The sequence below is a fragment of the Shewanella sp. KT0246 genome (assembly GCF_019654955.1).
Lineage (GTDB): Bacteria > Pseudomonadota > Gammaproteobacteria > Enterobacterales > Shewanellaceae > Shewanella > Shewanella goraebulensis.
This window is the reverse complement of sequence record NZ_BPEV01000008.1, coordinates 57,672-115,342: the sequence shown is the minus strand read 5'-3', so window position 1 is coordinate 115,342 and position 57,671 is coordinate 57,672. Positions and strand designations below refer to the sequence as shown.

Below are 57,671 nucleotides of genomic sequence, written 5' to 3'. Positions count from 1 at the left end.
CAGTCATTGCAAAGTCCTTTCTGGTTGAAATGTGATAAAACATTTTGTTATTTGGCAAAATAGCCAAATGTATGAAGGGAGGCAAACATATTGATGATGTTTAGTACGAAATTTTGATCAATGTATCAATTTGATGTGGGATGATATATGAGTGAAAAGTAAACAACAGTTTGCTAATGCGATTGATGCTAAGTGGAATAGTGCGGTTTAAGCTTTATTTAATTGTTAAGTATGACAATGGATTTATGCTGATGTAACAAGGGTGATGGTTGTCCCGTTCTCTCGTTGTTAATTCGATTAACATTCATCACTAGCTGTACTGACTGGCATTACGAAAAAATGCTAGTAATGAAGAAAATAACAATAAATAAATCAAGGAGTCCTCTCGTGAAGAAAGTTGGGATAGTGCTCATGTGCTTGTTGATGCCTGCGGCATCAATAGCGGCAGAGCCAACAAAATCAGCGCTTTCAGTGCAAAATAAAGCGGAACAAGATACTACCTTATCGGTTGATGTGCTTTGGAAATTAAGTCGAATTGGTAATCCAATTATTTCATCAAATGGCGAATATATTATCGCCCCAGTGACTCAGTACAATGTGCCTGAAGACAAAGGCGCCACTCAGTTGTGGTTATTTGATCAAGACGGTAAAGGTCAACGCGCGTTGACCGCAGAAGGGCAACGTGCAAGTGAAGCGACGTTCTCTCCTGACGGTAAAACACTCGCGTTTATCAGTAAGCGTAATAAAGATGATGCTGGTCAAGTGTATTTATTACCAATGGACAAAGCGGGTGAAGCTCAGCGATTAACCAATGTGCCAGGTGGCGTTAAAGGCCTTAAATGGGTTGGTGATAATGTTTACTTCATTAGCCGTATCTTCCCTGGTAAAAATTGGGACGAAATGGCAACTCAGCTAAAAGCGAATAAAGACAATAAAGTCTCTGCGCACCAGTGGAATGCACTGCCATTTTCAAGTTTTGATCACTGGATTGAAGAAGACCGTGAAGCTCATGTATTTCGTATTCCAGCTAAAGGTGGCGAAGTAGAAGCGATTACTCAGCCATTGAATAAGCAACTGCCGCGATCATCGCAAAGCAGTGGCAACTACGACATTTCACCTGACGAGCAACTAATTGCGTTTAATAGTAATGGTTGGGCGAATCAGGTTGATCCAAAAATTGATATTTTCATGGCGAAAATTGGCAGTGGTAAAGTGGTAAACTTAACCCCTAAAAATGAAGCGCCAGATTCAAGCCCAACGTTTAGCCCAGATGGAAAAACGTTAGCCTTTACTCGCCAGCTGATCCACGGCTTTTATGCAGACACTGCTAACCTTGTGTTATTGGATGTGAAAAAGCGCACAGAACGTGTGATCACCACTGACTGGGATCGCTCTGTTGCCCGCTTTAGCTGGACGGCTGATAGCAAAGGGTTTTACGCAGCGATTGACGATGCTGCAACTCGACGCATTTTTCATATCAATGCTAAAAATGGCAAAGTGAAACCGATTACTAAACAAACCAACTTCGGTGCGCCATCTATAGCTAACGACGGTACTATCGTCGCCGCTAACGACAGTTTTTTGTACCCAGCCCGTCTAGTTAAAATTAACCCAAGCAATGGTAAAACTACGCGTTTAGACAGCTTTAACGATGACATCTTAGCTGATGTTGATATGGGTACCTACGAGTCAGTGACCTACAAAGGTTATAACGACCAAGACGTACAAATGTGGGTTCATTACCCTCCAGGGTTTGATAAAAGCAAAAAGTATCCGTTAATGATGCTGATCCACGGTGGTCCTCATAGTGCTATTTCTGATGGTTTCCATTACCGCTGGAATGCACAAACATTTGCTTCTTGGGGTTACGTAACGGCATGGCCTAACTTCCACGGCTCTAACAGTTTTGGTCAAGATTATACTGACAGCATTAACCCTGACTGGAAAAATAAGTCGTTGGAAGATGTATTCAAAGCGACTGATTGGTTTAAAGCGAAAGACTGGATCGATAACGATCGTTTAGTAGCAGGTGGTGCAAGCTACGGTGGTTACTTATCATCGATTATTTTAGGTCAAAAAGATCAGCCGTTTAATGCATTATTTATTCATGCTGCGGTATATAACATGTACTCGCAAATGGCTGCTGATTTCTCGGTGCACAGCACTCGCTTTGGCGATTACTGGGATAATCCTGAGATCTACAAATCAATTTCGCCACATTACGGCGCTGAAAACTTTGATACGCCGACATTAGTGGTACATGGTCAGTTAGATTACCGCGTGCCTGTAGGCCAAGGTTTTGAGTTATTCCGTACCTTGCAAACCAAAGGTATTGAATCACGGATGATTTATTTCCCAGATGAAAACCACTGGATCATGAAGCCAAATAACTCAATTTACTGGTACAACGAAGTTGAGAAATGGATGAACCAGCACGCAGAACCTGGCGCTAAATAAGCACTGATTTCATACGTTAAAAATGTAAAAACGCCGCAATGAAAAATCATTACGGCGTTTTTTATAAATGATGCTTTCTGACTAATAACTAAAAAGTGCTTACGCTAGATACATATCTACCATCTTTTGCACCGCATTTGGCAAGATAGGTTTAGTAAGGTAATCATTTGCACCCAGTTTTAATGCAAAATCTTGATCTGATTCTTCAACTAATGAGCTAACGACCACAATAGGCACGTCTGCATTAGGTGTTTGTTCTTTGACATACTTCAATACTTGATAACCATTGATATCGGGCATGGTGATATCTAAGAAGATTAAATCTGGCTTTACCGATGACAGTAGTTCAATAGCGCCATCACCTGAATTGGCCGTCAATACAAGATAATCATCCCCTAAAATGGCAAGCAACATGCTAGTACATACTGGATCATCATCAATAACGACTATTTTGGATTTTTCCATTCTTGCCTCACTTAGGTACATTTTATTTTGTCGATTATATGACCATTGTATTGAAGTTATTTTTAATTACTAGGCTTCAATTAAGCATAGAGCATTGGCTAACTTGATGAAAGCTTTAAGGTAAGAGTATTAAAGATCACTTTGAACGCGATAGGGAGTTATGTGGGGAGGCATGCTTTTTTTTGGGGGGTACGCTATTTATTCTTTTTGCAGATAGTCGCGATATTTATCAATCACTCCATTTCTATCTAATCCACGCTTGACGTTTTTACACAGTTTGCCGAAACGACTGATTTCACCTAGCTGTGGGGTATCACCATTATTGATTGCAGCTTCCCAGTAACTGATTTCACTATCGACCAATTCTAATAACTTTTTCGGGCAACCTTGGCAGCTCCCCTCGGGGCCACATACGAAGGTCTCGGGCTCGGTTAACGGAAACTCGGACTTGACTTGCGATATGATATTTTGCATGGCTGTGGTGCGATCTGGTTTCATGTCAAACTCTACCCAGTAACAATATAAGGTAATGGAACTATGTAGCTATATTAGTGTATTAGTCATAAATCTGAGGCTAAAGTTCAAAGTTCAAAGTTCAAAGTTCAAAGTTCAAAGTTCAAAGTTCAAAGTTCAAAGTTCAAAGTTCAAAGTTCAAAGCTCAAAGCTCAAAACTCAAAACTCAAAGCTCAAAGCTAGAGCCTAAAGCGTAATGATGCTGAACAAGCTAAATATAAGTGATATTCTGCAGGCGAAATAACAATAATAAATACCCTTATGGAAGTACGATGACTATGTTCAAACCTAGGCTCAACAGTTCTATTTTTAACCGATTAATACTATGGATAGGCATAGGCATTTCTTGCTTTTCGCTGCCAGCTATTGCCGATAATTTTTATGCCAATCAAGTTTTGCAGCAACAAGCGCCACATGCTTTTGCACTGCAACCTCAAAGTGAAGCATTTTTAGCACCGGCCTATGAGATAACGCTAGCTCATGCGAACAATTTAGTTGGACTCATTGCACAAGATAAGGCCTTAACTCAGGCAATAAAAAATTGGCCTCATTTAACCATGGATGATCAAATTCCATGGCTTAAAAAAGTATTCGAATTAGCAGTGAAAAGCTTTGGAACCCAAGCGCCGAAGTTGATAATTGATAATCATAGCTACCCTAAAAAAATGGTCTATTTTGACTTCGATGTTGAAGTGGTCGGCAATGGTATTGTGTATTTAAATCCTGAGAAATTATCCGAAGAAGAGGCTTTTGCCTCGTTGGCCTTTTTAATCCATGAAACTCGGCATTCATATCAATTTCAGCGCGCAATGGCTGGAGAGGGAGATGTTGTTTCACAAGGTTATTTAGCTGCATTTACTGCACAGAAACAATTAACAGGCTTTGGCTTTAGTGATTTTTTAACCTTGCTTAATGAATATGAAGCCTTTCAATATGGCAACTATGTCATTGGTCAGTTGACTGATTGGCAAGTGGATATGATTAATATGGGCACGTTTGCTAGTCAATACGATAGCCACGGCCAGTTAAAAATTGATTTACAAGCCATGGCCGCGCAAACTAAGTTTATAGAAGCTAAGCCTATAAAAAATGGGGCATTACAGAATGGCTCGGAAACAAATAATCAGCTGAGCTTATTGGAACAATATAATCAATTAGCTCAAACACAATACCAACTTCGTCAGCAGTAACTATCGAAGTTTAATTGGCATCATTCGGTCAATCTATGAATCTTAAGCAGTTAGAAATTTTTTGCGCCATTGCGGATGCTGGGTCGGTGACTGCAGCAGCTAAGCAACTGAATAGCAATCGCACCCAATTGAGCATGGCGATTAAAGCGCTTGAGTCGAGTTTAGAGGCCAAGTTGTTTAACCGTTCTGGCAATAGTTTAGTGCTGTCGGAAGTAGGTAAATCTATCTATAAAGATTGCGAAAGTGTGGTGTCGACTTGTGAACGAATAAAGCAGACCTGCGAGCAAACCATAGATAAGTTTCGCTCTGAAATCTGGCTTGCAAGAGATGACTCTTTTCCTGATGAAGTCTGGCAAACTTTTATTTTAGCCCTCAACAATCACTTTGATGCCACTACTGTGAATACCGTTTTAGCATCTAGCGGTGATTTAGCTAATCTGGTTAATACGGGGCAGGTAGACTTTGCCTTTGGGGTGGATTTTGAACGAGTAGATGATGCCAACACTGACTATTTACCATTGGGTAAGATTCGAATGATGTCGGTATGTGAAAGTCATCACCCTTTGGCCAGTTTAAAACGAGTGTCAGACAGCCAGTTACGGGAATCGATGCAAGCTGTGATGGTGTATTTAAACGACAAAGATAACCCAGAGCTACAGCCTTTTTCCTTAAGGCATATTGGCTTTTCAAGTTTTGAGTACATGCTCAATACCATAGTCTCTGAGAAAGCTTGGGGCGTGTTACCTGAACCGCTTATTCGTCCTCATTTACGTAGTGAAAAATTGGCTGTTATTAAGCACACTTATGGTCTAACCCATGAAGACTATTGCATGTTTTCAATGCCGGGTAGCGCGATACCTGAGCCAGTATCTTGGCTGTGTGATCAGATCAGTGATTACCTGTTTAAGTTCTGATCTCACCGACTAAAATGATACCAACTCACTCAGTGTCAATAATATTGACACTAATATTTAATGTAAGGTATTGATTTTTAGTTATTTAATTAATTGGTTATGCATCATATGGCTTATCAACTTGATGAGCTGTTGAGAAAACAGCCTTGTAAAGCAATACTTATCACAGGTTTTTACTGGTGATAATGAATGCGTGAACAAAATAAAATAGAAGATAAACAATTACTTATTATATCTGCTTTAGCAGCGTTATCGTTTGCTGTTATGGGCGTGGTTGTAGGGTTAATGAGTGGTTCTATTGTCATATTATTTGACGGTGGTTACTCTTTAATTGGATTATTACTCACGATGTTATCGCTTGCTGCTTCTAGTTATATGCGTGGTTCTTCTCGTTCACAATTCGCGTTTGGTAAAGCCATTATTGAACCTATTGTCGTCGCCATTAAAGGGGCGGTGATTTTAATGTTATTAGGCTTTAGTTTGTCATCAGCACTCAATGTCTTTTTAAGTGGTGGTAGAGAAATTGATATGTCATTCGCTGCCGTATTTGGTTTCGTTAATTTGTTTGGTTGTCTCGCAGTATGGTGGTTTTTAGTTAAGCAAAATGAACCGAAACGTTCAGGGTTATTTATTGCTGAAATTAAGCTGTGGAAAATGGACACTGTTGTGAGTGGCGCAGTGTGTGCTGGTTTGATTGTTGGGTTAATTCTTACATATACGCCTTGGTATACCTATGCAGTGTATGCTGACTCCGTAATGATGCTGCTTATCGGAGCGTACTTCATTAAAGTACCATTAATGATGTTAATTGGCGCATTTAGAGAGCTTCTGATGATGAAACCCAGCAAAGAAATCTGTTCATTGGTTCACGAAAGTGTGTCTGAAGCGAATGGTTCAAGCCCGCAGGAATTGATGCTGACAGGAATTGCTAAAGTTGGGCCAGAATTAATGGTGAATATTAACGTTAACCCTAAAAAGTCTCACCAGTTATTGCCTGATTTACATAAGGTAAGGTTAATATTAAATAACAAGCTTGCTCGTCTATCACTGGATGTGAAACTGAATTTAGACATAGTAACCGAAGTGAAATAACAGTTTAAGTTAACTGTTATCAATGAAAAGCCTGATGCTCTCATCAGGCTTTTTTAGTTCAAATTTTTGTTGGTAATTAACACATCCTTTAACCAAAATACGATTTGAGAGCTCATCACTAAAGTAAATGGAATGGCGCCAACAATGGCGATTTGTTTATTTAAATCAACATCGTTAATGGTCACAAGCGCAATAGTTATTGCTATTAGCACAATACTCCAAAGCATTTTAGCTATGTGGCTTTCGCTGCCAGTGAGCATACTGGTGATGTATATGGATGAATCAGCACTGGTGATAAGGAAAGTGACTAATAACAATATCGCCGCCACAGATAAAATGCTGCCTAACGGAAAACCGTCGCCACTTAAATGGCTAAAAAAGCTAAATAAACCCAAGGTATACTCTTGATTCACTGCTGCCATCACTTCTGCAGCAAAAGGTTGCGTCAGCACGCTGCCTGCAAAACCTGAGAACCATATAATTGATGTCAATGTAGGTAATAAAATCGTGCAAGACAAAAACTGCCTAATGCTCCGCCCTTTACTTATTCTAGCGATAAAAGGACCAACAAAAGGTGCCCAAGCAATCCACCAAATTAAGTAAATTACAGTCCAACCTTGGCTCCATTTCGCTGGCTCACCAACGCTAAAAGACACTTTAGGCAGTAGTTGCAAGTAACTTACCGTTGATTCCAGCATTAATTTCATGCTGTTAATCGGGTCAACTAGGGCAATCACTACCACTAAAATCGCCACCATAAATAAGGTATTGAATTGACTTAAACGTTTAATGCCTTGGCTGAGTCCTGCAATTGATGACAAGGTAAACAGCACGGCAATAAACAGTATTAAACCAATCCTGAAACTAGCACTGCCAACGTTAAGTCCGACGGCTTGCTCAAGCCCGGTTTGAATTAATGCTACGGTATTGGCGAAGGTGCCGGCCATGCCAAATATGATTGCAACTACCGCGAGTAAATCTAATATGCTCAGCCACTTTGGTTTTTGATCGCTAAAGCTGGCACTGATCCGTAAGCTGCGATTTCGATTATAGGCAAACCATGCCATTACTAAACCTGTCATCGCGTATATGGCCCATGCATGTAATCCCCAATGAAAATAGGTAATGGCTAATGCGCCTGAAACTGATGAAAAGTCATCTTGTAAAAAGGCAGGGGGATTCACAAAGTGATAAACAGGTTCTGCTACACCCCAAAAAATCAGCCCTGACCCCATTCCTGCGGTAAATAACATGGCTATCCAACTAGCAAAATTAAACTCTGTTTTGGCTTGGTCGCCGCCAATGCGTATTTTCCCTATTGGGCTAAAGCAAATAACGGTGGCAACTATTAACAATAAACTGGAAAGTTGAATGAATTGAGAATCAAAGTTTTCAAGGAAAAATTGGGTGAATAAACTAAAGGTTGAGAGTGTCTTATGGGGAAATGTTAGCAATAACCCTGCAATAATAATGACTGGTAAATAAAAGCCTAATTTGGGCGCTATTAAAAGAGGAACTGTTGGCTTCTCTATTGATTTAGCTTGATTGCTATTCGGCGGTTTCAATCTAATCGATATCCATTATTCGAGTCTAAATTTAGATTTTTCACTATGACTTAAAATGTGTTCAGTTTAAAGTCCAATTAGTTAGTTTAGCGCTAGCTGATGTGTTGCAGACTAAGCCTCATAAGCTTTAGGTGGATAAAAGCCTAAATTAAAATAGTGAATCGGATGTATTTGCCATAATAAAGGATGATGTTTTTACGTTACTAACTGAAAAAACACTTAACTATGTTAATAAATTGTTTTACTTTAAATTGTTGATACTATGAAATTTGATGGTAATTTTTTATTGCTTGTACTGTGTGAGGGATAATTATTTGAAAAAAATCATCCAGTTTACTGTGACTGCTATTATCTGTTTTTTCTCAATGAACAGTGCTGCGACAATCCTCAAATATAATGTGAATGGTTCTAGCTCATGGGTGCCTTATTACATTCCTGAACAAGTAGAAAATTCCGGGATTTTAGGTGAGCTTGTGCCGCAAATATTGTCTATGGCTGAGATTAAAGTCGAAAAACATAACTTTCCTCCCAAACGCACGAATCAAGCATTAGAAAAGGGATTATTAGATTTTGATTTTGTCAGTCCAAGTTGGTTTCCAAAAGGTGATATGGGCGAGCTATTCATTCAATCTGAGCCTATCCTCAATATTCAAGAAAACATCATCACTTTAAAGCAAAATAAATCCCAATGGGCCGATATTACTATGATTGAAGGTGAGCCCATTGGCACTGTGAGAGGGTATCTTTATCATGATGATGATGCCTTTACTCGGGTTGATTTTGGTTCTGAGAAACAACTGATTAAAGCCTTACATAAACAGCGTGTCCAAGCGGCAATATCAGGGGATTTACCTGCATTATATTGGGCCAAAAAATTAAGCATGCCCATTGCGTTAGCGTCAGTGCATTCAAGAGGAGTGTTAGTGATGCGCCTTCGTAAAGAACACAGTGAAATGATGCCGCAAATTAATCGTGCTATTGCTCAACTGAAGACTGATGGCACTATTCAAGCGTTAGTGGATAAATACACCAAAGCAGAACAATATCAGCAGTAATAAACTGATATTGCTCGACGGGTGTTATTTTAATAATGCCAAAAGCTTAGCTATTTAATGACTTATCTATTAGTGATTAAATAAGTCACACTAGTTACTTTTCGCTGGCGCAGGTTGGGATATTTGGCGCTTTTTCTTGTCAAAATAATGATTGGTTTCAGTCAAAATCACATGTCTTAAGCCTATCAACGCAATCAGGTTAGGGATAGCCATGAGTCCATTTACGGTATCTGCTAGCATCCAGATTAAATCTAATTGGATAAACGCACCTACTGCAATCAAGCTTAAAAACGTCAGCTGATAAACTTTGATCCCTTTATCACCTAATCGTTGTTGAGTGAGGTAATTCCAGCAGCGTTCGCCATAGTAATGCCAGCCAAGAATAGTGGTGAAGGCGAAGCAAACTAGTGCAATAGTGACAATATATTGGCCAACAATCACCGAGCCACCAGATGCAAATGCGGCGCTGGTCATTGCAGCTCCCGCGGTATCACCATTCCACACCCCAGTAATTATCAGTACTAAGCCTGTCATGGTACAAATTAAAATGGTGTCGAAAAAGGTACCAGTCATGCTGACTAGACCTTGCTCAACAGGTTCATTTGTTTTGGCTGCAGCAGCTGCAATTGGGGCGCTACCTAAGCCAGATTCATTTGAAAATACACCACGAGCAATACCAATTTGAATGGCTTGAGCAACAGTGGCTCCTAAGAATCCACCTGCAGCTGAAATAGGGGTAAAGGCTGAGTGAACCACTAATTCGAGCGCTGGTATAATTTGCTCTGAAAAGCTAAACAGAATCCAAATACACGCTAAGACATAGCCCAGCGCCATTGTAGGCACCAGCTTTTGAGCGACATTTGCAATACGTTTGACGCCGCCCAATGTGACAGCTGCCACCATTGTTGTCAGTACAAGTGCTGTCACCCATGTAGGTACATTAAACGCAATTGTCATGGCATCGCTGATCGCATTAACTTGCGCAAAAGTGCCAATACCAAAAAAGGCCACTCCAACGCCAAATACTGCAAAGATTTTGGCTAGCCATTTAAGGCCAAGTCCTCGCTCAATGTAATACATTGGGCCGCCAGCAATATTGCCTTTGGCATCCGTGGTGCGATATTTAACTGCCAACATACATTCGGCATATTTGGTTGCCATGCCAAAAAATGCGGCTAACCACATCCAAAACAGTGCCCCTGGGCCACCAATTTTTATCGCGGTGGCAACACCAACAATATTACCTGTACCTATGGTTGCCGATAGGGCAGTACACAAGGCTGCAAATGATGATAAGTCGCCTTTGCCTGTTGCAGGTTTGAATAACAAACTTAATGCAAAAGGGAGCTGAAATACTTGTAATAGTTTAAGTCGAATAGTGAGATAAAGACCGGTACCAACCAGTAAACATAGGGTGATAGGGCCCCAAACAATGGCATTGATATCAGCTAATAGCGCGTGAAAATTCATGGTGTTCCTCGAATATTAAACAACAAAATTAATATGGAGGAGGAAAAGATATGGCTGATCAGTGGTACTGAGGCAAAAGAGGGCACAGTATTCAGCTTACTGAGTGGGTACAGTTAGGCAAAAGTCAGGCACAGCAAAAACGACAGTGACCATAAATGAATACAGTCATCCTCTCCTCTGTCCTTTTGCCTGAGCGTTTCGCGTGACTGCTTGGCAGTCGCACTTTCGCCTTCGGCGCTATAATGACAATCGCTTACGAACAGCGTTTGCTTACAGTCTCTCCAGAGGCTCGTCCAGTAACAGTCCTCACCACAATGTGGCACCTGAAAGAGTGCTTTACTAGCGGATAATCCACTAACTAAAGTTGCCTCGTCGGTGTGGGGTTAGTCCCCACTCTCCTGCTACCTTCATCCGAACGGATCTTTTTGAATATGCTTGTTAAGTAACCCAAGTCATTCTTCAAAAAGGGCATTTAGCATGCGGGATATCACTGAATGGCTCAAGAGATGCGGATCACAGTTTGATATTGAGGGTGTTTACCTGCAGTTAATTTGCACAGGGGATAGTGAAAGGGGGTAATAAATAGGCAGTAACAAACAGACAGTAAGTTAACTCACTGCCCATAGCGTTGAACTTGTGTATTTCAAAGATTAGATTTCGACTTCGTTACCTTTAGGATTAGGGCCAAAGCGATTGGTTTCCTCTTGGCTGTCAGACACAAAGAAATACAATAATATCAATGCGCCGATAAGCGGTATAAGCGCAATGAGGATCCACCACCCCGAACGATCAGTGTCATGAAGGCGACGCACAGATACCCCAAGGGCTGGTAAGAATACCGCTAGAGAATAAATGCCACTTAATAACCCGTAACCCGTTTCTTGGTTAAGCGTGCCTGTAATGTTATCCATGATACCTAAAAGTATTCCAGCAATAACATTGAATAATACAAAGAACCAATATTCCTTTCTGCGTGCTCGGTCTTTAAAGTTAATGTAATTCTTCAGTACTTTAATATACCAATCCATGATCATTCCTTGTTAGTTAGCTCACTTTATAATCATATAGTTATATCAGTAATACCTTAGAAAATACATATGTGTACAAGCTGGCTATGGGGGTAATGCAAAACGATTAACGTTAATGCTTTAGCGTATTGATGCTTGTTTTTTGAACTGTTTACGGTTGGCTTACGTAATGCACTTTATGAAGCAAGTTAACTAATGGGTGCACTACATGGAAAATGTTAATCAATCAGGCAATATCGCGACGATTATTGGTGTGGCAGATGCGACTCATTACTTAGTGGGGCTGACAGATGCTGGCAATAACTTTGTTGGCTTAACGGGTCAAGGTGCTGGCGAATGTGTGCATTCAATTGTAGAAGCGAAAGCGCTGCTTAAAAGCCATGACTATTCTGTTGCCAACCTTGAATACCAAACCGCCTACGATGAAATGTGTGGATTAGATAATGTAGGCAAATATCAGCAAGTGATTAACCTGTAGTGAGTTAGGCAAGATTGCGAGCTTTGGTATAGCCGTAGCTAAGCCCCTAGCTATAGATATAGCAAGGTACTAAGCCCGCATCAATTGAGTTAACTAGCAGCAAGCATTAATGCGATTGCGGCCATCAGCTTTAGCGCGATATAGCGCGGTGTCAGCAGCGCACAATAATGCATTTGCCGTTCTAAATTGGCCGTTAACTTCACTAGCGTGACCTTGGCTTACACTGACTGTAACTGAAATATCCAAACCGATATCCATATAGGTCAATGCATTAATGTTTTGCTGTATTAACTGTGCAGTTTGCTGCACTTCTTCGGTATTGCAGTTAGGCATCACTAAAGCAAACTCTTCACCGCCATAGCGTGCTGCGGTGCAATCTTCATTAGGTAAGGCGCTTTTAATTGCTTTGGCTATTTTTTGTAAACAACGATCGCCCATGACATGGCCATGGTTATCATTAAATGATTTAAAGTGGTCAATATCGATGATTAATACACTAATCGGATCGCCTTGTTCAAGGCAGTTTTTCCAATGATGTTTTAAGTCTGCATCAAATACTCTTCTGTTCGCTAATTCAGTTAAACAATCAGTCGATGCCCATTTATAAAGCTGTTGATATTCAGCTCTAAACTGGCTTAAATCTCGTAAAATGATCCCGAACAATGGCGCTATCATCGGAAAATGAGTCACTGACATTTCAACATCAATACTTTGTCCGTTAGATAGATTTAATGTGGTTTCAGTGGGCAAATGGTTTAATGGTCTTGGCGCAATTTGCGAGGCAATAATCATAGATTGATATAATGATTTTTGTGGCTCACACAAATAGGACTGCCAGCGTCGACCGAGCAATGAGTTTACTGAACTTTGAGTTGCGCTATTTTCGCCAAGGTGAGATTTAAAAGCTGAAGCGGTATTGTTTGCTGATTGGCTTAATAATAGTGCGGCAGCGTGAGTGTTAGCCATTTGAATATTACCAAACTCATCGACCACTATCATCGCTTCCATCATATAGTCGACTAAAGTTGATAATGAACTTAGGGCATTTCCACCTAATGGAATGTGATCTGGTTGTTTGGCGAGAGGAATGGTTACTGGATTGACATTATGTTTTGGTGGCTGCTCAATGGCGCCAAAGTGGCCGCCAATGAGCGCATTCATATTCACATGAGAAAACTGATTCAGCTTATTCTCTGCTGTGGAAGTGAGTTGTAACATAACGAGTATCCTTACTAGATTGTTAACATCATCGCAGTAACTGCTTTTTCTAGTTAATACTCTATCGAACTCTGTTAGCTATAACCTTTCGCTAACCTTCTGCATTAAGGTTATGAATTAATTAAACTTTTATGTTTATTACCTGAGGGTCTTTACTGATTAGCATCAAGGTGTTGTCTGTATTTGATAAAATAAATTGAAATGTGGTTTTACCAACCACCTTATCGAGATCCATTAACTGGATAATCTTTCCATCAGAACTCACCGTCACTGCATCAACAATACCATCGAATGGCGTATTGAATGCAGCACTAGTAAATTTCAAGCCTTTATTCGTATTATCATCAAGAATATAAGTAATTGTACTTGCTCCAGACACTTCGACGTTGCCTGTTTCATTACTGTAATCAAAAATAGGTACTTCATTTTTATCTAATGTAACAGTAACTGTTATGAATGTGGCTTTGCCGGTAGTATTTAACATAAGGACTCCAATAGTTAGTGAATGTTCATAAAATTAATGCCAGCATTTTTGACGATGCTAGTAAGGTTCTCATCCTTAGGATCTAACCTAAGGCAATGTAAGGCTTTTAAATAAGGGATTAGTATTTCTGGGCTTTTATTATTTTCGATTAATGGAGCAAGTCTATTTATAGATTGCTCACATGGAGATGGGTCTAATTTGTCGTGTTTAATGATTCCAGCAGTTGTATGTACTAATAACTGGCTTGAAGATAGTAAAGCTTTATAACTGACATCTTTTTGATATGTGATAGAAATTTCATGAAATAAGTCAGTTGCGATTGATGCATATTGATAGCTATCTTCGAACCTTTGTAATAGGTAAAAATGTCTAGCTGATGAGAGATGGTAAATAGCCCATATGTATCTGTTATTATTAGAAAGTTTTAATTGATTGTTTGAACTGAGCATTTCTGCAAGTTCTTCAACATCATGTTTAATTTTGTGATGGGTTTCTTTATCAACTAACTCTAGTAATCGAAATAGGGAGTTAAATCTATATATTTGCCAGTGTTCATTATTTGGGTCTTGGCTTATAGCTTTATTGATAGCGTTTAAACTTAGCTGTATGACATCAAAAGCTTGTTGTTTATGGTTTTGCAATCGAAGTAATTCAGAGTGAATTTTATAGCTAGCGAATAATCTATCTAATGCATAAGGGGTTAATTCTAAATTACTATTTAATAGCTCTGACTGTAGCCGTTTATGTATTTCTATTGCCGTGTGTAAATCTCCTTGTGATATGACCGCATTAGCTTGCCAAGATTGAGTGTCTGCAATATCCGCAACAAGCTGAATATTTTCGGGGTCTTTAGCTAAAGCAAGCTTTTTTAATGCAAGAGAGCGATTAAAAAAATCTAAAGCTGAAATAAAGTTCTGCTCTTCTATGTGTATAGAGCCCAATGAATTATTTGCGTAAGAAAACTCCATAATTGCTTCATTATTATCTGGTGCAATTTCATACATGGTTTGACTGTAAACTAAGTATTGTTCAAACCACGCTTTAGCAGCTTGCCAATCACTTTGATCGTAATCCAATTGTCCTAACCAAAATGCATTAGCGCCTAAAGTTTTGAGTAACTCGAAATGCTCAGGTTGTTCAATCAGTAATGCGGTGAGCTTTTCTCTCGATGCTAAAAGCGCATTTTGGGCTTCGGTGTTTTTACCCCGTGAATAGGCTACTTCACCCATGGCTTCGAGTGTTTGACCGTGTTGAAAACGGGACTCAAAACTCAAGCTGGTATCGCTAGGATTAGAGGCGTCACTGAAATACTCCAATGCTTTATTACTGATCCCATCAAGTAAGTCCATTCTGCCAATGCCGCGCATTTTGTCGGCGAAATCACCGACCATAAAACCCAGTAAATTTTCGGCTGCTTGGCGTTTTTGTAAAGCCATTTGCTCAGCCTCAAAACTGCGAACACTGGCAAGTATTGAGGTGATAGTGAGTAAAAATAGTAATGAGATGGTGAAGGTTTTTTGCCAACGCCTTACTTTTTCATGTTTGCTTGAGGCGTTAATGAGCTCTATTTCTTGAGGCTCTAAATCAAACAGTGGATTATCTTTTAGCAATTGTGCTTCACGCAGCGGTTTACCATCAGCCAGTAAGTAAGCATGATTTTTATTTTCTTGTACCCAACGGCTTGATAAATGGTGCAGCCGGCTTTTAATACGAATGCTTTGATTATGTTCTGCTATCCATGATGTGGCACGTGGCCATCTTCTTAGCAGTGCCTCGTGGGCAATGCTAAAGCTGGGTTCGCCATTTTGTAAATTGGATACGAATAAACGGCTGTTGATCATGGCTTGGGTGAGGGTTCGTTCCTCTTTAGTATGCAGCTGCGCCCAGCGGGCTGTTCGGCTGGTGATCGAGGTTTCGTCTTCCCGTAAGGTGACAAGTAGCGAAAACACATGGGGTAAACTGGCTTTTTGCTGTGGGGTAAGTTCTGCTATGGCATCTTCGGCATTTTTACCGATAGCCCCCTCAATACCCCCTAGTTTTTGGTAAACGCTGAACAATAGCTGATTGTCTTGGCTACGCTGCAAGTACAGTGCTTGCAACATGTATTGCAACATGGGCAGCGCATCTGGGTTACTAGCAGCTTCGGCACATAAAATTTCATCTAATGGGGTGGCAGTGTCAGGATCGCTGCTCCACGTTAAGTTGGCTGCTACGGCAGGTAAGCGGATCATTTGCAGTAATTCGCTACGGGTAGGCGGTGATAAGTCAAAATGCGCACCACGGCCTTTGCCTGTCATTAAGCTGGGATATGCCACGAGTAATGGGTAAAACTCATTTCGACAGGCACTGAGCACCAACACACAGCCTGAATTAGCAAGCTGCTCCAATATATTTACAAATGCATTGCGCTGCTCTTGGCTGAACAAAGGTGATGACAATAAGATTTCGAGTCTATCGATAAATAGCGCAAAGTGGGTGTGCAATTGTTGGTTCGATTTAATGGCTTGCTTACATTGCTGAACGATGGCTTGTGGCTCAGTAATGAGCCTGTGGGATAAAGAGTCGGCGCTGTCACCATCAAATACAGGGATATCATTGATTTCCCAGTCGAGCATTATGCCTGCGAGTTCGATGAATAATTTCGATTTAGCCACATCTGCAAAATCGAGGCTACCGTAAGTCGCCACATGAACACCGTTGTAACCAGAACCGACCATTAAGTTGGGAATGATCCCGGCATTAATTAACGATGACTTGCCACTGCCGCTAGGGCCCAGTAATAAACAAAAGCCGCGACCAAATTTTACTTGCTGGCTTATCCGCTCTAGTAACACACTGATTTGTTTACTGCGGCCAAAGAAGACTTGTGAATATTGTTCTGAGTAGGCTTGAAGCCCAGGAAATGGAGAACCTGATTGCCATTGTTGTTGCTCGGCTACGGTTTCATGACCAATAGGAAAATTGACGTCTGCAATGGTGCGATAGCCACGTTTACGTATGGTTTCGATATAACGTGGCGAGGTGGCCTTGTCATCGAAAGCGCGGCGTAATTGGTTAATAATTTTATGAAGTGGATTGTCGCCAATGTCGGAGTCGGGCCAGCAATCGTTGACGATATCATCGCTACTGAGTACTTCGCCGCTGCGCTCGCATAACAAGATCAGCACGTCCATTGCTTTGGGTTCAAGCTGTTTGGTTTTTTTACCGAATTTTAGGCTATTACTGTTGGGGTCAACCTGCCACTCACCAAAGAAAAAAATCTCTTTCTTCATTGTTACATTCCATCGAAAAATCAGCGCGTTGCATCATGCATTCGGTACTAGCTAACCGCGAGTGCGTTTCATTAGCATTTAGTTATATCAATTAATGGGTAGAGATGTAACCACTTAAAGTGTGAATACTTGTATAAATATCAATCAAACCTGTAATGGTTGTCATGTTAAGAGATGTAACTCTTGATTCAATAAATGCTGCAGGACTATCTTTTGAGGGTAAAAGTCGTTATCTGGGCGGGTACTGTTATATTCCGGTTAGCGAATCGAGTGCTTGGGACGTTAATGCCTCTGTGTAGGGATTAATTTTCTGATGAACTGGACTCCACCCCTTAATAAAGCGTTGAAAATCAGCCCATGCGAAGGCGTATAGCGGTCGCCAATTGTGCTGCACTTGCTCAGCATCAATATCAGGCTGATAGTCGGCAAGGCTGATGGTTAATGCGGCAAAGTATTCGTCTAAATAGGCGTTAATTTGGGCTTCGCTTTCGGTAAATGACATTACGCTGCTGAGAAACAATGCCACATCTTTCATGCCGCAACCTTTACCTATGTATTGAAAGTCGACAGCTGCAGCGTGTTGGTGATTCTCACTAAAACAGAAGTTAGCTAATTTGGCATCACCATGGATCAATGTTTGATACTGGCAATCACTAAGGGCTTTATCTAGCAAAGGCGCAGCGGTTTTTAAACGTAAATCAGTCAGTGCTTCGAGCTCATCAGGGCGAGTGTTTAGGTGCCAATATCCACCCTGTGACCACAAGTCTGGATATTGCAGTGATTGCTCACTTTTTTTGGTATTTGAACCGACTTGATTGATGAACATGTACTTACCGTGAAAGTGTCCAAGCCAGTTAAGGCAGGCTGAAATTGCCGTGCTATCAGCTATTTTTAGTACCTGATTAAACCCAAGTGTGTGTAGGTCTTCTAAAATCAGTAGGGTTTCGTGGTCGCTTTGCTCGACGAATAAACAGCGGGGAACGGGGCTGATAGCTTTACTGTTTGGCATTTTAAAAGCTGAAGGGTCAAGCGTGCTTTCGCCAAGCGCATAACAATTGAGTGAGGTTAGCTTATTGGCATAATGTTGATACCAACTGACTTCGACTTGGTAAGATTTAAGCTTACGCTGGTGGGATAAACTAGTATTCCACCCCTTAGGGTGAGCGGTTCCACTGGAGGTGTGATGAGCATTACTGTGTGGCAATTTTATGTGTTTAACAATCACCGATGGAGTATTAGCTCCCGACAAATAAGCCCTAAACAGTTCACCGTACCCGCTCCAAAGTGATTGGATTAACTCTACTTTAATGACTTGTTTGGCATTAAGTTGTCGCTTTATGGTGTCGATAACCGATGGCGCGATTTGAAGAGGGGCGGTGTTCATTTAATTATATTGGCCTTAGTTTGTCGATTAATGCTGTGTCATTGGGTTTTGTCAGTGTAGTCTGAGAATTGTATGGTTAAGCGCTGAACAAATGAATGAATAAATGCCTGATTAAGTGAATTAGTTCTCAAGTCTTAAGATATACCCATTGAGTTTTAAAGTAATTAGCGTAGTTTTAACTGATTGAAACCTGACTGGAGTTGAAGATGAAACCAGGCAAAAATGATAATAAATTGCTTAAGTTAGCAATGGAGATTGGCGAAGGATACGCCAAAAAAAGAGGTTTTAAAGACTTTGGCATTGGGATTTCGCCAAAAGATAAAGTGGAATGTATCTATCGTTTATTGGTACAAGATGGACTAATACAAGCCTTGGCCGAAGATAAAGATGATGGGCCTAACCGAAAGCACAAACTGGTACTGTGGATAAGTAAGCAGCTTCCGCCAGAGCATCCATTAATGAACTAGCGCTGTGATATATGATGACAATCCCGCATTGTCATCATAAAAATAAAAAGCCAAGCGATTGCTTGGCTTTTGTTATTTTACTTAAGCTGCAAATTAAGACTTCGCTTCGATTTCATTTTCTATCTCTAATTCTTCAGGTGATTTCAGCACATCTTTTGGTTTCGTCACGCTGCCAACGGGCGGATAAGCGACACTGTCTTTAAATTTATCTCGGGTGTCTTCGCTGTAATTAGGGAACGGCAATGCTTCTTCATCAATTAATTGGCGAATGGTTTGCTCAGCGCGCTGCTGCACCTCAATATCGGCAGGCACGGCATTATTTAACACCACATTTTGACCAATTGGGGCAATATGAATATCGAGTTCTTTCATAATATTCAGCAAATGAAAATTTAAGTCTTCGGCAATGCCAAAGTACTCGTTGATATCACCAGTATCAATGTAGGCATTCACGTTCACTACAAAAGCATCGCGCTCGATAGCAAGAAAACGTGCTCGCTGGGCAACCTCTAACACTCTTGGATGTGACAGTAATAACTTACGCAACTCCATTAATAGCATTTGTAATTGCTCTTTGGTGGTGTCGAGGCTGATGCGTAAATCGTGTTTATAACGGCGGCGATCAATCACTGAGAAGTTTTCTAATTCTTGCGATGAAAATACCGAGTTGGGAATATGCACCACGGTGCGATCGAGTTTACGAATGCGGGTTGAGCGTAAGCCGATTTCTTCGACTACACCTAATGTGGCGCCAAAGCGACAGAAGTCGCCAGGTTTAATCGGGCGGGCAGCATATAAGGTTAAAGCGCCAAATACGTTTTCTAGTGGTTTTTGGGCTGCTAGTGCAATGGCTAAACTGCCAACACCCAGACCTGTCAAAATGGTTGCCATGTTGTAGCCCGAGCTTTCAAACCACATCAATGCGATAACGACAACGATGACCATTTTTAATATCGCGACCATAGGGCGGAGTAAGGCGACGCTATAGCTTTTATCTTGGTCATGAAGTTGCTTTGATTTATAAGCAGAATAAAGCTCAACCAAACCGAGTATTAATATGGTGTTGGCAAGGTATAACAAGGTGCTGTTATCAAACCAAACTCTCGCCCTCACAGATAACCCCAGTGCGAGTGCTGCATACTGTAATAACGATAAGTATAAAAACCAGCGCAAGCTGCGACCGCAAAAACGGGTAACCCCAGCAATAGCAGACTCGAAATGCTTAGCGATATTCATTGCTGCAAGACTAATAAGGCCGGTACCAATCCAGCCAAACAATATACTTAACCCCAAAATAAGCAGTTGCCAGTTTTCCATGTGAAAAAGGCTGAATTCAGGTAAGAAGTTCGCCAAAGCCTCGATTTGTGGACTGTATCCATACTCATTCCAAAGCTCAGGAATTTTAGCCACTGTGGCATTGGAAATCTTCCAGATTTTGCCCCCTTTTCCATCAGGGACATGCTGCATATAAACAGGAACAGGGCCTGTATTGGTTTCTAATACACCAAGTAAGTCTCGATAACTGGGCAGTTTGTCATTTACATGACCTGTTGGTTGGTCACTGATTTGTGACAAATCAATGATGTTTTGTTTATTCCAAAGAATCGACAGCTTACGCAATAATTCGGGGCCATCTTCGGGGGTAATGCCTTTGGGAAGATAACGTAAATCAACAAACTCGGCAGCGGCTTGCCAGTCATTCTCTTCTATGGCTTGACCTATGGCGATTAAGGCGGTCAACGGCGTTTCGCCATCTCTAGCCATGATTAAGCCACCTTGGGCTTCGGTGATGGCTTCGCTGCGCTTTTCAGCTTCAGCGACTTTTTTTAGGTTGATATCATCTGCAGCAGTAACAGAAAAGACACTACATTGAATACTGAGCACAAATAAGATTGAGAAAATTTTACGCCAATGGTGTCGTCCCATGAATATGTTCCTAAAAGCCCAGTTTCTGTATCAAATATATGCGTTTTAGCGGCAGACTGCCAGAACGATTTATCATATTTTTCACAAAGTTACTCAACCTGTTTAACTTAAGTGTTTATGACTAAAAAGAGAGAAAATTGATTAGCAGTTGAAGATAATGACAGCGTTATAAGGTGCCGTTTCCATTACTGTCATGCTAAGGGCTTTCGATTGTTGCGTATTTAATTTTCGGAATAATTTTTAGCTGAATTTGAAAATTGATTAATGTTGCCTACACTCAATATTAGCTAGTTAAAATAGTAAACAAAGCATAGGTTTAAATCGATTGGAAAACCTATCTCATCAAGGGTTGGAGCATGGATTGATGCCAACTGTTAATACTAAAATGACAAGGAAGTGTAACGATGACATCCCCACAAATTTTTTTACTCGTCACCGCTGTTGGTTTAACTCCTATCGCATTATCTTATGGTTTCTCACCGTCTACCTCGTTGTCTTTCCTTTTTAATATTGACGCCACACCTGTCAATGTCACTCATATTTTTCGAGCTGTTATGGGACTTTACTTTGCCTTAGCCACTTTTTGGGTCGTAGGCGCTTTTGTACAAAAAATCAGGCTGCCAGCTTTATATAGTCTCGTTGTGTTTATGGTGGGTTTAGGGCTGGGTCGTTTATTGAGTTTAGTTTTAGATGGAATGCCGCATTGGTTACTAGTGGTTTATATGTTGCTTGAAGCAGGCTTTGCTGTCGTGGGAATACTCATGATTAATAAATGCCAAAAAGAGGCAGTTTAAGGATTGATCTCGTTTATTAAAATTTACTTCTAAGCTGCTCCAATAGCTTATTAATTCGGATTAACGTGTTTGAAAAAGGAATTCACTATGAAACAAAAAGGTGCAATGAGCGTATGGTCTATTTGCCGTATCCCAGTGATAACGTTGTTTACTTTGGTGAGCATGAATTTCAGTGTCAACGCAGCCACTGATAAACCTAATATATTCGTTATTTTTACTGATGATATTGGTATTTCAAATTTAAGCGCTTATCACAATGGTGTGATGAGTAGTGATACCCCCAACATTGATAGTATCGCCGAAAAAGGGATTCTAATGACGGATTATTATGCTCAACCGTCATGTACAGCGGGACGCTCCGCGTTTATTACAGGGCAGCTACCAGTTAGAACCGGAATGCATACCGTCGGTTTACCTGGCGGTCCAGTCGGGCTTAATGCCAACACGCCAACCCTTCCTGAGATCCTCAAATCCATGGGCTACATGACAGGCCAATTTGGTAAGAATCATTTAGGTGACAGAGATGAGTTTTTACCCACAATGCATGGATTCGATGAATATTGGGGCTGGTTGTATCACTTAAATGCTATGGAATATACCGAAGACCCTGATTGGCCTAAAGATGCAGATTTTCAATCTTTTGCGCCACGCAATGTGATCCATGCTAAGTCAACGGGCAAAGGTAAACAGTCTATTAAAGATGATGGCCCATTATCTATCGAGCGTATGCGCACCTTAGATGATGAAGTCAATAAACACACCATTGATTTTATTGAGCGTGCGGTAAAAGCCGATAAGCCCTTTTTTACTTGGTATTGCCCATCTCGAGGACATGTTTGGACTCATTTATCACCAAAGTATGAAGAAATGCTCGGTAAAAATGGTTGGGGCTTACAAGAAGTCGTGATGAAGGATTTAGATGATCATGTGGGGGAAATGTTGGCCAAAATGGAAGAGTTAGGTATTGCTGATAACACCATCATCGTTTTCACTGCCGATAATGGCCCTGAGATCATGACTTGGCCTGATGGTGGAATGACGCCGTTTCATGGTGAAAAAGGCACAACTTGGGAAGGTGGTGTACGAGCACCGATGCTAATTAGCTGGCCTGAAAAAATCAAAGCAGGACAAGTGTTAAATGGCATGTTTGATGGTATGGACTTTTTACCAACCTTAGTGGCTGCAGCGGGTGGCCCCAGCGACCTTAAAAGCAAAATGCTTAAAGGACACAAAGGATTTAAAGCGCACTTAGATGGTTATAACCAATTAGATATGTTGACTAAAGGTGCGGCTTCAAAACGGAATGAAATTTTCTACTATGAGCGAGATAAGCTACAAGCAGTGCGAGTCGGGGATTGGAAAGCTCACTTTGTGGTACAGAATAATGGTTGGGCTGGTGCTAAAGAAGAATTAAATGCGCCATTATTATTCAATTTACGTCGTGACCCTTACGAACGTGCCGCAGAAGAGTCTGGCATGTATTTAAAGTGGATGGGACAGAAAATGTGGGCATTTGGCCCTGCCCAAGCTGCCGTGCAGCAGCATCTTGAAACCTTTAAAAAGTGGCCTCCAATGACTGCAGATACAGGTGCTGTAAATAATGGTGGTGTCGGTAACTGATTTTTTGCTTTAACGCGTCGCTTCGAGCCTTTGCCCAAGGCTTACTATGGAATTCAACAAGGAAGGTTTTATGAAACTAAGTCCAGCATTGTTAGTAGTTTTTAACGCGTTTTTGTTCACTATTGTCGGTGTTACAAGCCATAAAGTGTTAGCAGAGGGGCAAGGTAATTCCATTAATGTTCCCGCTTGGCAAAATAGTTTTGAAATCTATGGGATGGCGTTGAATATCCGCGGCGATACGAGCCTAAACGACCAAAACCTGGAGGTAAATGTCGACCCTAAGTTTATATTGGATACCCTGGAAATGACTGCCATGGTTCGCTTTGAGAGTATCTATGATAATCAATGGGGATATTATATCGACTACAGCTTCATGAAGCTAAATGGCGAAACGAATAACGTCTTGGATAATACTAATAACTTGGTATTGAAGGGGGATATTGATATTCGCCAAGGGGTACTAGAGGCCAAAGGATTTAAGCGTTATGACTATGGTGATAGCACGTTAGATTATATGGTTGGCTTACGTTGGTGGGATAACGATATCGATATGCAACTGTATCGTAAAGACAATAATGCCATATTCAGTGACATTAACTTTGAAGATGATTGGATTGACTTTGTGGTTGGTGTGCGCTGGATAAAACCGATAAATCAAGATTGGTTATTTTACATTAGTGCTGATGCAGGGATGGGTAGTGATACTGATTTTACTACCGCTATTCAATCTGGCGCACGGTATCAAATTAACTCATGGTCTGATTTGAATTTGGCTTATAAATCCACTTGGGTTGATTACGATAATCAAGATAACTTTGCTTATGATACGGCATCGCAAGGCTTTCTAATCGGTTGGGCAGCGTATTTTTAGCCTTAGCTGACGATAATGAGTTGGATGTATAAAGGGCGCCCTAATAGAAGTCGTTGGCGCCTTTTTTGTGCCTTCATCTCATTAATTTGCTGGTAGTGGATTACCTTTTAACGAGATTGCGTATCTCAGTAAGGTAAAGCCTTCATCTTCATATTGTCTGATAAACGTCATGCCTAACTTTTTAATGATGTTGACTGACCCAAGATTAACGTCCACCACTTCGCCGTAGACGATATCTAAATCCATGTGCTGCTTTGCAAACTCAATACAGGCTTGATTTGCCTCAGTGGCATAGCCCTTTCCCCAAAAGTCTTGATGTAAACGGTAGCCGATATCGATAGCATTTATTCGCGAGTCATTTTTAAAACCACAAAAACCAATGACTTGATTTGTGGCTTTATGGACTACAGCCCAACGGGCAAAGCCGAACTTTTTATATTCCGCTAACCATATCTCTTGGATAATATTTTCAGCATCTTTTAGCGTGTTACATAAGCCAGCATCGCCAGTGTAGCGAGTGACTTCTTCTGAATTAAACTCAAGCACAGCTTTTGCGTCGCCAAGATTAAATTCACGAATGATTAGGCGGTCAGTTTCAGTGATTATTGTCATTATTATCCCTTAGAAAGTTGGATTGGCGAGCGCTCATTACAGTTCTAATGTTTACAAGCGACCACTTTCAGTACTAGATTCTGACGCATTACTTATGTCGTAATAAGCTTGATAAGCAAAACGACCGATTGCGATGACAATTAAAATGATAATAATCCGGCTCATGGTGCCTGAAGCCGTGGTCGCCTTGTGCATTTTTATCGGGCCTCTCTTTTTAGCCGGCCTGTGTTGAGACGATTTTTGGTTGTTATTAGCTCGGTTGGTTTGCTTTGACTGAACTTTAGTATCCACGCCTACAATATTCACATTGATAGCTTTAATTTTTCCGTCAGCTTGCTGCTCTACAACATATTCAATTTGATCGTCAACAATGGGCTTTCTAGCCATATGTTTAAGGGTTGAGATATGAATAAACACGTCTTTGCCACCCTTATCAGGCTCGATAAACCCGAAGCCTTTACTGCCATTCCAGCGAACTAATCGACCTGTTTCCTTCATCACTCGTATTATTTCCCTTTGAAAGATTTATTGTTTTATACACATTATAAAATTCACTAAGCCTATGCTAGGTTATTAACAGAGCATAATAAATTGTTTTTATCTGCGGCTTAGACATCTAGCTATTCACAAGGAAGATAACATGAAATTACCAGCACGCTTTGCTGCTATACCCGTATCATTGTCAGTCACACTGGCTTTAGCCACAGCATTAAGCAGCACCTCACTTTATGCAGAAAACTTTGATGCTTCAGTGATGAAGTCTATGCCCAAACTTGAAGCGCTCTATACTCATTTGCATCAATTTCCAGAGTTGTCTTATCAAGAAAAAAACACCAGCGCCAGAATGGCTAAAGAGCTATCAGAGCTTGGTTTTGACGTGACTGATAACTTTGGTGGCTACGGTGTGGTAGGCATTTATAAAAATGGTTCGGGGCCAACGGTTATGATCCGTGCAGATATTGATGGGCTACCAATTATTGAACAAACAGGTAAATCTTATGCTTCAAAAGTCACTACGGTTGATGAACATAATAATACCGTTGGGATCATGCATGGTTGCGGTCATGACATCCATATGACCAGCTTTATTGGTGCAGCAGAACAACTGATGAAACATAAATCAGATTGGAAAGGCACATTAATGATGGTAGCTCAGCCCGCAGAAGAAGTCGGTGGTGGAGCAAAAGCCATGCTAAAACAAGGCCTGTTTAGCAAATTTCCCACTCCAGATAGTGTGATTGGTTTACATGTGAGTGCAGGGATTCCCGCAGGCAAAGTAGGCGTAGTAAGCGGTTATGCGCTTGCCAATGTTGATTCTGTGGATATTACCATTAAAGGTAAAGGTGGCCATGGGGCGTATCCTCATCTTACGATCGATCCCGTGGTAATCGCAGCAAGAACAGTATTAGCACTGCAAACCATTCCAAGTCGTGAAGTATCTCCCCTTGAGCCCAATGTGGTCACGGTTGGCTCAATTCATGGTGGTTCTAAGCACAATATTATCTCTAATGAAGTCAAACTGCAGTTAACGCTGCGCTCGTACAATCCTGAAGTAAGGGAGCAGCAAATAGCGGCAATTAAACGCATTACCAAAGGGATTGCGTTAAGTGCAGGCTTACCTGAAGAGCTGGCACCTGAAGTGTATGTGCATGACGATGAAACGATTCCATCAACCTATAATGAGCCGCAATTAGCTGCAAAAGTACAAGCCAGTATTGAAACTGAAATTGGTAAAGACAATGTGGTTATCGCGCCGCCAGTCATGGCTGGCGAAGATTTTGGGTTGTACGGCCGCACTGAGCAAAATGTGCCGATTACCCTATTTTGGTTGGGGGGGGTAGAGCCCCAAAAGTATCAGGCGAGTCTAGATTCTGGTGAGCCATTACCTTCATTGCATTCGAGCCAATTTGCGCCAGATTATCCACTTACGATTAAAACTGGCGTGCGAACGATGACCCGCACCGCAATGGATTTATTCAATGGTAAATAGCATTTAAAATAGCGAGAAGATAACTCACGCTGATGATGTCACGCTATAATAGCCGTTATCATAGGGGTGACGTCATCCCTTATTTAACTTAGGTATGAGCAATATGATTACGTTTACGACTAACTTGGGTGATATTTGCATTGAGCTTGATATGGAAAAAGCGCCAGTCAGTTCAAAGAACTTCTTACAGTATTGTAAAGATGGCTTTTATGAGCACACGATTTTTCATCGCGTGATCAAAGGCTTTATGATCCAAGGTGGCGGATTTACTGCCAAAATGAAAGAAAAACCGACTCGCGATCCGATTGTAAACGAAGCTAATCGTGGTTTAAGCAATGTATTAGGCACCATTGCAATGGCGAGAACCGATGCGCCGCATTCAGCTACTGGGCAGTTTTTTATTAATGTTGCTGACAATACCTTTTTAGATCATACCGCTACGACCAATAATGGTTGGGGTTACGCGGTATTTGGTAAAGTGATTGCTGGTATTGAAGTGGTAAAAGAAATTGAAAAGGCAAAGACAGCCACTATTGCAGGGCACGATGATGTTCCTAAAACGCCTATTATCATTGAAAAAGTCACGATAGAAGAGTAAGGCTTGTTTGGCTGAGTGAGCATTGCCTTAGCTTTTCTGAAAGCATGTATCGAAAGCATACGCCTTCGATACATTTTTTATTTCAATATCATTGTGCTAGCGCCGAACGAACAAATATAAAAGGAAGCTCATTTGAGCCTTACACCACAAGATAAGCTGCAGCTTGCTCAAGCAAAACAGTTACTCGATAACCCAGGACTTGCGGCTAAGATGACCGACTTTATTGGTACGCCAATCGAGAAAGGTTTTGCTATGCTGCCGAAAACCGTGAGTGAGGGGATTGGCAAGGTTACGCAAGCGGCGTTGATGAAAGCATCAAGTGCAGCGTTATTTACCATGAAAGATGTACCGGGCGAGCAATCATCTGATCGATGGCACAAATTAGGTGTGGCAGTGAGTGGGGGCGTTGGCGGCTTTTTTGGCTTATCAGCATTGGCACTGGAGCTGCCTATTTCAACGACTATTATGCTGCGATCCATTGCTGATGTTGCTCGCAGTGAAGGCGAACAGCTCACCGATGTGCAAACTCAATTAGCTTGTCTTGAGGTTTTTGCACTGGGTGGTGAGTCTAATGACGATGATCAAGCTGAAAAAGGCTACTTTGCGGTGCGAACCGTTATTGCAAATTCACTGGCTGAAGCTGCTGAGTACGTTGCTACAAAAGGAATTAGTAAAGAGGCTGGCCCTGCCATGGTGAAATTAGTGGCAGTGATTGCAGAACGATTTGGGGTGCAAGTCACTCAAAAAATGGCAGCGCAGGCAGTACCTGCAATTGGCGCAGCTGGTGGAGCAATCATTAATACTTTGTTTATTGATCATTTCCAAGACATGGCAAGAGGCCATTTTATTGTGCGGCGATTAGAGCGATCGTATGGTGAAGATCAAGTGAGATTAGCTTATGACAATTTACTGATTGAAGGTTAAAACACGTTAAAAAGCACTTCAGCATTAACTTCTGTAATGACCAACAGCTTGGAACTCACTCCTTTCTTAACTCCATAATTAACTCGTAACAATTAAACTGTGTGAACTTTCATCAAGACTCGTTATCTTAATAACATAAGCAATCATTAATGTTGACGTTATTAAAAAATCAAAGGATACGATTTCAGGATGAATTTATTTAATCGAGCCAGTTTGAATACGCTACTGGTAAGTTGCACAGGTCTATTGTTAGCTGCTCACTGTCAATCTATCGCTGCTGAAACCTCGTTTACTCCTCAATTTACCGCACATCATATTGATGCTGATTTTGAGCTAACTCAAGGCATAGTGAGTGCCAACATTCTTGAGCATCAAGGCAATGAATTAATTGCTGTAGGTGTTGATGATAATCACGAACGCTGGTTAGCTATTTATGGTTTTGAGAATGAGGCATTAGTGCAGCTTGATAAATTAATGCTCTCAAAAGATATATATAGCTTTGATATTAATGAGCTAGAACCAGCTAAGGTCTCAGGTTCTAATCAAGCTGAAGTACTTACTCAACAACTCTTTTTCGTTACCGATAATGCCTTACTGCAATATTCACCAGCGCAAAAAAAGCTCTTAGTATCAACGACTGAACCTGATGAGGAATTAGACTCCGTTGATGTCATGCCCAACCAAGGTTCGCTTAAAAAAGTGGCAGATATTCAGTCTATTTCAGTGACGACGCAAGCCGATTATATTTCTCGCGGTAATTTCGTGATTGATATTAACAATGATGATATTGCAGATATTCTTATCAGTGACTTTAGAGAAACGGCTGTGCTATTAGGCCAAGCTAATGGTGGATTTATCCAACAATCTTTACCTCTCCTTCCTGTGGTTGAGCTTAAAAATAATGGGGCAGAATATAGTCATGCCAAGCTGTATCACAGTGATATGAACTTTGATCAGCGCGATGACATCATTAAGGTTGGTGAAGGCTCACTTGAAGTCTATTACCAACAAGAAGATGGGCAGTTTTCTGAAATCGCAGAGTTTATCTCAGTCAGCCAGCCGATCAGTGGTGTTGATTGGTGGAATAAACGTGATGCCTATGGCGAGAATTTAGATCAAAGTGATTTGCTCTACCGTAAGGTTGAGCGCATCGGTGATGTGAATGGCGATGGCATCAGCGATCTGGTTGTGCGCTATACCAAAAGCTCAGGTGTGTTAGACAGGGTTAATGATTACGAAATTTACCTAGGCAGTAATAATAACGGCCAGTTAAGTTTTCCTCGAGAAGCAAATACCATCATTAAAGCGGATGGCACGCTAACAGGCTTACGTTTTGAAGATCTTGATAATGATGAAGTTGATGAAGTGATTGTCGCAGGCTTTGATATTGGGCTGACACAAATCGTCAGTGCATTACTTTCAGGCAGCATTGATCAAGATGTGCATATTTTTAAGATGAATGATGCCAGTTTGTTTGCAGACAAAGCCAATGTCAGTAAGGAAGTTGAATTAAGCTTTAGTTTAACCTCTGGCCAAAGTGGTGAGCCAGTGGTTGCCTTAGCCGATATTAATGGTGACGGTTTTAAAGAGCTATTATTGTCAGACGATAATGAAGAACTGGATATTTACTATGGTCAAGCAGGTAGCGAGCCTTTTAAAAAACGCGCCGAAGAATGGTCTGTAACTATCCCTGTTGAAGGAGCCATGTTATCAGCTGTGGATATTAATGCCGACGGTAAAGATGATTTATTGCTTAAATTTGGCAGACAAGATCCTGAAAACCTACAGCGCCGCTTTAGCGTGTTAATCGCCAATTAATGCCGATTTTTCATTCTAGCTTTTAAACAAAATAGCCAGCTGTAATGCTGGCTATTTTATTGGTCGTGATTCAAACCTTTATCGATTTAGTGGTGCTTGTTTAAGCTAATGATAAGCTTACTTTTTGCCTGAAACTGTCGTTATATTAGGTTTTACTGAAAGTGATCAACCTCAAATAAATAGATAAAGATCGTAAAAATCGGTTTTGCTTTTCGATGATGAGCGTAAACTAATCTTAAACATGTAAATTAAATGCATGATTAAAGTCATCATCAGGAGAAAGGCAATGTTCTGTATTCAATGTGAGCAAACAGTTCGAACCCCAGCAGGCAATGGTTGTAGTTATTCACAAGGTATGTGCGGTAAGTTAGCATCAACGTCGGACCTTCAAGATCTTCTTATCTATATGCTACAAGGCGTATCTGCATATGCTGTAAAAGCGCGTGAATTTAATATTATCAATGCTGAAATTGATACCTTTGTGCCTAAAGCATTCTTTGCCACGTTAACTAACGTGAACTTCGATGATGAACGTTTAATGGATTACGCCTATCAGGCGCAAGATTACCGTAACGAATTAAAAGCGGCTTACGAGCAAGCGTGTGCCGACAATGGCGTAGAGCCTGAAGCTGTTATTGCACAAGGTTCACTAAACCTTGCTGCTTCAAAACCTGAAATGTTAGATCAGGCGCCATTAGCACTGCCTAACCGTGGTGATGTGCATGAAGATATCCTTGGTCTTCGTTTATTATGTTTATACGGCCTTAAAGGCGCAGCAGCTTATATGGAACATGCGCGCGTATTAGAACAAACAGATGCTGACGTTGCTGGCGAGTTCCATCAAATTATGTCTTTCCTTGGTGAAGATTCAGTTGATGGCGATAAACTATTTGGCACAGCGATGGAGATTGGCCAACTAAACTACCGCGTGATGGCGATGCTTGATGAAGGTGAAACCAGCGCATTTGGTCACCCTGAGCCAACTGAAGTCAATACTAAGTCGGTTAAAGGTAAAGCGATTTTAGTGTCTGGTCATGACATGAAAGATCTTGAGCTTATCTTGCAACAAACTGAAGGTAAGGGCATTAACGTGTTTACTCACGGCGAAATGCTACCGGCTTTAGCTTATCCAGAATTTAAAAAGTATCCGCACCTTGTAGGCAACTACGGCAGCGCATGGCAAAACCAGCAGCGTGAATTCGGTACTTTCCCAGGCGCTGTTGTGATGACATCTAACTGTATTATCGACCCTAACGTGGGCGAATACTCAGACCGCATCTTTACGCGTAGCATTGTTGGTTGGCCTGGGGTGACTCACGTTGAAGGTGAAGACTTCAGCGAAGTGATTGATAAAGCATTAGAGCTTGAAGGATTCACTTATGATGAAATCCCTCACAAGATCACTATTGGTTTTGCTCGTAATGCCTTAATGGAAGCTGCACCTACAGTGGTTGAAAATGTGAAAAATGGTTCAATTAAGCATTTCTTCTTAATCGGTGGTTGTGACGGTGACAAATCAGAGCGTAGTTACTTTACTGACCTTGCTAAATCAGTGCCTGACGACACCATTATCCTGACACTTGGTTGTGGTAAGTACAAGTTCAACAAACTTGAGTTTGGCGACATTAATGGGATTCCTCGCTTATTAGATGTGGGTCAGTGTAACGATGCTTACTCTGCTATTCAGTTAGCATTAGCACTGAAAGATATCTTTGAATGTGACATCAATGAACTACCATTAAGCCTTGTTTTATCTTGGTTTGAGCAAAAAGCGATTGTGGTATTACTGACGTTACTATCACTTGGTGTTAAAAACATCCGTACCGGTCCGACGCCGCCAGCTTTCTTAACTGAAAACTTGGCAAAAGTGTTAGAAGATCAATTCGGTTTACGTAATACCACTGATGTTGCATCAGATCTTCAAGCAATGATTAAGGCCGCTTAATCAGCTGTATACGGTGATATAGGCTATCAGCTTGTATCACCGATTATTCCTCAGTTTACATCTCTAGTTATTTATCATTGACTCAGTGAAAGGTGCCCTATGAGCTCATCAGGATTTTCATTTTCAGCAGCGCTCTCCTCAGTGCAATCAGCTTCTGCTCAATCTGCTTCTAAAAATGAAAAGGCAGAGACAATAGAGAAAGCCATTGATAAGCCAAAAACGTTAACTAAGCCAACTTCAGGCTTTTCCATGTCGGGTGCGCTAGCAAATGTGGCTGCCAAGGCTGAAAGTCATGCTGAAGCTAAAGTCAGTGCTAATACTGAGTCGAGTGCTATATCGAATGGGAAAGACCAAGCGTTATTAAGTGCTGACGATTGGCAGCGTGGTGATATCAAACTTCGCTGTGTTGAGAAATGGCATGAAACCCATGATGTGATCAGTTTTCGATTTCAAGGATTAACGCCTGTTAAATTTAATTACAAGCCAGGCCAATTCATTACTTTTAAGTTAGACATTGATGGTGAAATAGTCTATCGCAGTTACACCATGTCATCTTCACCTTCTAGACCTTTCTCAATCGTGGTGACGGTTAAACGGATTGTAGGCGGCAAAGTATCTAACTTTGTAGCAGACAAAGTGAATGAAGGCGATGTAGTCACTGTGATGGGCCCTGATGGCGCATTTAACCTTGTGGATATTACTGCAGATAAGTATTTATTCTTAAGTGCAGGCAGCGGTATCACCCCTATGTATTCTATGTCTCGCTGGTTGCTAGATGCCAGAGTCGGTAGTGATATTGGCTTTGTACACAGTGCGCGCAGTAATGACGATATTATTTTTGCTGATGGATTAAGTTCAATGGCGCATAGAAGCGCTAAGTTTAATTTAAATTACCTATTAGAATCGGCACCAGAGCTTGCAGAAGGTGTTAACCATACTGGCTGCGATAGCAGAATGTTGGGTCGTTTCGATATTGAAAAGCTTGGATTGTTAATCCCTGACTTTAAGCAAAGAACCATTTTTGTATGTGGACCAGAGCCTTACATGGTTGCAGTTAAATCTTTGCTTGAAACAAGCGGTTTTGACATGGAAAACTTTCATCAAGAAAGCTTTGGCGGCGCTGCGAAACCTAGCGCTGTTATGAGTGATGCAAGTAGCGATATGAGTGGTAGAGAAAGCGCTCAGTTTATGCTTAACATCGCTGATAAAAACATCCCATTATCGGCTGAGAATACCTTATTAGATGGTATTGAATCTGAAGGGTTACCCATTATTGCGGCGTGTAGAAGCGGTGTATGCGGTGCATGTAAGTGCCAAGTGACTTCAGGAACAACTGAGTCCACGAGTACGATGACATTGACCGAAGATGAAATTGCCGCGGGTTATGTATTAGCATGCTCAACTAAAATCACTTCAGACGTGACGTTAAAAATGTAGTGCTTAATACGTACCTTGCTGATAAGCAGATAAACAAAAAAGTCAGCAACAGCTGACTTTTTTATTGGTTAATTCAAATGAAAAACTGTGATTATGAGCCGTTTAATAAAGCGTAGCTTAAAAATCCTAGCCAGCTTGCGACCAGTAATATCCAGGGGAACTTAGGTGATGAGGTCGGTGCTTCAGCATTGAACTCTATTTCATTGTTTTCTTGTCGTGACTTAGCTTTCAAATCTTGTTTACGCTGTTTATCACGACCGCGCGCTTTCGCTTTTTGTTGTTTTTTGTATTCCGCAATGCCTTTCTCAATACCTTGGGCAATCAGCTTAGTTTGCTCTTTGGTTTGCGAAGGTTTTTGAGTGGCTTTAGCGACTTTCATTGCTTCATTTTGGGTTTCTTGGGAAATATTTTTCGCCATTACTGCCTTCTGTCACGGTGTTTAATTCTAACTACACTATACCGAATCTTAACGATGAAGATAAATTGTAGATTAATTTTTGTTAAACCATGAGCTATCGCACGAGTGGGCACGCCGCTTTATCGTAAAATGGATTTTTCAATATAAGGAATCGTTAAATGTCTGACTCTATTCATGGTCGTAATGTTATTAAGTTGATGAAGGCACAGAATACGCCACAACCACATCAGCAATGGCTTGCTCTTATGGCGCAGGAATTTGGCGAGAATGCACAATTTCATACTTGTCGTGCAAGCGATATGACGGGTGCACAATTGGTTGATTTGTTTATCAGCAATGGCCGTTTAACTGAAACAGAAGCTGGCTTTCAAATTAATCAGTGTGGCCACTGTGCTGGTAAAGAGCACGGTGAAGAAGGCCACTCACACGATTAATGGCTGAATAAAGCCAGTTAATCTTGCAGTAGCGACTCTTACTAGAGTTGCACCGCTAAATAATAAAAATGCCAGTCGATGACTGGCATTTTTGTATTCATTATTTGGAAGTCACTTTATAGCGTTTTAACCAATCACGCTTAAATAGCCCTGCAAGATAATAGCGTTAACGATATCAATGAAGAATGCGCCAACAATTGGTACCACCATAAAGGCTTGTGGTGAAGGGCCTGTTCTTGATACTAATGCACCCATATTCATAACCGCAGTCGGGGTTGCACCCATACCGAAGCCGCAATGACCGCCAGCCATGACTGCTGCATCATAATTACTGCCCATTAACCTGAAAGTGACAAAGTAAGCAAAAAATGCCAGCACAATACCTTGAGTCAATAAGATGATTAATAGCGGTATTGCAAGGTCAAAAATTTCCCAGAGCTTTAAGTTCATTAATGCCATTGATAAGAATAAAGCTAATGAAACAGTACCGAGAATATCTACACACTCGCTATTAATCTTAAACCCACGGGTCATCTCTGTTGCATTGGTAATAACTACACCGATGAATAATGCATAAACAAATTCAGGCATTTTTAGCCAGCCAATGTCCATCACCGAGACGAACTTACCGAACCATTTAGCGCCAGCAACACACAGTAGTAGTACAAATAAGACTTCTAAAATCTTCTTAGCGGTGACGCGATCTTCTTCTAACTGATCGTAAGTGACAAGATCTGGGTGGTCTTTGTGGTGATTGCCACCAATGCCGTAAGAAGAAACTAAGTTGTTTTTATTAATCAACCTCTGAGCTACAGGTCCACCAATAATGCCGCCCATGACTAAACCGAAGGTCGCGGCTGCCATAGCAAATTCAAGGGTGTTAATGCCATAATTTTCTTGGAATGTTTGTGCCCAAGCTGCGCCAGTACCGTGTCCACCAGATAGCGTAATAGACCCTGCTATCAAGCCCATAATAGGTTCTAGTCCTAGTGCTGTGGCTAAACTGACCCCTACAGCATTCTGGATAATGATATAAAGCGAGGCAATACCGAGAAAAAGGAAGACTTTACTGCCACCTTTTAAAAGTAATTTATAGCTTGCAGCTAAACCGACCGTACTGAAAAACATCAACATTAAGGTATTTTGCATAGATAAAGAGAATTCTATGCTGATGTTGTTGAAGTGCAAGACGGTGATAAAGCCAGCGACAATAAGCCCACCGACAATGGGTTCAGGGATATTATATTTTCTGAAAGCGGCTAAGTGACGATTGACCGAATGGCCGATAAATAAAACTAAAATCGCGATGAGAAACGATTCGAGTTCTCCAATAGAATAGACTGTATTCATGAAACTCCTATGGGGTAGCAATAAAAATGTTACGCACTGCTACAGCGCATCACCATATGGTATGCCTTTATTTATGACTTAATTGATTAGTTATGCTGATTATAGATTAAGAGGAGGCTAAATATAATGATAACGGAGTTAATTGGAGGATTAACAAGCTGGAAAAGGCTCAAATTAACATGGCATTAATGTCATTGGTGAGGATGTTAAACTCATGGATACAAATGTAGAGCACTTGCTTGTTGCTTGTTACGGGGCTGATGGGCGTAGATTCTGCGTAAGAAATGGATTTGCTTAGTAGTCTTGTATATTGAGATTATTAGTTTTTATCTTTATAAAAATAGATAGTTATTAAGGTACTAGTGGTTTCGACTTATGAACTTTATACAGACTATTCATGGCATAAAAAAATGGAACCGGATAATGACCCGAGTTCCACTTTATATTTATCTGTAGCATGTTGTGTAAACCTGCTACTGACAAAGACCGTAAAATTAGTCTACTGCTACCATCACATTGCTTGCTTTGATAATTGCGTAAGCATTGCCACCAACAACTAATCCTAGTTGCTCACAAGATTTTTTTGTCACAACTGAAGTGATTTCTACACCTTGAGCAAGCTCGATTACCACTTCGTTGTTCACTGAACCTTCTTCAATAGAAAGAATTTTGCCAACAAGTGAGTTGCGTGCACTGATTTTCATAATTTGTAATCTCCAGTTAATAAACTTATACATAATATTGATGTATGTTGCTAATCTATATTATAAACAATCATTTGCAATGATATTGAAGCTTAATTGCTACTTGTTTAGTGATCATTTTAAAGATTTGAGTGCTGTATCTCAATTTGAGTCACAAAAGCATAGTTTATCTTGCACATTTAAAGTCATTCATAAGTAGTAAATATAAATTAAATTAATCATTTAAATATAATTTCTTACTGCTTTGATGATTAAAAATACCTCATTGGTTGTATCTAAAATGAGTTAAAACAAGCTGGGATATATAGTGCTTTAAATGACTATTTACGTGTATGAGGAAACAATGGTAAAGCTATCAGAATAATTATTATGATGATTTATATTTTAGAATCAATCTATTAAATCTGCTTCCTTAATGGATAATCATTCTCAGTAGATTTCTAAATAAATTACATGCTAACTTAACGGTTGTGCTTGTTTGTTAAGCAAACTAATGGACAGAGTCGATCTTTTATATGTAGGGAATGTTATGCCAAGGATGTTGCAAAATACTGGATTGAGTCAGTTTTTAGAAAAGAAAATCACCCCGAATATTTTAAGTTTACTAGCTGGTTTGTGCCTTGTTGTTAGTGGCTGTAGTTCAACTCAAAAAAAAACCGCATCTGAAATCCCACTGCCGGAGACGGGTTCGTACTTTATTAACGCTAAAGAGTTTGTAGATATTCCTTCTATTGCAAGTTTATCAAGTTTGCTGCCGGAGCAAAAAGATGAGCTCAATGCGTTTATTGCCAGAGATAGTATTAAAAACTTACCGAAACGAAACCAAGTTGTTGAGTTTATCCAATACAAAATGGTTAATTTCAATTATGAAGGCTTAAACTATAACACCTCACAAGCGTGGCAAAATAAGTCAGGAAACTGTATGGCACTGGCAATGTTGACCTATGGTGTTGCCAAGTATTTAGATGTAAGAGCTGTGTTTCAAGTGGTTCACTCTGCACCGTTATTGACTCATATTTCTAATGATTTAGTGGTGTCGTCAGATCATGTGCGTACTTTTTTATATGAAACCGATGCGGGCGGTGTTTATGTAAATAACAGTGACTTTATCGTGATTGATTACTTCCCTGATAGAAATGACAGAACAGGTGGTGTGGTTTCAGATAATGAGTTTTTAGCGATGTTTTACCGTAATTTAGCTGCTGACGCATTGTTAAATGAAGATTTGTTATTGTCATATGCCTTGCTTGAGAAAGGCCTTTCACTCGCGCCAAAGTACACCCCATTAATTAATATGATGGCGATTGTTCATCGACGAGTGGGTGATTTTCAAACGGCGGAAGATTTCTATTTATACGGATTACACTTCGAGAGTAACTCACTGACATTGCTGAGTAATTATAGTTATTCTCTCATAAAAGATGACAGAGTTAGTGAGGCTACAGCGATTAACCAGCAGTTATTAGAGCTTGAAAATGAAAGTCCTTACGGCTGGTATTCGATGGGTATTGAGGCGTTAAGGCTTCAAGAGTACTCAACAGCAGAGATTTACTTTAAAAAGTTTATTAAAAATACGCCTTATTATCACCAAGCTTATTATGAGTTGGCTAAAGCGCAAAGTGCACAAGGCAAGATTTTAAGCGCTAAAAACACCCTAAAACAAGCTCTAGATTTGACCTCAATGGATGATAATCAACAAAAGTATCTGGCTAAACTTAATTGGTTAAAGCAAGGTAGGTAATGGTTTTCATGGGGTTGTATTGATGGCAGGTAAGTACATTTAAACTTATCTTAGATTTGTTAAATAAGGATGTTTACCATGTTCAGTCAATTATTTATTTTTATTATTGGTGTTTTAAGTTTAGTGCTAGGCCTTAAAGAAGGTGATTATCTTTGGGCTTTTTGTGGGTTAATAATGACCCTTTCAGGGATTAACCTTATATATAACCTGAAAACAGGCAAAAATATATGGGATAAATCTAACTGATAAAAAGCGACTTTCAATAGTAAAGACTCAATAAAAAAGCCACATAGCGTGGCTTTATTCTTTTGAGACTAAGGTTTGAGCCAAGGTTTAGGCTAAGGTTAACGCCACTATTTTAAGTGGGTGGTTATCATCGAAAGAAGGGAAATCTTCATGGCAATGAATCCACTCTAATGACGATACTTTACGTCCTTGTTTTTCGACACAGCGCACTAAGCTATTTAACCAAGCTTCACGTTCAACTTTGGCTACGTTGTTACAGCAAACAATAGTACCGCCATCCTTAGTTGCTAACATGGCTGGTTTAAATAAGCCTTGGTAATCATTGATTAAGTCAACAGTGCCAAAAGGGCTTTTAGCAAAACGTGGAGGATCTAAGAAGACTAAATCAAATTGTGTTGCTGCAAGTTTTGGATACTTAGGTAGTTTTTGACCGCGGCGACCACCTACTTTAAGCCCTGCTAACTGTCTGAGTGCAGGAAAAGCATCACTTTGAATGAATTCACATACCTCAGAGACATCATTTAGTTCGGCATTCTTTTTACCTGCAGCGAGTGCAAATGATGAAAAATCAACGTTAACGACTCGACTAGCACCGCCCATAGCTGCTGCTGTTCCAATGCCACAAGTGTAGGAAAACAAATTCAATACAGTTTTACCTTGGCTATTGGCGCGAACAAATTCACGACCTATACGCATATCTAGAAACAGTAACGGATCTTGTCCTTCATGACGCAATTTAGAAGTAAATTTAATGCCATTCTCTTGGATGACTTGTTCTGTGCAAGCAAACTCGTGATGTTCGCTGTGAAGGTTATTTTCAATGCGAGAGTTACGTTTAGCGCGATCGTTATAAATAACCGGTAAGTCATTGAGCTTAGTTAATACAGAGCTGACTTCTTCAAGCTGATCTTCAGTTAACGTTTGATGAAATGTCTGAATAAGCCAAGCATTGCCATATCTATCAATGTTTAACCCATTTTCGCCTTCAACCGTGCCGTGGAAAATACGGAAACAATCGGTGTTATTGAGTTCAGCATTAGCCAGAAACTCCGCCCGTTGAGTTATAGCTTGGGTGAGTGAAGACTGCAAAGACATAGATAAGTGCTCAAAGAGAAAAGAATCAATCGCTAATTATATCAAGCTTAATGGCCGCTGTGGGTAAAAGCGTGATAAAAAGCTTGGGTTAGTGCTATTTGCACTACTGATGAGTAATTACTTAATCAGCGAGCTTGAAATGATTGCTTTAGATAATGATGGAAATTGAACAATAAATTCAGCAGCTTTTGAGGGGAATCCCCTGTTAAGGCAAGTAAACCTTATAGGTTTTATCCGCAATAATTTTACCATTAAGCTCAAGTGTCATACGCCAGTTACCCACTTTGTTGCTTACAGGTGACCAAATACAGTCGCCTAAATAAAACTTCCAGTCGTTCTCTTTAATATACACTTCACCATCGAAGGGCTCGCGAATATTACCATCAGCATCAGGTATATCAGGGTGATAAATACAGTACCGGAGCACCTGGTTCTTGGCTTTTTTAATGCGGGTTACAAAGCCAAACTCCATATCTATTTCAGCTGGTACATGTACAGTGGCTTTTAAAAAACGCGGCAGTTCATCGCTATCAGAATCCCATTGGCTGAAAATACCTGACTGGATAATGCTGACATCGGCTTTCAATTTACTCATAACTGATTACTTTAAATGTATTTTATGTAGAGTTGCTATTTAGCTTCAGTTAACTGCTTAATCGCAGCCAGCATGGCAAACTCATAGCCTTGAATGCCTAAACCGGAAATTACACCGACCGCTTTATCTGAAAGGTAAGAGTGATGTCTAAAAGGCTCACGGGCATGCACATTTGAAATATGCACTTCAATAAAAGGGATATTGACGCCAAGCAAAGCATCACGCAGTGCCACACTAGTGTGAGTAAAGGCCGCAGGGTTAATCACAATAAACTGTGCATCGGTTGCGTGAATAGCATCGATAAGCTCAAACTCAGCATTAGATTGAATATGGTCAAAGGCAATATTAGCAGTATCAGCTTGAACTTTAGCATTGGCGACAATGGTTTCTAAATTATCACTGCCGTATAAACCTGGTTCACGACGACCTAATAAATTTAAATTAGGGCCATTTACTAACAATATTTTGGCTTGAGTCGTCATTGAGGTTCCTTGCTAAATAGTTGGGTCATTGCTTATACGAAGCTTTAATCTAAATCTAATTAGATTAAATTAAAGTCGATTATGTCAGTGTAATTTATCACGTTAATGATTGCCAAGCGGGGAATTATTTTCATGATTCAAATTAAAAAACTCGTGTGCTGATGATTGTTAAATCAGACTGGCTTTCAATCAAGTACTCGCATTTATCATCGCAGATTAATAATCTGATTTTCCGCTGCGCAAAGCTTTAGTAGCGCCACGTTTCTTTTTCGAATCGACTCGGCGGCGCTGGCTGCCTTTGGTCGCTTTGGTTGGTATTCGCGCCTTTTGCACGATTCCAACACCTTTTACCAACTCAATAAACTGCTCTAAGGCTAGCTGGCGGTTAAAGTCTTGGCTGCGACTTTGCTGACATTTGATAATGATTTTGCCGCTTTTAGTAATTCTATGATCGGCTTTAGCCAGCAGTTTTTGTTGGTAAAACTCTGGCAAGGAAGACTGCCTAATATCGAAAATAATCTGCGCCGCGGTGGAGACTTTATTAATATGCTGGCCGCCCGCACCACTTGAACGGATAAATTGCCATTCAATTTCATTGTCTTCAATACTGACGCGGTTGGTAATATTTATCATTTATTGAGTTAACTTAACTATTTTTTACGCTTTAGTGTGTTGAGTTTAACAAACTTTTCTATAGTACTGCTGATAAGATTTGTTACTATCAGCAAGAATATAGGCTGCAATCAGAAAATTTTTTGTCAGTCAGCCGCATTACCGTTGGAGTTGCTTTATGTTGTGCCAAATCCCTGATATTGCCGAAGGTGTTATTAGCTTGTTTGTCAGTGGTCGTTTATCTACCCAAGATTATCAAACTCACCTGCAACCACTCATTACTCAGTATCGTGAACAAAGCGGCAAAGTTCGTTTATATATCGAAGCCGATGTGCTGCTTGAAGGATGGGATGTCAGCTCATTATCGGGTGGCGATAAAGTCCAACTTCCACACTTTGATGCATTAGTATTTGTTGGTGGCCCCGACTGGGTCGGTAATTCAGTAAACTTATTAGGGCCATTTATGCAAGGCGAAGTGGCTTGGTATCCGTTAGAGCAAAAACAGCAAGCGATCGCTTGGTTGTTAGATTAAATTTAATTGTTTATTTAGGTTATTAATTCAAGGAAGTTATTACATTATGTCTATTAAAACGTCAGTATCTAAAGTTTCAATAAAAGTTGCAGCGTTAATATCAGCGGGTGTTCTTGTTTTAGGGTTAACGGCTTGTGCCCCTGAAGTCGGTAGTGAAGCTTGGTGTAAGCAAATGAAAGAAAAACCAAGCGGCGATTGGAGCTCTAACGAAGCTGCAGATTACGCAAAGCATTGTTTGTTTTAGACTTTTTTAGATATAAATTGTGATCTAGCTGATTATTATTACATTTGAAGCTAGCCAGATGAGAACTTTTGGCTAGACTCATAGTCCTACTATTTACAGCTATTTAGTTGACTATAGTTAGTCGAATATATTAATCAGCTATCTCATTTACAGGGTTCATTTGTTGTCACTATCAACGTTTAGACAATTTGCTAAAGTTATGCTCGCCGTTATGTTGCTGCAATTTATCAGCACTAACTTAGGTGAGCATCAGTTGCATCTTGGTGATGGTGAAAATGAGCAAGTGAACCATGCTCATTTGGTGATTTCAGCGCCTGCTGATATCTGTAATAAGGCTGATGATCTTACCCATCTGTTTAATGCCACCTCGAGCCAATCTGAGTTGCATAGCCATGTGACATTAAGCGACATTGAAAACTATGAATTGTGTTTAGATTGTCAGTGCCATGGCGGTTATTCCGCAACGATTGATGTGATTGCTCAGTTAATGCCAACCGCGGTTATATCAGAGGCTCCTCAAACCTTTATCCAAGCGTACATTCCACCAGAGGCTCGTTTAAGTTACCGCCCGCCAATTTCATTAATCAGTTAACCCTTAACTGATTAATTTTGCATACTTAAAGATTTGTTTGGCTGATTCAGTTCAAAGCACCACTGCTTTGTTTACTGCTCATTATTGGCTGCTGTTTCTCTTTGTCTGATGATTTGTTATTGAGCGCACATACTTTGTAATAGTTAACTTGTCACAGCTATCTAGCATTAGCTATCAGGCATTAGTTATCTGGCTTAAAACGAAACATCTCGATGAAGGGATAACAATTCCTGCACGGTTAATCATCAATTAATTTTATGGTTTTGACTTAGGTCGAATCGAGAATAAATGATGAAGAAATCTATTATTTCCTCAGCGCTTGCAGTGCACCTTTGTGCGATGGCCGCGAGTGCTATTTCAATACCTGCTGTTTACGCAGCAGATACGTTTTATGTATCAAACACGCCCAATGAAAAAGGGGCTTATTATAAAACACAACCAACCTCTAGCGAGTTAGCTATAGGTCATTCGGCAGAGAAAGTGCCGAGTACTTCAGCAATAGCGCAATGGTTGCCAGAATTAATGCAATCATTTGAAAAACTACCTGAGGTGCAGTCTCAAATCGCACTTAAACGCCAAGCTTTAATCAAGGTATCAGCTGCTGATAACGCAGTGTATAACCCTGAACTTGGGCTTGATTATCAATATGCTCCCGATGATGACACTTATACCGTTGCGGTAAGCCAAACCATTGATTGGAGTGATAAACGCGGTGCAGCCATTCGAGTCGCTCAGCTTGAATCTGAAATTGTGTTAACCCAAATTTCAACGAGTCGCAGCCAGTTATTGTCACAGCAATTACTGGCATTAGTGACGTTACAACAACAGCAAAAGCTTCTGTCATTTAATCAACAGCAATTTGACTTGGCAAGGGCGCAACTCGCCTTAGCCGAGCAACGCGTTGAAGCGGGTGATATTGCACTTGTTGAGTTGCAGTTGATGCGCCTTGATGTTGCCAATAACGCCGCAGAGCTTGCTATTGCAGAGCAAGCGCTTATTAATGCTGAAACAGCAGCTTATAGCCTATATGGCAGTGAATCCCTACCTCATATTGAGTTAATGAGTTTAATCGATACTAATTTAAGCCAAGAGGTTGATTCTCGTCTTCCTGCCCTTAAAAGTTTTTATCAGCAAGTCATGCTATCAAAGCTCAGTGTGGGTCAATTAAAAGCTGAGTTAGCTCAAGACCCCAGTATTAGCTTAAGCGCCGAGCGTGAGGGAAGTGACAATAAGTTTGGCGTTGGCATTTCTATCCCGTTATCTATTAGAAATGATTATAGCGATACCTTAAACAGTGCCAATGAAAGTATTGTAATTGCAGAGCAAAAATATTTGGCATCAGAAAGAGTGCTACATCAGCAATGGCGACAGTTTAATCGAGGACTGCCAAGGTTATTAGATCGCTATCAAGACTGGATAGCGTTAGTAGAGTTGTCAGGTCAAGAGGCTGCAGCGTCATTATCTGTGCAGTGGCAAAGCGGTGATATTGGTACCAGTGAATACCTTCAAAGTCAGCGCCAAATGAGCAGCAGTGTTATTGCCGGTTTAACCCTAGAAGCTAGCTTATATCAACAGTGGCTGAGTTGGATGGGGGACAGTGGTCAGTTAGAAAAAGTGTTGTTAGAGCAACTCACTGGCCAACAACAACCAGCGCAATTTAATCCTGACAACAGCCAAATTAAAGGTTAACAAATGAATATTCACTCGAATCAAGATCAATTAATAAATGTTAAAAGCACTAACGTGTTAACTGCCTCAGCGCTTTCAATAACGCTAATAGTTTCAATGATGCTCTTAGCTGCATTAGCTTTTATGTCTAACAACGCATGGGCAGGCCCAGGGCATGACCATGGAGAAACAAGTTCAGTATCTAATCAACCTGCACCTAATCAAGTACAGACTGATTTGGAAAGTTCTGAAGCACATTCAGATGATTTGCATGTAGATGCATTAGTGCTTTCACCACGGCAGCAACAACTTGCGGGAATACAGGTGGTTAATTTATCTAATAGTCGTTTTGACTTAAATGCTGTCGCAACGGCAACCATTGTGGTGGATCGAGATCGCACCATGACATTAGCGCCGCAATTAGATGTCAGAGTACTAAAGCGTCATGTGGTACCAGGGCAAAAAGTCACTCAAGGACAAGCACTATTAACTTTAGGTGGCGTTGACGTCGCTCAAGCTCAAGCTGATTACATTACCGCTGCTGCAGAGCTAAATAGAGTGAAAAGTATGAATGCCAGTACCGTGAGTGCGAGTCGTCGTTTAACTGCAGAAGTTCAAGCTCAGTTGGCTCGGGCAAATCTTGAAGCGCTCAATATGACAACAGCGCAGATTACTGCACTTGCTAGTCAGCCTGCCAGCATTGGTCAGTTCCAGTTACTGGCTCCTATTAATGGCAGAGTTCAGCAAGATGTGGCTATGTTAGGTCAAGTTTCAACTGGTGGTAGCACGCTGATGCAATTGACCGATGAGTCACACCTATGGGTTGAAGCCCAACTCTCGGCGGCGCAGGCCGAAGGGATAACCAGTGGCGATACAGCGTTAGTGAAAGTAGGTGAGATTTCTGTGCAAGGAACCATTATTGGTCGTTCACATGAACTCGATAGCATTACGCGCACTGAACAGGTTTTAGTGAGTATTAATAATAAAGGCGTTGGCTTACATGCTGGGCAATTTGCTGAGTTGTACTTACCAAGTGGTATCGATGGAGGTGTGGTATTGCCTGATGCGGCTTTAACGCGAAGTGCTGATGGTCACTGGCAAGTATTCATTGAAGATGAAGACGGTTTTGAAGCAATAGAAGTTGAAGTGACAGAGCGTCAACGTGGGATGAACATGGTTAAAGGCTTGGCTGCTAGCAGTAACATTGTCATTAGCGGCGCTTTTTTATTGGCATCTGAACTAGCAAAAGCTGGTTTTGATATTCATAACCACTAGGAGCCTGTGATGCTAAATAAACTCATTGAATCTGCCGTACGTCATCGGCTGTTGGTGTTGCTTGCTCTGGTTTCGATAACGATTGCCAGTGTTTTCATATTACCAAAATTAAATCTCGATGCTTTTCCTGATGTGACCAATGTGCAGGTGACCGTAAATACTGCCGCAGAGGGCCTAGCAGCCGAAGAAGTGGAAAAACTCATCAGTTATCCTGTCGAATCAGCCATGTATGCTTTACCTGAAGTGACTGAAGTGAGGTCATTATCACGTACTGGTTTATCTATAGTGACTGTGGTTTTTGCAGAAGGCACCGATATTTATTTCGCTCGCCAGCAAGTGTTTGAGCAACTGCAAGCTGCAAGGGAAATGATCCCTGATGGCGTTGGCGTGCCTGAAATTGGCCCGAACACTTCAGGTTTGGGACAAATATATCAATATATTTTACGAGCGACACCAGAATCAGGCGTTGACGCCGCTGAGCTTCGTAGCCTAAATGACTATCTCGTCAAATTGATATTGATGCCAGTAGGTGGTGTCACAGAAGTATTGTCATTTGGCGGTGATGTGCGTCAATACCAAGTGAATGTCGATCCCAATAAGCTACTCAGTTACGGCTTGAGTATGGCGCAAGTTACAGAGGCATTAGAGAGTAATAATCGCAATGCTGGTGGCTGGTTTATGGACCAAGGCCAAGAGCAATTAGTGGTGCGAGGTTACGGTTTACTGCCATCTGGGGATGCAGGATTAGCGGCAATAGCACAAATTCCGTTGACCGAAGTAGGCGGGACACCTGTGCGAGTCGCTGATATTGCGAAGGTTGAATATGGCCGTGAAATTCGTGTGGGCGCAGTAACCTTTACCCGTAAAGAGCTAAACCCTGTTAATGGCACAAATGAAGTTAATGCCATGGGCGAAGTGGTTGCTGGCGTAGTGCTAAAACGCATGAGCGCAAACACTAAGGCTACTATTGATGATATCAATACTCGGGTTGAGCTTATCGAACAAGCATTACCTAAAGGCGTGTCGTTTGAGGTTTTTTATGATCAAGCAGACTTAGTTAAACAAGCGGTAACGACAGTTGTTGACGCACTGCTGATGGCCTTTGTGTTTATTGTGATTATTCTGGCGCTTTTTTTGGTTAACTTACGTGCCACCAGTTTAGTTTTGCTGTCGATCCCGATATCAATCGGCATAGCGCTAATGGTTATGGCGTACTTTGGCATGTCAGCTAATTTAATGTCATTAGGAGGACTTGCAGTAGCAATAGGTATGTTGGTAGATGGCTCGGTGGTGATGGTTGAAAACATTTTTAAACACCTGACTCGAAACCAAAACAAAGTCACGGAAAAAGGCGGTCAAGCATCGTTATCAATATCCTCTCAATCAATAAAGACTCAATCAATAACGGTACAAGTAGTTACAGCTGCTAAAGAAGTTTGCAGTCCTATCTTCTTTGCCACAGCAATCATTATTGTGGTATTTGCACCATTATTTGCGCTAGAAGGTGTTGAGGGCAAATTATTCCAGCCAATGGCGGTGAGTATTATTCTGGCAATGCTTTCTGCATTAGTTGTGGCATTACTCGTTGTTCCTGCTGCTGCAGTTTATTTATTTCGCCGTGGGGTAACGCTCAAGCAAAGTCCTATATTAGCACCGATTGAGAGAGCGTATAAACGACTACTATCAACCACCATTAACAGGCCTGTCGTGGTAATGAGTACCGCGCTTGTGATGTTTACCGCCAGCATGCTACTGCTACCGCGTTTAGGTACCGAATTTGTCCCCGAGTTAGAAGAAGGCACCATAAATCTGCGAGTGACTCTAGCACCGACTGCAAGCCTGCAAACCTCCTTAGATATAGCGCCCAAAATTGAAGCGATATTAATGGACTTCCCCGAGGTGGAATATGCATTAAGTCGCATTGGCGCACCTGAACTTGGCGGCGACCCTGAGCCTGTCAGTAACATTGAAATCTACATTGGTTTGAAGCCTGTTGATGAATGGCAAAGCGCTGAAAATCGTTTTGAACTGCAGCACTTAATGGAAGATGAACTGAGTGTTTTCCCAGGCTTGTTGTTCACCTTTTCACAACCGATAGCCACCCGCGTTGATGAGCTACTGTCAGGAGTTAAAGCGCAACTAGCCATTAAAATATTTGGCCCAGACTTAGCGGTATTATCTGAAAAAGGTCAGCGATTAACGGAGTTGGTTAGCGAGGTTGAAGGCGCTGTTGATGTGTCGCTTGAACAAGTAAGCGGCGAAGCGCAATTGGTTATCAGGCCGCTACGCGACCAACTGGCTCGATATGGCTTGAGTGTCGATCAAGTGATGAGCTTGGTAAGCCAAGGGATTGGTGGTGCAAGTGCTGGGCAAGTGATTGATGGCAATGCTCGTTATGATATTAACGTGCGATTAGCGGCGCAGTATCGTAACTCACCTGATGTGCTGCGAGACTTGATACTACGCGGTGCAAATGGCGCCCAGGTTCGTTTAGGTGAAGTCGCTAAAGTCGGCATTGAAATGGCTCCACCTAATATTCGACGAGATGATGTGCAGCGCCGAGTCGTGGTACAAGCTAATGTGTCTGGCCGTGATATGGGGTCGGTTGTAAATGATATTTATGCCATTGTGCCAAAGGCGCAGCTGCCAGCAGGCTATACCGTGGTCGTGGGGGGGCAATATGAAAACCAACAACGAGCGCAGCAGAAGCTGATGCTAGTGGTGCCGGTATCTATCGTGTTAATCGCGCTATTACTGTATTTCTCATTTGGCAGCATTAAGCAAGTTGGCTTAATTATGGCTAATGTGCCACTAGCTTTAATCGGTGGAGTTGTTGCGCTTTACGTTACAGGGACATACTTGTCGGTGCCTAGTTCAATTGGATTTATCACCTTATTTGGCGTGGCAGTACTTAATGGTGTTGTGTTGGTGGATGCCATTAATCAGCGGTGTGAACACAATAAATCAGAATCACTGCAGACCAGCGTGTTTGAAGGCACTGTTGGCCGTTTACGCCCCGTGTTGATGACGGCATTAACCTCGGCATTAGGCCTAATTCCAATATTACTGTCATCGGGTGTGGGCAGTGAAATCCAACAACCGTTAGCGATAGTGATTATTGGCGGTTTATTTAGCTCTACTGCATTAACGCTGTTGGTATTGCCAACTATGTATATGTGGTTGTTTAAGGCAAAACGCTAAAAGTAGTTTCTTGATTCTAGACTTCAAAAAGTAACCCAACTTTTTAGTTGGGTTACTGTTCATATCTTCTAGTGCCGTCACACTCTGATTTCTACGACCTTCCGATACCTTGACATTATCTACCCCTTTAGAGACTATCGAGTCGAAAAAAATGTATAAATATTTAAAGGCTTTGTTAAGTAAAGTCTAATGAAATTAATAAAAATGAAGGAGAAGGCTATGTTTTATCGTGCGTTGATACTGTCTTTGTTACTAGTATTGCCAACTGCGGTTAAAGCCGAGAACTATTCAATTGGTACTGGTGGTCAAAGCGGTATTTATTATCCATTTGGTGGTGCGTTAGCCAAAGTGTGGTCAGATGAAGTCCCACAAGTTAACGTTAAAGCTGAAGTCACTGCCGCATCAGTTGAGAACACAATTAAAGTGGTACGTGGCGATATGATTGCCGGTATTGCGATGGGTAATGTTGTCCTTGATGCTTATAAAGGCGAAGGTAAGTTCAGAAGTGCAATGCCAGTGAATACACTGTTTGCCTTATATCCAAACCTTGTGCATGCCATTAGTCTTGAAAAGTCAGGCATTACTTCGCTTGCCGATCTTAAAGGAAAACGTATTTCATTAGGTGCTCCTGCCAGTGGCACTGCGGTAACGTCTGCTGCACTACTTGAATCTATTGGTATTGATGTGAAAAAAGACATCACTGCTGTTTACTTGAATTATTCAGAAACCACCAACGCATTAGCTAATGGTCAAATTGATGCAGGCTTTATTGTGGGTGGTCAAGGTGTTGGCGCGGTAACTCAAGTGGCATTAACCCATAAGGTTAATATTATTCCTGTTTCTGCTGAAGAAAGTGCAGCGTTTATTAAGCAAAACCCTGCTTATAGCAATTACACCATTCCTGCCGATGTATACAACAATGTGGGCGCTGTGCCGACATTGAGTGTGTGGAATGTGATTGTGGTTAGCGCCAAAATGAGTGACGAGATGGCGTTTAATTTAACTAAAGCAGCTTTTGAGAATATGTCAGAAGTGCAAAAGGTGGTTAAAGTTGCTGAAGCGACTACCCCTGAAAATGCTGACCGCTTACAAGGTGTGCCATTACACCCTGGTGCGCAAAAGTATTTAGATAGTATCAAGTAAAAAACAACTTAGTTTTCTAGGTTGTTTTAACACCTTTAGGCGAACGTGAAAAAGACAAAGGCAACGTAATGTTGCCTTTGTATATTTAGGCGATTGATTGGGCGCTATGACAATCATTAGCAGAGAGGAAAAAGTATGACCCAAGAACAAGGCAACCAAGCCGAGCAGTATGTGAGTACCGATAAAGGTACAGGGGTTGATTACGCTCTTCCACATGAAAAAACAATAAAAATCATAGGCTACACTACGTTAATCATTGCAGTATTATTGTCTTCATTTCAAATCTGGCAAGGTATTACGTCAACGATATCGGCCACTTATTTTCGTCCCGTGCATTTGTGCTGGGTATTAGTCCTAATTTTTTTACATTATCCACTGATTAAAAACCGTCGCAAAAAAGGTTATTTGATTGGTCGTGTATTTGATCTCGCCTTATGTGGATTAACCGTGTTTGCGGGTTATCGGATGTCGATTTTCGACTACAACGATATTGACCATATGCTTTATGGTTTAGGCACAGTTGATTTAGTGGCGGGCAGTGCATTATTACTCTTATTACTGGAAGGTTGTCGACGTACCGTGGGTTGGGTGATGGTACTGATTGCTGGTATGTTCCTCGCTTACAGTGGCTTTGGTGATTTGTTACCGGGCGCGATGGCAACCAAAGCCTATTCGCTACAAGAGTTGATTCAATTCCAAATCTATTCAGCTAATGGTGTGTTTGGTTCTGCCTTAGGCATTGCGGCCACCACGGTATTTATTTTTGTACTGTTCGGTGCATTCTTAGAAGTCACTGGCGCAGGTAAGTTCTTTATTGATCTCGCTTTTTCTATCGCGGGTAAATATCGCGGCGGCCCAGCCAAAGCTGCAGTATTGGCATCAGCTGGGCTTGGCTCTATTTCAGGATCGGCAATTGCAAACACAGTGACCACGGGCGCAGTGACGATTCCGATGATGAAAAAGTTAGGTTATACCCCTGAGCAGTCTGCGGGTATTGAAGCCTCTGCTTCAACCGGTGGACAAATTATGCCGCCGATTATGGGCGCGGGTGCGTTCGTGATGGCGCAATTTACGGGCGTGCCTTACAGCGAGATCATGTTGGCCTCTATTGCGCCTGCTATTTTGTACTTCTTCTGTACCTTACTTTATGTGCATTTAATGGCATGTAAGTTAAACCTAAAAGCGGCGAGTCGCACTGAAGCCGTCATTGAGGTCATGAAACACGGTGCTCATCACCTTATTCCGCTCGCTATTATCACCGCTTTACTGATGATGGCCTACTCACCATTGTTAGTTGGTGTTGCAGGCTGCGCGGCAATTTTGGTGACGGCTGCACTGCGAAAACACAGCCGAATTGGGATTAAAAAGTTTATCGAAGGCATGAAAAACGGTGCGCTATTAGCGTTACCCATTTCTGTTGCTTGTGGCGCTGCAGGCATCATTGTTGGTGTGGTAGGCCAGACGGGGATTGGGTTACAGTTCACTCAATTTGTTATGGATTTTTCTGGCGGTTATATGTTGGTCGCGCTGGGACTTATCAGTATTGTGGCACTGGTTTTAGGGATGGGCTTACCGGTTACCGCAGCTTATATTGTCCTCGCTGTCATGGCTGTGCCTATGCTGGGTGACTTTGGTTTGCCATTATTAACTGCTCACTTAATCGTGTTCTGGTTATCGCAAACCTCCAATGTGACTCCGCCGATTGCGCTGGCTGCATTTGCAGGCGCTGGGGTTGCCAATGCTAATCCGATGAAGTCATCCGTTGAGGCATTTAAGTTGGCAGGCGGTTTGTTCATTATCCCAATAATGATGGCCTATACCGATTTGCTTAACCCTGATGCAGGCATGATGGCATTTACCTTCGCGATTATTCAGACCGCTAGCATTATCGTAGCTATTGCGATATCAATTGAAGGCTATTTGTTACGTTCGCTTTCGACGGTTGAGCGATTGGTTGCAATCGCCACTGTCCCTTGGGTGTTGTTTAATCCATTTGGCACAGGCGTTATTGGCGTAGCGGTTGTATTGGGGTTATTGGCTGTGCAGTGGAAAACGCAAGATAAAGCTGCGGTTTAATAGGGCGAGTTAACAAAAATAGGTTTAGCTTGAACGGCTAAGCCTATTTTTTATCTAATAAGCATATTGATGGTTAACAGCCAGTGATATCGACCGTTAATGTGTAAGTCGTTGCTGAGCCACCAGTGCCAGTCGGTTCTATATAACGTACATGGCAATTAATTGTCTCATCATCTAAATCATAGCCGTAGCGCACATTTGACGAGCCTGCTTCTACGTTTGGTGTACAACTTCCACTACCAAAACAAAAGTCTATCTCAGAGCCGATTTCGAGCATTTGTGGTAACCCGCCGCCATCATTTTCGCCAAAGGCTTCTGGGTAGCCCAGTTTCATCTCTATTACTTCGCCGTTGTAATCAATCAAACTGCGGTCATCTTTTTCGACGCCATCAATAGCGGCGCGTGAATAGGCTAAATCAAGTGAAGACTGAATCGCTGCTTTTACCCCTTGTACGGTCGCGATTTTTGCATCACTTTGAAGATTGATAAATTTAGGTGCAGCAATAACAGCGAGGATCCCTAAAATAATGATAACAATCACTAATTCAATTAACGTAAAGCCTTTAGTGCTTGTGAGTTTAATTGAGCCTGAGGTTGAGTTAATCGCCATCTTTTGTCCTTTAAAGTGAATTAACAGCTTGTTTATTAGGGGTTACTTATGTTTTGTATGGTAAAACACATTGACTAATATGTATAAGAAAAACTCAAATCAGCGTGTTTAGGATAGTAAGTTCTCCCTATTTGAATTGCTAAATCTGTGACTTTTCACTGTCATATTACTTCAATATTTCGTGCAAACAGAGTTAAAAAATCGTGCTGTTTTTCTGTCTTTTCGTTCAATAATAGTCTGCTCACCCCCTCCTAAATAATTACTTTTGGCGACCTTGGTAAATTATTTGTTAAATATGTGACCAATTAATATCAAACGTTTCACTATGTAACCTTCTGTTTTTTATTAACTTTAATATTCCCTTCATTATTCTGAAATCTTGCTGTCACTTAGGCGAAGTCTTTTTGTCATTTTTGCAGGTTAATTTGTCGACCAGCCAAATTACTTAACACGCTTAATTCCGTCTTCGGAGATGACAATGGAACTGAAAAACATTTTTAAACTTAACGCTGTATCTGCTGCACTTTCTGCAACCTTACTGCTTGCTGGTTGTGGTGGTGATATCAATATCGATACTGGTTCAGACACGGAAACGCCAACGACCCCAGATACGCCAACGACTCCTGACGTATCGGATCAAGAAGCGGCTTACGGTGGTTTTGCTGAGAAGAGCGCGACAATCGCAGCGATAGACGGCAAAGAGGTTTGGGTGTTATCTGGCACACTTGCTCCTTCAACTTCAGCCTCAACAGTCAATGTTGGTGGTCAAGACGGCGACAAAATCATTCTTGGTAATGATGTAGTTTGGATGCTTGATGGTGCTGTTATCGCGGGTGCTGATAAAGCTGATTCTGTTGAGTTATCAGTTATGGCAGGCACTAAAATTGTGGGTGGAAGCGAGTCTTACCTAGTCATTAGCCGTGATTCAAAAATTATGGCAGAAGGTACCGCTGAAGCGCCTATCGTATTTACGTCACTTGAATCTGCACTGGGTCAAGAAGGCGAAGCGGGACAGTGGGGCGGCTTAGTTGTTTTAGGTAACGCGCCAGTTAACTCATGTCCTGATTTAACCAGTTGTGATGCAGCTTTTGAAGTAGGAAGTCACAGCTACGGTGGTGATGACACTGAAGATAACTCAGGTGTTATCCAGTATGTCCGCGTTGAGTTTGGTGGTTTTAAAATCAACGATACCCAAGAAATGAACGGCATCAGTTTTGCGGCAGTAGGTGCAGGCACAACTGTTGACCATATTCAAATTCATAAAAATAACGATGACGGCGTTGAATTCTGGGGCGGTAACGTTTCACTTTCACACGTTGTATTAACAGAAAACTTTGATGATTCTTTAGATTGGACTAACGGTTGGCAAGGTAGTGCACAACACGTTTATATCCGCCAAGAAGATAACGGTTCTAACCGTGGTATTGAAGCCGACAGCAACAGCAGCGCTGATGCAGAGCCGCAATCTCGTCCAACTCTCGCTAACTTCACTATTCAAGTGGCTAACGGCACCAACAGTGGCGGTGACGATGCTGAAGGTATTTTATTACGTAAAGGCACAGCAGTAGATGCTTACAACATGCTGGTTAAAGGTGATGTTGCTTCAGGTGAGTGTTTAGAAGTTAATGACGACAATACCGTTTTAGCTGCTGAAGCTGGCAACTTAAACATGCAAAACAGCTTAATCGATTGTATTGAGCCGTTTAAAGATGCAAAACCTGATGCTGAAGAAGGTCGCACATTAGCACTTGATGTGGAGCAATGGTTCCTTGAGCAAGAAGGCAACTTAGTCGGTGCATCTGACTTAACTGATTACATGCCTAACTCATCTTCAGTTGCCTTAACTGGCGGTGCGGCTGATTTAGCCAATATGGATGACCGTTTAGTTGATGCGCAGTACATTGGTGCCTTTGACGGCACGACTGACTGGACTACCGGTTGGACGACAGCAATTCACGAAGATGCAGCACCTGCACCGACTGAGTTACCTGTATTAACGTCATGTCCTGTTGGGACAACTTCTGAAGAAGTGGTTGCAGGCCTTTATAAAGATGACAGCGTCACTTTAGTGTGTTCAATCCAAGGCAACATTACTACAAATACAACACTGCTTGCTGGTCAAAACGTGATGTACAAAGTAGATGGCGGCGCAGTGGTTGTAGGTGGTGATAATACTGATTCCGCAACATTAGCCATTCAAGCTGGCACACAAATGTTTGCTACTGATAACAGCTACATTGCAGTAAGCCGTGGCTCAAAAATCATGGCTCAAGGTAGTGCTGAGCACCCAATCGTAATGACATCGCAACAAGATGTGATTGCAGGCGCAGAAGGTGAGCGCGGCCAATGGGGTGGTTTAGTTTTACTGGGTAACGGCGAAACAAACACTTGTCCTGATAAAAATGCTTGTGATGCTTCATTCGAAGTAGGCGACTTCCCATACGGCGGTAATGACAATGCTGATAGCAGTGGTCAAGTTAGCTACGTGGTAGTGAAATACGCTGGTTTCAAAGTTAATGATACTCAAGAAATGAACGGTATCTCGTTTGCTGCAGTAGGTAGCGGAACTCAAGTTAACCACATTCAAGTTCATGCGAATGGCGATGATGGTGTGGAGTTCTGGGGTGGTGCGGTAAACCTTAAATACGTTTACTTAACAGACAACTTCGATGACAGCTTAGATTGGACTAACGGCTGGCAGGGTAAAGCACAATACGTGTATATCACTCACGAAGACGGCCAAGCTAACCGTGGCTTTGAAGGCGATAGCCATAAAGGGACTGACGATACCCCTATCTCAAACCCAACTATTTCAAACGTAACCATCCTTCCTGGTACTGACATTGAAAATGCCAGTGGCGATAAGGGCGAAGGCATAATTCTTCGTGTTGCGACTCGCGCTTCAATCCACAACCTATTAATTCAGGGTCGTAAAGGTTCAACCTCTGAGACTGAATCTGGTGAATGTTTAGAGCTTGATGGCACTTACGCAGGTCTTGTCGATAACGTGAATGATGAAACATTAGTGATTTCTCATTCGGTGATTGATTGTAATGAGCCATTTAAGTATAGCTCTGACAATGCTGCAACGACTGATGCCGTTGACACAGAAGCATGGTTCTTAGCGCAAACGGGCAACTCAGCTCAAGCAGTGACGTTAACAGACGGTATGCCAGCAGGTACTGACACAGTATTGCTAGGTACAGGTCTTGATATGAGCACAACTGACACCTTCTTCGATTCTACTGATTATATTGGTGCTTTCGATGGCCAGACTGATTGGCGTGAAGGTTGGGCTTTTATTAAGTAACTGAATTAGTTACTAAGCCTTAAACATCAGAGGGTGTTCCTCTGATGTTTAAAAAAGCGCTCAGACAGTCTCTATCACTGAGCGCTTTTTAAAGTTTGTCCTAATGCTACAACCGAAATAACCAAGTTACTTATCTGCCACTGATGCTCTAGACGCTGCCGTCAAACTGCATCGAGATGGCGCTACCTGAACTGTGTACAGGATTGAAAAACGCTATGAAAACCAAGCCGAGTTTTATCGCTAACAAGCTAAGCCTAGCTGTTGTAACTGCTATTTCAGCAGCCTCACTTTTTACAACACTGCCTGCTTACTCGGAAGAAACACCTGAGGTTGATCCAGGTGAAGATTTCCCAATTGAAGTTATTGCTGTTACTGGTCGTTTGCGCACCTCCGCTTCAGCTGCTGTTGAAGAACGTCGCGAGCAGCCTACTGTCGTAGACATTATGGGCGCTGACCAAATTTCTCGAACGGGTGACAGTGATGCCGCAGCAGCACTTCGCCGTGTGACAGGTTTAACCCTAAAAGATGGCAAGTTTATTTATGTGCGTGGTTTAGGTGAACGTTATTCAAGTACTTCTTTAAATGGTGCCGTTGTGCCATCACCAGACCCTACTCGTAACGTGGTTCCGCTGGATATGTTCCCAGCTTCAATTATCGAATCACTTTCAGTACAAAAAGCGAGTACAGCAAGCACACCTGCCGCATTTGGTGGTGGTCACGTTGATATTCGAACTAAATCCATTCCTGCAGATTTCTTTTTTAAAGTTTCATTAGGTGGTCGTTACAACACCAATGATTCTGACGATACCTTCACTTATAACGGTGGCGGTGACGACTGGATGGGACAAGATGATGGCACTCGCGAGATGCCAAATAGCATTAATGATGTCACGAACATGTATGGCGGCATTAGCCCAATTGATATCGTTACTGGCTCAAACGGTACAATTGATTTTGCTCAGGCGCAGGAAATTAACCGAGGCTTAGCCAGTGATATGTATCGTGATATGACGGTTTTCACTGAAAACACTGACCCTGGTATTCGTGGCAATATCGCCATTGGTGATCGCTGGGATATCACCGACGATATTATTTTTGGTGCCATGACAGCTGTGTCTTACAAGGAGCAAGCTGAAAACTACACTAAAACTGAAGTTGAGTTGGCGGGTGATGCTGACAACGTACAAATCGAAAATTCAAAAGATGTCATGGGTACCGATTCAATCGTGCAGATGTCCGGGATGCTCAACCTAGGTTTAGAAATTGGTTACGATCATAAAATTCAGACCTTTTCGACTTACCTACGTGATACTTCTGATGATGTTTCAGTTGCTATAGAAGAAACTATCGATACCATTTCAGAGCCTAATGCACTGCAGGTTTATGATGTATCTTATGAAGAACGTAATTTAATCAGTAACCAAATTCAGGGTAATCATTTCTTCGAATACCTTTGGGATTTAGAAGCAAATTGGATGTATTCAAACGCAAGCTCAAAGCGTTATGCACCTAATGAGCTTTCATACACTTATAACGTGTTATTCGATGATGCGAACAACATGACGAGCCGCAACTTGAATACTCAAGATGCGCCAAAGTATGTATATAGCCGCCTTGATGATAATACTGAAAACTACAAATTTGACTTAACCCTGCCGTTTGAATTTGGCATGAACGTCATGAAAATTAGCGGTGGTTACGAATACTTTGAACGTACTCGTGAAAGCTATGCGACCCGCTTAGGCTTTGATGTGGG

At 41.4% G+C, this 57,671-nt stretch carries 50 protein-coding genes and 1 riboswitch (2 of these 51 cut by a window edge); of the genes, 29 read left to right on the top strand and 21 right to left on the bottom strand.

What is annotated here, in order from left to right; translation table 11 throughout:
- Window positions 1–7, bottom strand: partial view of a metalloregulator ArsR/SmtB family transcription factor gene (locus K5Q58_RS05790; RefSeq protein WP_220753009.1) — the beginning only. It extends 317 nt beyond the left edge of the window; only the first 7 of its 324 coding nucleotides appear in the window; the start codon lies at window positions 5–7; the stop codon falls past the left edge of the window.
- A gap of 380 nt (window positions 8–387) precedes the next feature.
- On the opposite strand from K5Q58_RS05790, the gene K5Q58_RS05785 reads away from it, so the two are divergent.
- Window positions 388–2,457: a S9 family peptidase gene (locus K5Q58_RS05785; protein ID WP_220753008.1), complete on the top strand. Its 2,070-nt coding sequence runs from the start codon at window positions 388–390 to the stop codon at window positions 2,455–2,457.
- Window positions 2,458–2,556: 99 nt separating this feature from the next.
- On the opposite strand, the gene K5Q58_RS05780 is transcribed toward K5Q58_RS05785, so the two are convergent.
- Together K5Q58_RS05780 and K5Q58_RS05775 are read right to left on the bottom strand one after the other, a co-directional pair.
- Window positions 2,557–2,922: a PleD family two-component system response regulator gene (locus tag K5Q58_RS05780; protein WP_220753007.1), complete on the bottom strand. Its 366-nt coding sequence runs from the start codon at window positions 2,920–2,922 to the stop codon at window positions 2,557–2,559.
- Window positions 2,923–3,120: 198 nt separating this feature from the next.
- Complete coding sequence (locus K5Q58_RS05775) at window positions 3,121–3,420, bottom strand: hypothetical protein (RefSeq protein WP_220753006.1); 300 nt, start codon at window positions 3,418–3,420, stop codon at window positions 3,121–3,123.
- A 287-nt stretch (window positions 3,421–3,707) separates the two neighbouring features.
- On the opposite strand from K5Q58_RS05775, the gene K5Q58_RS05770 reads away from it, so the two are divergent.
- The 3 genes from K5Q58_RS05770 to K5Q58_RS05760 all read left to right on the top strand — a co-directional run bounded on the left by K5Q58_RS05770 (window position 3,708) and on the right by K5Q58_RS05760 (window position 6,631).
- Complete coding sequence (locus K5Q58_RS05770; RefSeq protein ID WP_220753005.1) at window positions 3,708–4,625, top strand: hypothetical protein; 918 nt, start codon at window positions 3,708–3,710, stop codon at window positions 4,623–4,625.
- A gap of 35 nt (window positions 4,626–4,660) precedes the next feature.
- Window positions 4,661–5,539, top strand: a complete 879-nt coding sequence (locus tag K5Q58_RS05765; protein WP_220753004.1) for a LysR family transcriptional regulator — start codon at window positions 4,661–4,663, stop codon at window positions 5,537–5,539.
- A 189-nt stretch (window positions 5,540–5,728) separates the two neighbouring features.
- Window positions 5,729–6,631, top strand: a complete 903-nt coding sequence (locus K5Q58_RS05760) for a cation transporter (RefSeq protein WP_220753003.1) — start codon at window positions 5,729–5,731, stop codon at window positions 6,629–6,631.
- 53 nt (window positions 6,632–6,684) lie between these two features.
- Here K5Q58_RS05760 and K5Q58_RS05755 read toward each other — a convergent pair whose 3' ends face one another.
- Window positions 6,685–8,196 carry a BCCT family transporter gene (locus K5Q58_RS05755; protein ID WP_220753002.1) on the bottom strand — a complete coding sequence of 504 codons (1,512 nt, stop codon included), beginning with the start codon at window positions 8,194–8,196 and terminating at the stop codon, window positions 6,685–6,687.
- A gap of 365 nt (window positions 8,197–8,561) precedes the next feature.
- Between K5Q58_RS05755 and K5Q58_RS05750 the strand changes: the two genes are divergently transcribed.
- On the top strand, window positions 8,562–9,251 hold the full coding sequence (locus K5Q58_RS05750) for an ABC transporter substrate-binding protein (protein ID WP_259651254.1): 690 nt from the start codon (window positions 8,562–8,564) through the stop codon (window positions 9,249–9,251).
- 90 nt (window positions 9,252–9,341) lie between these two features.
- Here K5Q58_RS05750 and K5Q58_RS05745 read toward each other — a convergent pair whose 3' ends face one another.
- A complete protein-coding gene (locus K5Q58_RS05745) occupies window positions 9,342–10,721 on the bottom strand; it encodes a sodium:alanine symporter family protein (protein WP_220753000.1) in 1,380 nt (459 codons plus the stop codon).
- Window positions 10,722–10,888: 167 nt separating this feature from the next.
- Window positions 10,889–11,016, bottom strand: a riboswitch (glycine riboswitch).
- A 355-nt stretch (window positions 11,017–11,371) separates the two neighbouring features.
- Window positions 11,372–11,749 carry a DUF805 domain-containing protein gene (locus K5Q58_RS05740; RefSeq protein WP_065109710.1) on the bottom strand — a complete coding sequence of 126 codons (378 nt, stop codon included), beginning with the start codon at window positions 11,747–11,749 and terminating at the stop codon, window positions 11,372–11,374.
- Window positions 11,750–11,957: 208 nt separating this feature from the next.
- Here K5Q58_RS05740 and K5Q58_RS05735 point away from each other — a divergent pair, with 208 nt between their 5' ends.
- The gene (locus K5Q58_RS05735) at window positions 11,958–12,227 is read left to right on the top strand and encodes a DUF6482 family protein (RefSeq protein WP_220752999.1); all 270 of its coding nucleotides are present in this window, start codon (window positions 11,958–11,960) and stop codon (window positions 12,225–12,227) included.
- A 93-nt stretch (window positions 12,228–12,320) separates the two neighbouring features.
- On the opposite strand, the gene K5Q58_RS05730 is transcribed toward K5Q58_RS05735, so the two are convergent.
- From K5Q58_RS05730 to K5Q58_RS05715, 4 genes are all read right to left on the bottom strand, one after another.
- Window positions 12,321–13,445 (bottom strand): GGDEF domain-containing protein, encoded by a 1,125-nt coding sequence (locus K5Q58_RS05730; RefSeq protein WP_220752998.1) that lies wholly within the window; start codon window positions 13,443–13,445, stop codon window positions 12,321–12,323.
- 121 nt (window positions 13,446–13,566) lie between these two features.
- Window positions 13,567–13,929 (bottom strand): DP-EP family protein, encoded by a 363-nt coding sequence (locus K5Q58_RS05725; protein WP_211030653.1) that lies wholly within the window; start codon window positions 13,927–13,929, stop codon window positions 13,567–13,569.
- A 14-nt stretch (window positions 13,930–13,943) separates the two neighbouring features.
- Window positions 13,944–17,201, bottom strand: coding sequence for a winged helix-turn-helix domain-containing protein (locus K5Q58_RS05720; protein WP_220752997.1), 3,258 nt, complete (start codon window positions 17,199–17,201; stop codon window positions 13,944–13,946).
- Window positions 17,202–17,448: 247 nt separating this feature from the next.
- The gene (locus K5Q58_RS05715; RefSeq protein WP_220752996.1) at window positions 17,449–18,585 is read right to left on the bottom strand and encodes a phosphotransferase; all 1,137 of its coding nucleotides are present in this window, start codon (window positions 18,583–18,585) and stop codon (window positions 17,449–17,451) included.
- A gap of 206 nt (window positions 18,586–18,791) precedes the next feature.
- Here K5Q58_RS05715 and K5Q58_RS05710 point away from each other — a divergent pair, with 206 nt between their 5' ends.
- Complete coding sequence (locus K5Q58_RS05710; RefSeq protein WP_220752995.1) at window positions 18,792–19,052, top strand: DUF5062 family protein; 261 nt, start codon at window positions 18,792–18,794, stop codon at window positions 19,050–19,052.
- 93 nt (window positions 19,053–19,145) lie between these two features.
- Here K5Q58_RS05710 and K5Q58_RS05705 read toward each other — a convergent pair whose 3' ends face one another.
- Window positions 19,146–20,978, bottom strand: coding sequence for a mechanosensitive ion channel family protein (locus K5Q58_RS05705; RefSeq protein ID WP_220752994.1), 1,833 nt, complete (start codon window positions 20,976–20,978; stop codon window positions 19,146–19,148).
- A gap of 404 nt (window positions 20,979–21,382) precedes the next feature.
- Between K5Q58_RS05705 and K5Q58_RS05700 the strand changes: the two genes are divergently transcribed.
- The 3 genes from K5Q58_RS05700 to K5Q58_RS05690 all read left to right on the top strand — a co-directional run bounded on the left by K5Q58_RS05700 (window position 21,383) and on the right by K5Q58_RS05690 (window position 24,263).
- Window positions 21,383–21,772: a DUF4345 domain-containing protein gene (locus K5Q58_RS05700; RefSeq protein WP_119967745.1), complete on the top strand. Its 390-nt coding sequence runs from the start codon at window positions 21,383–21,385 to the stop codon at window positions 21,770–21,772.
- Between the two features lie 87 nt (window positions 21,773–21,859).
- The gene (locus K5Q58_RS05695) at window positions 21,860–23,392 is read left to right on the top strand and encodes an arylsulfatase (RefSeq protein WP_220752993.1); all 1,533 of its coding nucleotides are present in this window, start codon (window positions 21,860–21,862) and stop codon (window positions 23,390–23,392) included.
- A gap of 70 nt (window positions 23,393–23,462) precedes the next feature.
- Window positions 23,463–24,263 carry a hypothetical protein gene (locus K5Q58_RS05690; protein ID WP_220752992.1) on the top strand — a complete coding sequence of 267 codons (801 nt, stop codon included), beginning with the start codon at window positions 23,463–23,465 and terminating at the stop codon, window positions 24,261–24,263.
- An 81-nt stretch (window positions 24,264–24,344) separates the two neighbouring features.
- Here K5Q58_RS05690 and K5Q58_RS05685 read toward each other — a convergent pair whose 3' ends face one another.
- Both K5Q58_RS05685 and K5Q58_RS05680 read right to left on the bottom strand, forming a co-directional pair.
- Entirely contained in the window at window positions 24,345–24,875 is a 531-nt protein-coding gene (locus K5Q58_RS05685) for a GNAT family N-acetyltransferase (protein WP_065109719.1), read from the bottom strand.
- Between the two features lie 51 nt (window positions 24,876–24,926).
- Window positions 24,927–25,373 carry a cold shock domain-containing protein gene (locus K5Q58_RS05680; protein WP_220753031.1) on the bottom strand — a complete coding sequence of 149 codons (447 nt, stop codon included), beginning with the start codon at window positions 25,371–25,373 and terminating at the stop codon, window positions 24,927–24,929.
- A gap of 142 nt (window positions 25,374–25,515) precedes the next feature.
- On the opposite strand from K5Q58_RS05680, the gene K5Q58_RS05675 reads away from it, so the two are divergent.
- From K5Q58_RS05675 to K5Q58_RS05650, 6 genes are all read left to right on the top strand, one after another.
- The gene (locus tag K5Q58_RS05675; protein ID WP_220752991.1) at window positions 25,516–26,865 is read left to right on the top strand and encodes a M20 family metallopeptidase; all 1,350 of its coding nucleotides are present in this window, start codon (window positions 25,516–25,518) and stop codon (window positions 26,863–26,865) included.
- Window positions 26,866–26,968: 103 nt separating this feature from the next.
- A complete protein-coding gene (locus K5Q58_RS05670; RefSeq protein WP_055022815.1) occupies window positions 26,969–27,463 on the top strand; it encodes a peptidylprolyl isomerase in 495 nt (164 codons plus the stop codon).
- A 132-nt stretch (window positions 27,464–27,595) separates the two neighbouring features.
- Window positions 27,596–28,387 (top strand): EcsC family protein, encoded by a 792-nt coding sequence (locus K5Q58_RS05665; protein WP_259651249.1) that lies wholly within the window; start codon window positions 27,596–27,598, stop codon window positions 28,385–28,387.
- A gap of 189 nt (window positions 28,388–28,576) precedes the next feature.
- Window positions 28,577–30,205 carry a VCBS repeat-containing protein gene (locus K5Q58_RS05660; RefSeq protein ID WP_220752990.1) on the top strand — a complete coding sequence of 543 codons (1,629 nt, stop codon included), beginning with the start codon at window positions 28,577–28,579 and terminating at the stop codon, window positions 30,203–30,205.
- A 286-nt stretch (window positions 30,206–30,491) separates the two neighbouring features.
- Window positions 30,492–32,150 carry a hydroxylamine reductase gene (gene hcp / locus K5Q58_RS05655; protein ID WP_220752989.1) on the top strand — a complete coding sequence of 553 codons (1,659 nt, stop codon included), beginning with the start codon at window positions 30,492–30,494 and terminating at the stop codon, window positions 32,148–32,150.
- Between the two features lie 99 nt (window positions 32,151–32,249).
- Window positions 32,250–33,587: a hybrid-cluster NAD(P)-dependent oxidoreductase gene (locus K5Q58_RS05650; protein WP_259651248.1), complete on the top strand. Its 1,338-nt coding sequence runs from the start codon at window positions 32,250–32,252 to the stop codon at window positions 33,585–33,587.
- Between the two features lie 91 nt (window positions 33,588–33,678).
- Here K5Q58_RS05650 and K5Q58_RS05645 read toward each other — a convergent pair whose 3' ends face one another.
- Window positions 33,679–34,005, bottom strand: a complete 327-nt coding sequence (locus K5Q58_RS05645) for a DUF2956 domain-containing protein (RefSeq protein ID WP_220752988.1) — start codon at window positions 34,003–34,005, stop codon at window positions 33,679–33,681.
- A 158-nt stretch (window positions 34,006–34,163) separates the two neighbouring features.
- Between K5Q58_RS05645 and K5Q58_RS05640 the strand changes: the two genes are divergently transcribed.
- On the top strand, window positions 34,164–34,439 hold the full coding sequence (locus K5Q58_RS05640) for a YecH family protein (protein WP_220752987.1): 276 nt from the start codon (window positions 34,164–34,166) through the stop codon (window positions 34,437–34,439).
- Between the two features lie 126 nt (window positions 34,440–34,565).
- On the opposite strand, the gene gltS is transcribed toward K5Q58_RS05640, so the two are convergent.
- Both gltS and K5Q58_RS05630 read right to left on the bottom strand, forming a co-directional pair.
- On the bottom strand, window positions 34,566–35,789 hold the full coding sequence (gltS, locus tag K5Q58_RS05635) for a sodium/glutamate symporter (RefSeq protein ID WP_220752986.1): 1,224 nt from the start codon (window positions 35,787–35,789) through the stop codon (window positions 34,566–34,568).
- 494 nt (window positions 35,790–36,283) lie between these two features.
- Window positions 36,284–36,493 (bottom strand): molybdopterin-binding protein, encoded by a 210-nt coding sequence (locus K5Q58_RS05630; RefSeq protein ID WP_102528454.1) that lies wholly within the window; start codon window positions 36,491–36,493, stop codon window positions 36,284–36,286.
- A 529-nt stretch (window positions 36,494–37,022) separates the two neighbouring features.
- On the opposite strand from K5Q58_RS05630, the gene K5Q58_RS05625 reads away from it, so the two are divergent.
- Complete coding sequence (locus K5Q58_RS05625; RefSeq protein ID WP_220752985.1) at window positions 37,023–38,234, top strand: tetratricopeptide repeat protein; 1,212 nt, start codon at window positions 37,023–37,025, stop codon at window positions 38,232–38,234.
- Between the two features lie 78 nt (window positions 38,235–38,312).
- Window positions 38,313–38,480 (top strand): hypothetical protein, encoded by a 168-nt coding sequence (locus K5Q58_RS05620; RefSeq protein ID WP_220752984.1) that lies wholly within the window; start codon window positions 38,313–38,315, stop codon window positions 38,478–38,480.
- An 87-nt stretch (window positions 38,481–38,567) separates the two neighbouring features.
- On the opposite strand, the gene K5Q58_RS05615 is transcribed toward K5Q58_RS05620, so the two are convergent.
- The 4 genes from K5Q58_RS05615 to arfB form a co-directional block, all read right to left on the bottom strand.
- Complete coding sequence (locus tag K5Q58_RS05615; RefSeq protein ID WP_220752983.1) at window positions 38,568–39,575, bottom strand: class I SAM-dependent rRNA methyltransferase; 1,008 nt, start codon at window positions 39,573–39,575, stop codon at window positions 38,568–38,570.
- 205 nt (window positions 39,576–39,780) lie between these two features.
- Window positions 39,781–40,170, bottom strand: a complete 390-nt coding sequence (locus tag K5Q58_RS05610; RefSeq protein WP_220752982.1) for a DUF3859 domain-containing protein — start codon at window positions 40,168–40,170, stop codon at window positions 39,781–39,783.
- Between the two features lie 35 nt (window positions 40,171–40,205).
- Window positions 40,206–40,652, bottom strand: a complete 447-nt coding sequence (aroQ, locus tag K5Q58_RS05605; protein ID WP_220752981.1) for a type II 3-dehydroquinate dehydratase — start codon at window positions 40,650–40,652, stop codon at window positions 40,206–40,208.
- 216 nt (window positions 40,653–40,868) lie between these two features.
- Window positions 40,869–41,285 (bottom strand): alternative ribosome rescue aminoacyl-tRNA hydrolase ArfB, encoded by a 417-nt coding sequence (arfB, locus tag K5Q58_RS05600; protein ID WP_102528462.1) that lies wholly within the window; start codon window positions 41,283–41,285, stop codon window positions 40,869–40,871.
- A 157-nt stretch (window positions 41,286–41,442) separates the two neighbouring features.
- Between arfB and K5Q58_RS05595 the strand changes: the two genes are divergently transcribed.
- The 8 genes from K5Q58_RS05595 to K5Q58_RS05560 all read left to right on the top strand — a co-directional run bounded on the left by K5Q58_RS05595 (window position 41,443) and on the right by K5Q58_RS05560 (window position 51,995).
- Window positions 41,443–41,796: an STAS/SEC14 domain-containing protein gene (locus K5Q58_RS05595; RefSeq protein ID WP_220752980.1), complete on the top strand. Its 354-nt coding sequence runs from the start codon at window positions 41,443–41,445 to the stop codon at window positions 41,794–41,796.
- A gap of 46 nt (window positions 41,797–41,842) precedes the next feature.
- A complete protein-coding gene (locus K5Q58_RS05590; protein WP_220752979.1) occupies window positions 41,843–42,040 on the top strand; it encodes a DUF3012 domain-containing protein in 198 nt (65 codons plus the stop codon).
- Between the two features lie 163 nt (window positions 42,041–42,203).
- The gene (locus tag K5Q58_RS05585; RefSeq protein ID WP_220752978.1) at window positions 42,204–42,632 is read left to right on the top strand and encodes a hypothetical protein; all 429 of its coding nucleotides are present in this window, start codon (window positions 42,204–42,206) and stop codon (window positions 42,630–42,632) included.
- A 288-nt stretch (window positions 42,633–42,920) separates the two neighbouring features.
- A complete protein-coding gene (locus tag K5Q58_RS05580; protein ID WP_259651247.1) occupies window positions 42,921–44,321 on the top strand; it encodes a TolC family protein in 1,401 nt (466 codons plus the stop codon).
- Between the two features lie 3 nt (window positions 44,322–44,324).
- The gene (locus K5Q58_RS05575) at window positions 44,325–45,575 is read left to right on the top strand and encodes an efflux RND transporter periplasmic adaptor subunit (protein ID WP_220752977.1); all 1,251 of its coding nucleotides are present in this window, start codon (window positions 44,325–44,327) and stop codon (window positions 45,573–45,575) included.
- 9 nt (window positions 45,576–45,584) lie between these two features.
- Complete coding sequence (locus tag K5Q58_RS05570) at window positions 45,585–48,776, top strand: efflux RND transporter permease subunit (RefSeq protein ID WP_220752976.1); 3,192 nt, start codon at window positions 45,585–45,587, stop codon at window positions 48,774–48,776.
- 189 nt (window positions 48,777–48,965) lie between these two features.
- Entirely contained in the window at window positions 48,966–49,919 is a 954-nt protein-coding gene (locus tag K5Q58_RS05565; RefSeq protein WP_308443209.1) for a TAXI family TRAP transporter solute-binding subunit, read from the top strand.
- A 135-nt stretch (window positions 49,920–50,054) separates the two neighbouring features.
- Window positions 50,055–51,995 carry a TRAP transporter fused permease subunit gene (locus K5Q58_RS05560; protein WP_220752975.1) on the top strand — a complete coding sequence of 647 codons (1,941 nt, stop codon included), beginning with the start codon at window positions 50,055–50,057 and terminating at the stop codon, window positions 51,993–51,995.
- Between the two features lie 73 nt (window positions 51,996–52,068).
- Here K5Q58_RS05560 and K5Q58_RS21235 read toward each other — a convergent pair whose 3' ends face one another.
- Window positions 52,069–52,605, bottom strand: a complete 537-nt coding sequence (locus K5Q58_RS21235) for a prepilin-type N-terminal cleavage/methylation domain-containing protein (protein WP_220752974.1) — start codon at window positions 52,603–52,605, stop codon at window positions 52,069–52,071.
- 478 nt (window positions 52,606–53,083) lie between these two features.
- Here K5Q58_RS21235 and K5Q58_RS05550 point away from each other — a divergent pair, with 478 nt between their 5' ends.
- Together K5Q58_RS05550 and K5Q58_RS05545 are read left to right on the top strand one after the other, a co-directional pair.
- Window positions 53,084–55,915: a hypothetical protein gene (locus K5Q58_RS05550; protein ID WP_220752973.1), complete on the top strand. Its 2,832-nt coding sequence runs from the start codon at window positions 53,084–53,086 to the stop codon at window positions 55,913–55,915.
- A 215-nt stretch (window positions 55,916–56,130) separates the two neighbouring features.
- A protein-coding gene (locus K5Q58_RS05545) for a TonB-dependent receptor domain-containing protein (RefSeq protein WP_220752972.1) crosses the window boundary here: on the top strand, window positions 56,131–57,671 show its 5' portion. It continues 1,132 nt past the right edge of the window; only the first 1,541 of its 2,673 coding nucleotides appear in the window; the start codon lies at window positions 56,131–56,133; its stop codon lies off the right edge, out of view.

Coding starts and splice junctions, on each gene's coding strand:
- K5Q58_RS05780 (WP_220753007.1), bottom strand. CDS start 2,922: ATGGAAAAATCCAAAATAGTCGTTATTGATGATGATCCAGTATGTACT.
- K5Q58_RS05775 (WP_220753006.1), bottom strand. CDS start 3,420: ATGAAACCAGATCGCACCACAGCCATGCAAAATATCATATCGCAAGTC.
- K5Q58_RS05770 (WP_220753005.1), top strand. CDS start 3,708: ATGACTATGTTCAAACCTAGGCTCAACAGTTCTATTTTTAACCGATTA.
- K5Q58_RS05765 (WP_220753004.1), top strand. CDS start 4,661: ATGAATCTTAAGCAGTTAGAAATTTTTTGCGCCATTGCGGATGCTGGG.
- K5Q58_RS05760 (WP_220753003.1), top strand. CDS start 5,729: ATGCGTGAACAAAATAAAATAGAAGATAAACAATTACTTATTATATCT.
- K5Q58_RS05750 (WP_259651254.1), top strand. CDS start 8,562: ATGAACAGTGCTGCGACAATCCTCAAATATAATGTGAATGGTTCTAGC.
- K5Q58_RS05745 (WP_220753000.1), bottom strand. CDS start 10,721: ATGAATTTTCACGCGCTATTAGCTGATATCAATGCCATTGTTTGGGGC.
- K5Q58_RS05740 (WP_065109710.1), bottom strand. CDS start 11,749: ATGGATTGGTATATTAAAGTACTGAAGAATTACATTAACTTTAAAGAC.
- K5Q58_RS05735 (WP_220752999.1), top strand. CDS start 11,958: ATGGAAAATGTTAATCAATCAGGCAATATCGCGACGATTATTGGTGTG.
- K5Q58_RS05730 (WP_220752998.1), bottom strand. CDS start 13,445: ATGTTACAACTCACTTCCACAGCAGAGAATAAGCTGAATCAGTTTTCT.
- K5Q58_RS05725 (WP_211030653.1), bottom strand. CDS start 13,929: ATGTTAAATACTACCGGCAAAGCCACATTCATAACAGTTACTGTTACA.
- K5Q58_RS05720 (WP_220752997.1), bottom strand. CDS start 17,201: ATGAAGAAAGAGATTTTTTTCTTTGGTGAGTGGCAGGTTGACCCCAAC.
- K5Q58_RS05715 (WP_220752996.1), bottom strand. CDS start 18,585: ATGAACACCGCCCCTCTTCAAATCGCGCCATCGGTTATCGACACCATA.
- K5Q58_RS05710 (WP_220752995.1), top strand. CDS start 18,792: ATGAAACCAGGCAAAAATGATAATAAATTGCTTAAGTTAGCAATGGAG.
- K5Q58_RS05705 (WP_220752994.1), bottom strand. CDS start 20,978: ATGGGACGACACCATTGGCGTAAAATTTTCTCAATCTTATTTGTGCTC.
- K5Q58_RS05700 (WP_119967745.1), top strand. CDS start 21,383: ATGACATCCCCACAAATTTTTTTACTCGTCACCGCTGTTGGTTTAACT.
- K5Q58_RS05695 (WP_220752993.1), top strand. CDS start 21,860: ATGAAACAAAAAGGTGCAATGAGCGTATGGTCTATTTGCCGTATCCCA.
- K5Q58_RS05690 (WP_220752992.1), top strand. CDS start 23,463: ATGAAACTAAGTCCAGCATTGTTAGTAGTTTTTAACGCGTTTTTGTTC.
- K5Q58_RS05685 (WP_065109719.1), bottom strand. CDS start 24,875: ATGACAATAATCACTGAAACTGACCGCCTAATCATTCGTGAATTTAAT.
- K5Q58_RS05680 (WP_220753031.1), bottom strand. CDS start 25,373: ATGAAGGAAACAGGTCGATTAGTTCGCTGGAATGGCAGTAAAGGCTTC.
- K5Q58_RS05675 (WP_220752991.1), top strand. CDS start 25,516: ATGAAATTACCAGCACGCTTTGCTGCTATACCCGTATCATTGTCAGTC.
- K5Q58_RS05670 (WP_055022815.1), top strand. CDS start 26,969: ATGATTACGTTTACGACTAACTTGGGTGATATTTGCATTGAGCTTGAT.
- K5Q58_RS05660 (WP_220752990.1), top strand. CDS start 28,577: ATGAATTTATTTAATCGAGCCAGTTTGAATACGCTACTGGTAAGTTGC.
- hcp (WP_220752989.1), top strand. CDS start 30,492: ATGTTCTGTATTCAATGTGAGCAAACAGTTCGAACCCCAGCAGGCAAT.
- K5Q58_RS05650 (WP_259651248.1), top strand. CDS start 32,250: ATGAGCTCATCAGGATTTTCATTTTCAGCAGCGCTCTCCTCAGTGCAA.
- K5Q58_RS05645 (WP_220752988.1), bottom strand. CDS start 34,005: ATGGCGAAAAATATTTCCCAAGAAACCCAAAATGAAGCAATGAAAGTC.
- K5Q58_RS05640 (WP_220752987.1), top strand. CDS start 34,164: ATGTCTGACTCTATTCATGGTCGTAATGTTATTAAGTTGATGAAGGCA.
- gltS (WP_220752986.1), bottom strand. CDS start 35,789: ATGAATACAGTCTATTCTATTGGAGAACTCGAATCGTTTCTCATCGCG.
- K5Q58_RS05630 (WP_102528454.1), bottom strand. CDS start 36,493: ATGAAAATCAGTGCACGCAACTCACTTGTTGGCAAAATTCTTTCTATT.
- K5Q58_RS05625 (WP_220752985.1), top strand. CDS start 37,023: ATGCCAAGGATGTTGCAAAATACTGGATTGAGTCAGTTTTTAGAAAAG.
- K5Q58_RS05620 (WP_220752984.1), top strand. CDS start 38,313: ATGTTCAGTCAATTATTTATTTTTATTATTGGTGTTTTAAGTTTAGTG.
- K5Q58_RS05615 (WP_220752983.1), bottom strand. CDS start 39,575: ATGTCTTTGCAGTCTTCACTCACCCAAGCTATAACTCAACGGGCGGAG.
- K5Q58_RS05610 (WP_220752982.1), bottom strand. CDS start 40,170: ATGAGTAAATTGAAAGCCGATGTCAGCATTATCCAGTCAGGTATTTTC.
- aroQ (WP_220752981.1), bottom strand. CDS start 40,652: ATGACGACTCAAGCCAAAATATTGTTAGTAAATGGCCCTAATTTAAAT.
- arfB (WP_102528462.1), bottom strand. CDS start 41,285: ATGATAAATATTACCAACCGCGTCAGTATTGAAGACAATGAAATTGAA.
- K5Q58_RS05595 (WP_220752980.1), top strand. CDS start 41,443: ATGTTGTGCCAAATCCCTGATATTGCCGAAGGTGTTATTAGCTTGTTT.
- K5Q58_RS05590 (WP_220752979.1), top strand. CDS start 41,843: ATGTCTATTAAAACGTCAGTATCTAAAGTTTCAATAAAAGTTGCAGCG.
- K5Q58_RS05580 (WP_259651247.1), top strand. CDS start 42,921: ATGATGAAGAAATCTATTATTTCCTCAGCGCTTGCAGTGCACCTTTGT.
- K5Q58_RS05575 (WP_220752977.1), top strand. CDS start 44,325: ATGAATATTCACTCGAATCAAGATCAATTAATAAATGTTAAAAGCACT.
- K5Q58_RS05570 (WP_220752976.1), top strand. CDS start 45,585: ATGCTAAATAAACTCATTGAATCTGCCGTACGTCATCGGCTGTTGGTG.
- K5Q58_RS05565 (WP_308443209.1), top strand. CDS start 48,966: ATGAAATTAATAAAAATGAAGGAGAAGGCTATGTTTTATCGTGCGTTG.
- K5Q58_RS05560 (WP_220752975.1), top strand. CDS start 50,055: ATGACCCAAGAACAAGGCAACCAAGCCGAGCAGTATGTGAGTACCGAT.
- K5Q58_RS21235 (WP_220752974.1), bottom strand. CDS start 52,605: ATGGCGATTAACTCAACCTCAGGCTCAATTAAACTCACAAGCACTAAA.
- K5Q58_RS05550 (WP_220752973.1), top strand. CDS start 53,084: ATGGAACTGAAAAACATTTTTAAACTTAACGCTGTATCTGCTGCACTT.